This window comes from Luteibacter yeojuensis (assembly GCF_000964085.1).
Lineage (GTDB): Bacteria > Pseudomonadota > Gammaproteobacteria > Xanthomonadales > Rhodanobacteraceae > Luteibacter > Luteibacter yeojuensis_A.
The window spans coordinates 1-40,636 of record NZ_JZRB01000041.1 but is presented as its reverse complement, the minus strand read 5'-3'; the positions used below and the strand labels follow the sequence as shown (position 1 = coordinate 40,636).

The 40,636-nt window shown below is 67.1% G+C and carries 31 protein-coding genes; 15 read left to right on the top strand and 16 right to left on the bottom strand.

Annotated elements, in window-relative coordinates:
• Both VI08_RS16445 and VI08_RS16440 read left to right on the top strand, forming a co-directional pair.
• Nucleotides 1-1,452 (top strand): CocE/NonD family hydrolase (locus VI08_RS16445; protein ID WP_045830703.1); only part of this gene is annotated, 1,452 nt, incomplete at its 5' end.
• Between the two features lie 139 nt (nucleotides 1,453-1,591).
• Complete coding sequence (locus VI08_RS16440) at nucleotides 1,592-2,533, top strand: Ku protein (protein ID WP_045830702.1); 942 nt, start codon at nucleotides 1,592-1,594, stop codon at nucleotides 2,531-2,533.
• A gap of 87 nt (nucleotides 2,534-2,620) precedes the next feature.
• Here VI08_RS16440 and VI08_RS16435 read toward each other — a convergent pair whose 3' ends face one another.
• The 4 genes from VI08_RS16435 to VI08_RS16420 form a co-directional block, all read right to left on the bottom strand.
• Nucleotides 2,621-3,841: an AGE family epimerase/isomerase gene (locus VI08_RS16435; protein ID WP_045830701.1), complete on the bottom strand. Its 1,221-nt coding sequence runs from the start codon at nucleotides 3,839-3,841 to the stop codon at nucleotides 2,621-2,623.
• A complete protein-coding gene (locus tag VI08_RS16430; protein WP_045830700.1) occupies nucleotides 3,838-4,827 on the bottom strand; it encodes a carbohydrate kinase family protein in 990 nt (329 codons plus the stop codon). The genes VI08_RS16435 and VI08_RS16430 overlap by 4 nt, the downstream gene beginning before the upstream one ends.
• A 70-nt stretch (nucleotides 4,828-4,897) precedes the next feature.
• Nucleotides 4,898-6,127: an L-fucose:H+ symporter permease gene (gene fucP / locus VI08_RS16425; protein WP_232309577.1), complete on the bottom strand. Its 1,230-nt coding sequence runs from the start codon at nucleotides 6,125-6,127 to the stop codon at nucleotides 4,898-4,900.
• A gap of 116 nt (nucleotides 6,128-6,243) precedes the next feature.
• Entirely contained in the window at nucleotides 6,244-7,293 is a 1,050-nt protein-coding gene (locus tag VI08_RS16420; protein ID WP_045830698.1) for a LacI family DNA-binding transcriptional regulator, read from the bottom strand.
• Between the two features lie 146 nt (nucleotides 7,294-7,439).
• On the opposite strand from VI08_RS16420, the gene VI08_RS16415 reads away from it, so the two are divergent.
• From VI08_RS16415 to VI08_RS16395, 5 genes are all read left to right on the top strand, one after another.
• Nucleotides 7,440-9,785 carry a GH92 family glycosyl hydrolase gene (locus tag VI08_RS16415; RefSeq protein WP_084621580.1) on the top strand — a complete coding sequence of 782 codons (2,346 nt, stop codon included), beginning with the start codon at nucleotides 7,440-7,442 and terminating at the stop codon, nucleotides 9,783-9,785.
• A 214-nt stretch (nucleotides 9,786-9,999) separates the two neighbouring features.
• Complete coding sequence (locus tag VI08_RS16410; protein WP_045830697.1) at nucleotides 10,000-11,802, top strand: sensor histidine kinase; 1,803 nt, start codon at nucleotides 10,000-10,002, stop codon at nucleotides 11,800-11,802.
• On the top strand, nucleotides 11,799-12,245 hold the full coding sequence (locus VI08_RS16405; RefSeq protein ID WP_045830696.1) for a response regulator: 447 nt from the start codon (nucleotides 11,799-11,801) through the stop codon (nucleotides 12,243-12,245). The genes VI08_RS16410 and VI08_RS16405 overlap by 4 nt, the downstream gene beginning before the upstream one ends.
• 22 nt (nucleotides 12,246-12,267) lie before the next feature.
• Nucleotides 12,268-13,824 carry a hybrid sensor histidine kinase/response regulator gene (locus VI08_RS16400; protein ID WP_045830695.1) on the top strand — a complete coding sequence of 519 codons (1,557 nt, stop codon included), beginning with the start codon at nucleotides 12,268-12,270 and terminating at the stop codon, nucleotides 13,822-13,824.
• Between the two features lie 175 nt (nucleotides 13,825-13,999).
• On the top strand, nucleotides 14,000-14,365 hold the full coding sequence (locus tag VI08_RS16395) for a hypothetical protein (RefSeq protein ID WP_045830694.1): 366 nt from the start codon (nucleotides 14,000-14,002) through the stop codon (nucleotides 14,363-14,365).
• A gap of 32 nt (nucleotides 14,366-14,397) precedes the next feature.
• Here the strand turns inward: VI08_RS16395 and VI08_RS16390 are convergent, their stop codons facing one another.
• Together VI08_RS16390 and VI08_RS16385 are read right to left on the bottom strand one after the other, a co-directional pair.
• The gene (locus VI08_RS16390; RefSeq protein ID WP_045830693.1) at nucleotides 14,398-15,813 is read right to left on the bottom strand and encodes a sigma-54-dependent transcriptional regulator; all 1,416 of its coding nucleotides are present in this window, start codon (nucleotides 15,811-15,813) and stop codon (nucleotides 14,398-14,400) included.
• 67 nt (nucleotides 15,814-15,880) lie between these two features.
• Nucleotides 15,881-17,524 carry a sensor histidine kinase gene (locus tag VI08_RS16385; RefSeq protein WP_052698021.1) on the bottom strand — a complete coding sequence of 548 codons (1,644 nt, stop codon included), beginning with the start codon at nucleotides 17,522-17,524 and terminating at the stop codon, nucleotides 15,881-15,883.
• Between the two features lie 40 nt (nucleotides 17,525-17,564).
• Between VI08_RS16385 and sucC the strand changes: the two genes are divergently transcribed.
• Together sucC and sucD are read left to right on the top strand one after the other, a co-directional pair.
• Nucleotides 17,565-18,905: an ADP-forming succinate--CoA ligase subunit beta gene (gene sucC / locus VI08_RS16380; RefSeq protein WP_332308657.1), complete on the top strand. Its 1,341-nt coding sequence runs from the start codon at nucleotides 17,565-17,567 to the stop codon at nucleotides 18,903-18,905.
• Nucleotides 18,906-18,915: 10 nt separating this feature from the next.
• Nucleotides 18,916-19,788: a succinate--CoA ligase subunit alpha gene (sucD, locus tag VI08_RS16375; RefSeq protein WP_045830691.1), complete on the top strand. Its 873-nt coding sequence runs from the start codon at nucleotides 18,916-18,918 to the stop codon at nucleotides 19,786-19,788.
• Nucleotides 19,789-19,952: 164 nt separating this feature from the next.
• Here sucD and VI08_RS16370 read toward each other — a convergent pair whose 3' ends face one another.
• From VI08_RS16370 to VI08_RS16340, 7 genes are all read right to left on the bottom strand, one after another.
• Nucleotides 19,953-20,285 carry a hypothetical protein gene (locus tag VI08_RS16370; RefSeq protein ID WP_045830690.1) on the bottom strand — a complete coding sequence of 111 codons (333 nt, stop codon included), beginning with the start codon at nucleotides 20,283-20,285 and terminating at the stop codon, nucleotides 19,953-19,955.
• A 480-nt stretch (nucleotides 20,286-20,765) separates the two neighbouring features.
• The gene (locus VI08_RS16365; protein WP_045830689.1) at nucleotides 20,766-21,872 is read right to left on the bottom strand and encodes an NAD(P)/FAD-dependent oxidoreductase; all 1,107 of its coding nucleotides are present in this window, start codon (nucleotides 21,870-21,872) and stop codon (nucleotides 20,766-20,768) included.
• Entirely contained in the window at nucleotides 21,869-22,612 is a 744-nt protein-coding gene (locus VI08_RS16360; RefSeq protein WP_428992163.1) for a L,D-transpeptidase family protein, read from the bottom strand. The genes VI08_RS16365 and VI08_RS16360 overlap by 4 nt, the downstream gene beginning before the upstream one ends.
• 25 nt (nucleotides 22,613-22,637) lie before the next feature.
• The gene (locus tag VI08_RS16355; protein WP_045830706.1) at nucleotides 22,638-23,471 is read right to left on the bottom strand and encodes a MurR/RpiR family transcriptional regulator; all 834 of its coding nucleotides are present in this window, start codon (nucleotides 23,469-23,471) and stop codon (nucleotides 22,638-22,640) included.
• A gap of 10 nt (nucleotides 23,472-23,481) precedes the next feature.
• The gene (locus tag VI08_RS16350) at nucleotides 23,482-24,573 is read right to left on the bottom strand and encodes a dipeptide epimerase (protein WP_045830688.1); all 1,092 of its coding nucleotides are present in this window, start codon (nucleotides 24,571-24,573) and stop codon (nucleotides 23,482-23,484) included.
• Nucleotides 24,570-25,967, bottom strand: a complete 1,398-nt coding sequence (locus VI08_RS16345) for an SH3 domain-containing protein (RefSeq protein ID WP_045830705.1) — start codon at nucleotides 25,965-25,967, stop codon at nucleotides 24,570-24,572. The genes VI08_RS16350 and VI08_RS16345 overlap by 4 nt, the downstream gene beginning before the upstream one ends.
• 14 nt (nucleotides 25,968-25,981) lie before the next feature.
• Entirely contained in the window at nucleotides 25,982-27,130 is a 1,149-nt protein-coding gene (locus VI08_RS16340) for a DUF819 domain-containing protein (RefSeq protein ID WP_045830687.1), read from the bottom strand.
• Nucleotides 27,131-27,427: 297 nt separating this feature from the next.
• Here VI08_RS16340 and VI08_RS16335 point away from each other — a divergent pair, with 297 nt between their 5' ends.
• The 4 genes from VI08_RS16335 to VI08_RS16320 all read left to right on the top strand — a co-directional run bounded on the left by VI08_RS16335 (nucleotide 27,428) and on the right by VI08_RS16320 (nucleotide 35,553).
• Complete coding sequence (locus VI08_RS16335; protein ID WP_045830686.1) at nucleotides 27,428-28,840, top strand: transglutaminase-like domain-containing protein; 1,413 nt, start codon at nucleotides 27,428-27,430, stop codon at nucleotides 28,838-28,840.
• A 39-nt stretch (nucleotides 28,841-28,879) separates the two neighbouring features.
• Complete coding sequence (locus VI08_RS16330) at nucleotides 28,880-31,873, top strand: TonB-dependent receptor (RefSeq protein ID WP_045830685.1); 2,994 nt, start codon at nucleotides 28,880-28,882, stop codon at nucleotides 31,871-31,873.
• A 141-nt stretch (nucleotides 31,874-32,014) separates the two neighbouring features.
• Nucleotides 32,015-33,826, top strand: a complete 1,812-nt coding sequence (locus VI08_RS22610) for a membrane dipeptidase (protein ID WP_428992161.1) — start codon at nucleotides 32,015-32,017, stop codon at nucleotides 33,824-33,826.
• A gap of 110 nt (nucleotides 33,827-33,936) precedes the next feature.
• On the top strand, nucleotides 33,937-35,553 hold the full coding sequence (locus VI08_RS16320; RefSeq protein ID WP_045830684.1) for an NAD+ synthase: 1,617 nt from the start codon (nucleotides 33,937-33,939) through the stop codon (nucleotides 35,551-35,553).
• Nucleotides 35,554-35,733: 180 nt separating this feature from the next.
• Here the strand turns inward: VI08_RS16320 and VI08_RS16315 are convergent, their stop codons facing one another.
• Nucleotides 35,734-36,564, bottom strand: a complete 831-nt coding sequence (locus tag VI08_RS16315) for an outer membrane protein assembly factor BamD (protein WP_045830683.1) — start codon at nucleotides 36,562-36,564, stop codon at nucleotides 35,734-35,736.
• A gap of 69 nt (nucleotides 36,565-36,633) precedes the next feature.
• Between VI08_RS16315 and rluD the strand changes: the two genes are divergently transcribed.
• Nucleotides 36,634-37,608 (top strand): 23S rRNA pseudouridine(1911/1915/1917) synthase RluD, encoded by a 975-nt coding sequence (gene rluD / locus VI08_RS16310; RefSeq protein ID WP_045830682.1) that lies wholly within the window; start codon nucleotides 36,634-36,636, stop codon nucleotides 37,606-37,608.
• A gap of 4 nt (nucleotides 37,609-37,612) precedes the next feature.
• Entirely contained in the window at nucleotides 37,613-38,347 is a 735-nt protein-coding gene (pgeF, locus tag VI08_RS16305) for a peptidoglycan editing factor PgeF (RefSeq protein WP_045830681.1), read from the top strand.
• A gap of 121 nt (nucleotides 38,348-38,468) precedes the next feature.
• Here the strand turns inward: pgeF and otsA are convergent, their stop codons facing one another.
• Together otsA and otsB are read right to left on the bottom strand one after the other, a co-directional pair.
• Nucleotides 38,469-39,884 (bottom strand): alpha,alpha-trehalose-phosphate synthase (UDP-forming), encoded by a 1,416-nt coding sequence (otsA, locus tag VI08_RS16300; RefSeq protein WP_045830680.1) that lies wholly within the window; start codon nucleotides 39,882-39,884, stop codon nucleotides 38,469-38,471.
• Between the two features lie 17 nt (nucleotides 39,885-39,901).
• Nucleotides 39,902-40,636 (bottom strand): trehalose-phosphatase (gene otsB, locus VI08_RS16295; protein ID WP_045830679.1); only part of this gene is annotated, 735 nt, incomplete at its 5' end.

Here is a 40,636-nt window from a genome sequence, read left to right as displayed (position 1 = left end):
GACACCATCGACTGGCTGGTGAAGAACCTGCCGGAGTCGAACGGCAAGGTGGGCATGCTCGGCTCGTCGTACGAGGGTTTCACCGTGGTCATGGCCCTGGTGAACCCGCACCCGGCGTTGAAGGTGGCCGCGCCGGAAAGCCCCATGGTCGACGGCTGGATGGGTGACGACTGGTTCCATTACGGCGCCTACCGCCAGACCAATTTCGATTACTTCACCGGCCAGACGACCAAGGCAGGCAAGGGCAGCGAGATCACCCGCGCCGGCTACGACGATTACGCCAACTTCCTGCGCGCGGGGTCCGCCGGCGATTACGCCCGTGCCAACGGGCTCGACCAGCTGCCGTACTGGCGCAAGGTCAGCGAGCACCCGGCCTACGACAGCTTCTGGTCGAACCAGGCGCTCGACAAGGTGATGGCGAAGACGCCGCTGAAGGTGCCGACCATGTGGCTGCAGGGGCTGTGGGACCAGGAAGACATGTGGGGCGCCATCCACAGCTACGAGGCCATGGAGCCGCGCGACAAGGGCAACGACAAGAACTACCTGGTGATGGGCCCGTGGCGGCACAGCCAGGTGAACTACGGCGCCGCCTCGCTGGGCGCGCTCGACTGGGATGGCGACACCGCGCTGCAGTTCCGTCGCGACGTGCTGCTGCCGTTCTTCAACCAGTACCTCGTCGATGGCGCGCCCAAGGCGAACACGCCGCCGGTTTTCATCTACAACACCGGCGAAAACCACTGGGACCGCTTCAAGAGCTGGCCGCAGGCCAAGGGCACCAAGCCGCTGTACCTCGAGGCCAACGGGGGCCTGTCGTTCACGGCACCGGCGGCTGGCGCGGCGAAATACGACGAGTACGTTTCCGACCCGGCCAAGCCGGTGCCCTACGTGCCGCGCCCGGTGCACTTCGCCGACCGCCAGTCGTGGACCACGTGGCTGGTGCACGACCAGCGCTTCGTCGACGGCCGCCCCGACGTGCTCACCTACGTCACCGAGCCACTGACGGCGCCGCTACGCGTGGCGGGCGCCCCGCAGGTCGACCTGCATGCCTCCACCAGCGGCACCGACAGCGACTGGGTGGTGAAGCTCATCGACGTCTACCCCGATACCGACGCTAGCAACCCCGAGATGGGCGGCTACGAGCTGTCGGTATCCATGGATATCTTCCGCGGGCGCTACCGCGAGAGCTTCAGCGAGCCGAAGGCCCTCACGCCCAACACCCCGCTGCAGTACCGCTTTGGGCTGCCGACCGTGAACCACACGTTCCTGCCCGGCCACCGGGTGATGGTGCAGGTGCAGTCGTCGTGGTTCCCGCTCTACGACCGCAACCCGCAGACCTTCGTGCCCAACATCTTCTTCGCGAAGCCCAGCGACTACGTGAAGGCCACGCAGCAGGTCTGGCACACCCCCGGCCAGGCCAGCGCCATCGAGCTGCCGGTGGTTGAGGGCAAATAACCCGGTTGGCGGTGTTGTAGGAGCCCACACCCGTGGGCGACAGCTCCTCGCGAAGAGCTGTCGTCCACAGGGGTGGGCTCCTACATTTCCTCGACACCCCCGGCGCGATGCTCAGGGGCCCGCCCCCGAGGATCCGCCCATGGCCCGCCCCATCTGGACCGGTACGCTGTCGTTCGGGCTGCTCAACGTGCCCATCCGCCTGATGACGGGCGAGCGCCGCAGCGATATCCACTTCCGCATGCTCGACCAGCGTGACAACACGCCGGTGCGGTACGAGCGGGTGAACGCCGAGACCGGCGAGGAAGTGCCCTGGAAGGACATCGTCAAGGCGTTCGAGTACCAGAAGGGCAACTATGTCGTCCTGGAAGAGGACGATATCAAGAGCGCGGCCAGCGACGCCCACGAGACCGTGGAGATCGACAGCTTCGTCGACGCCGCCGCGATTCCCCCGGCCTACTTCGAGAAACCCTACATCCTCGCCCCGGCCAAGAAGGCGGAAAAGGGTTACGTGCTGCTGCGCGAGACGCTGAAGAAAACCGGCAAGGTGGGTATCGCCCGCGTGGTGATCCGCACGCGCGAGTACCTGGCCGCCGTGATGCCCGAGGGCGACGCGTTGCTGCTCAACATCCTGCGCTACGAGGCGGAGCTGGTGGACCCCGGGGAATACGGCCTGCCGGGCAAGGAGGCCTCGGCGTACCGCATCACGCCCAAGGAAATCCAGATGGCGGCCGACCTCGTCAAGTCGATGGCCGGCACGTGGAAGCCCGCCGACTACCGCGACGATTTCCGCGACAAGCTGCGCAAGGTGATCGAGAAGCGCCTGAAGAGCAAGGGCGTCACCACCGCGGTGGACGACGATGACGAGCATGTGCCGGAGCACGCCACGACCAACGTGGTGGACTTCATGGCGTTGCTGAAGAAGAGCATTGGCGCGAAGAAGCGCACGCCGGCGAAGAAGGCCCCGGCCACGAAGAAGGCCGCCGCCACGAAAAAGGCGGCGACGAAAAAGGCCCCCTCAAAGAAAACGGCGGCCAGGAAGGCCGCCGCCAAAAAGCCTGCGGCGCGCAAACGTCGCGCCTGAAATGCCACCGTAGGAGCCCACACCCGTGGGCGATAGCTCTTCGCGAAAAGCTGTCGCCCACGGGTGTGGGCTCCTACAGCCGGGCCGTTACGCCTTTTGCATGCGCCGCAGCGAGGCCATCACTTCGTAGCAGGCGCCCATGGTGTGGTAATCGGTCTTGCCGGCGGGGCTCTTCTCGTCGTCGTACTTGCTGTTGTCGCGGTGCAGGATGCGGTACCACGCACCGTAGGTGTGGTCGACGAAGTGCTCCCAGCTATAGGCCCAGATGCGCTCGTACCACTCGTCGTACTTCGCGTCGCCGGTGGTTTCGAAAAGCAGCTGCGCGGCGGCCAGCGATTCGGCCTGCACCCAGAAGTACTTGTCGTCGTCGCACACATCACCCTCGGGCGCGAAGCCGTAGGCGATGCCACCGAATTCCTTGTCCCACGCCTTGTCGAGCGCCACGTCGAACAGGTGGCGGGCGGTGGGCACCAGCCATGCCTTGTGGCGCGCGGTGCCCTTGGTGTATCGCTCCAGCATCATGAGCAGCTTGGCCCATTCGGTCTGGTGGCCCGGCTGGAAACCCCACGGACGGAACAGGTGCTTCGGGTTGTCGAGGTTGTACTCCCAGTCGATCGTCCAGTTCTCGTGGTAGTGCTCCCACACCAGCTTCTGCGGGGTGAGGCCCGCCTGGCGCTGGGTCATGTTCTCGGCCAGCAGCAGGGCGCGGTCCATGTAGCGATCTTCCTTCGTGGCTTCCCACGCGGCGATCATGGCCTCGGTCATGTGCATGTTGGCGTTCTGGCCGCGGTAACCGGTGAAGTTCCAGTCCTTGTCGGCCTCGTCGCGGTACAGGCCGAACTCCGGCTCCCAGTAGCGCTTCTCGAGCAGGTCCCAGATCTCGCCCTGCCAGGCGCGGGCTTCGTCGAAGCCCACTTTCACGCCGCACGAGTAGGCCAGCAGCATGAAGGCCAGGCCGTAGCAGTGGTTCATCTGGTCGTCGGGCTTGCCGTCCTTGATGGTCCACGCGTAGCCGCCCGTCGCGGGGTTGCGGTGCACCTCGCGCAGGTACTTCAGGCCGTGCGTGGCCAGCGCCTTGTCTTCGGGCTTGCCGAACTCAAGGAAGGCCATGGCATGGTTGAACACGAAGCGCGTGCTCGATACCAGGTGGCGGTCGACGCGGTCGTACACCGTGCCGTCGTCCTTGAAGTACTGGAAGAAACCACCGTCCTTGTCGACCTCGTTGGGCGCGTAGAACTTCATGGTGGTGGCGACGTGGTCGCGCAGCACGCCCACGTCGTGGAAATTGGGGAGGGGGACGTTCGTCATGCGTTCTTCTCCATGAAGGCCCGTACTTCGGCCTGGTTGGGGATGGCGGTGAACGAGCCTTTGCGCGTCGCCGTGATGGCGCCGCACGCGGCCGCGAAGCGGATGAGGGCGGTGAGGCGGGCCTCGTCGGCCACCAGCGCGTCGAGGTCGGCGTGCGTGGTGCCTTCGGCGGCCAGGCGGGCGAGCATGCCGCCCACGAAGGCATCGCCCGCGGCGGTGGTATCCACCGCGTCGACGCTGTAACCGGGGATGGTGCCGCTGGCGGCGCGGGTGAACCAGCGCATCGGCGCGGGGCCGTCGGTGATGAGCAGCAGGCGGGCGGTGCCCTCCCACAGGCGCTTCAGCACGGCTTCGTCCGAGCCGGCCCCCTCGTGCACCACCGCGAACTCTTCCGCGCTGAGCTTGATCACGTCAGCCTCGGAGAGGGCCTGCCACAGGCGCCCCAGCTGGGCGTCCTGCTCGTGGCCCTTCGGCCACAGGGCCGGGCGCAGGTTCATGTCGAAGCTGACCAGGGCACCGGCGGCGCGGGCGCGGCGCATGCCCTCCACGGTGGTCTGGGCGATGGCGCCCTCGGTGAGCGAATTGGAGCAGACGTGGAAGATGGCCACGTCGTCGAACGTCTCCTTGCGGAAATGCTCGGGGCGGAACAGCAGGTCGGCCGCCGGCGGGCGGTAGAAGCTGAAGCTGCGGTCGCCTTTGTCGTCGTGCGCCACGAAGGCGAGCGCGGTGCGCGCGTCGTCGGTGCGGGCCACGTCGTCCACGCCGACGCCGAGGTCGGTAAGGCTCTTCAGCAGGAAGTCGCCGAACATGTCGCGGGCGAGCATGCCGGCGAAGCGGGCGCGCGCACCCAGCAGTGCGGCGGCCACGGCGACGTTGGCGGGGGCGCCGCCGGCGAAGGGAACGAAGGCGGGGGGCTGACCAGCGCCGCCCTGGGGCTGTGCGTGGAAATCGATCAGCGCCTCGCCGAAGCAGAGGATGGAAGACATGCTAACGGCCTGTCCTTGGTGCGGTTGAAAACGCGACGGCCGGCGGGTGCCGGCCGTCGACATGGTGGCTTTAGCGGGCGGCGACAGGCGTGCCGCGCACCTTCGAGCCCGAGAGGCCGAAGAACACGATGTACGCGTAGCAGATCAGCGGGATGAAGAACGCATGCTGCAGGCCGATGTTGTCGGCCAGGACACCCTGGATCCAGGGAATCAGCGCGCCACCCACGATCGCCATGATCAGCAGGGCCGAGGCCTTGCCGGTGAGCGGGCCCATGCGCTCGATGCCCAGCGAGAAGATCGTCGGGAACATGATCGAGTTGAACAGGCCGATGGCGACGATGCTGTACGTGGCGATGAAGCCCGTGGTCACCATGGTGGTGATGACGAGCAGGCAGTTGATGACCGCGAACACCGCGAGCAGCTTGCGCGGCGAGAACTTGGCCAGCAGCGCCGAGCCGATGAAGCGGCCGACCATGGCGCCGCCCCAGTAGAACGCCACGTGGTTGGCGGCCACCGGGCCGCTCATGTTGCCGATCTCGGGCAGCTGCAGGTAGTTGATCATGAAGCTGCCGATCGACACTTCGCCGCCGACGTAGAAGAAGATGCCCAGCACGCCGAAGAACACGTGCGGGGTCTTCAGGGCGTCCATCAGCGAGTGCTGGCCGTCATCGGCCTTCTCGGTGGTTTCTTCCAGCTTCGGCAGGTTGAACAAGTACACGCCGATGGCGAGCAGCACCAGCACCACGGCCAGGCCGAGGTACGGGCCCTGCACCGAGGAGGCTTCCTGCGCGCGGTAGGCGACCTGCTCGGCGGCCGACAGCTTGGCGATGTCGGCGGCGGGCTTCACTTCGTTCGACAGGATCAGCACGCCGCCGAAGAACGGGGCGAGGAAGGTGCCGAACGAGTTCAGGGCCTGGGCCAGGGTGAGGCGGCTCGAGGCCGTCTTCTCGGGGCCCAGCAGCGCCACGTACGGGTTGGCCGCCACCTGCAGCACGGTGATGCCCGTGGCCAGGATGAACAGCGCGCCGAGGAAGAACTCATACACGCGCAGGCTGGCGGCGGGCCAGAACAGCGCGGCGCCGATGCCGGTGATGATGAGGCCGGCGACGATGCCCTTCTTGTAGCCCAGCGCGGCGACAAGCTTGCCGGCGGGCAGCGACATGATGAAGTACGCGCCGAAGAAGGTGAACTGGATGAGCAACGCCTGCGCGTAGTTCAGCTCGAACACCGCCTTGAGGTGCGGGATCAGGATGTCATTGAGGCACGTGATGAAGCCCCACATGAAGAAGATGGTGGTCATCACGCCCAGGGCGAGCGGGAAGAACGTGTAACGGGTGTCGCCCGGGGTCGACGCGGACGACGACGAATTGGGCAATGGCGTGGATCCGGTGGCCATGGGGCGCTCCATTGGGTGGTTTAGGGGGACGACGGCGTGCAGCTGCTTTCGCGGACGACCAGCCGTACTGGCGCGATCGTATAGGCTGCTTCCGTCTCGGGATTGCGAAGTCTTTCCAAGATGAGCTCGGCGCAGCGCCGGCCCAGGCCGCGCGGGTCGACCGCGACGGTGGTGAGGGGCGGGACGCATACCGAGGCCTCGGCCACGTCATCGAAGCCGGTGAGGGCGAAATCCTCGCCCGGGCGCCGGCCCCGCTTGGTCAGGCCCAGCATAAGGCCCAGGGCGACGGCATCGTTGTAGCAAACCGCCGCCGTGGGCGCGGGGTCGCGCGCGAACAGGGCGCCGGTCTGGCGGGCGGCCTCCAGGCGGGTGGGCGCGCTCTCGATCAGCCAGGCCGGGTCCACCTTCAGGCCCGCCGCCTTCATGGCGCTGGCGTAGCCGCGGCGGCGCTGCTCCACCGAACTGGAATCGCGGTGGCCGCCGAAGAAGGCGATGCGCTGGTGGCCCAGCTCAATAAGGTGTTGCGTGGCCAGGCGGGCGCCGTGCTCGTTATCCATCTCGAGCGTGTCCCAGCGGTGGGCGCCGTCGTCGTCGGGCAGCTCGCGGTTGAACACCAGCACGGGCGTGTGCATGCCCACGGCGGAGAGCACGCGCTCGCCATCGCTGCCTTCGGCGGGCGAGAGGATGATGCCCGCCGGGCCGTGCTCGATCATCGAATTGAGCACCGCCTGCTGGCGCTCGGGTGATTCGCCCGTGTTGCCCAGCAGGGTGACGTAGCCGGCGCTGGCCAGCGTTTCGTCGGCGCCGGCGGCGAATTCGGCGAAAAAGGGGTTGCCCAGGTCGTTGATGACCAGGCCGATGCTGGAGGACGTGCGACGGCGCAGGTTGGCGGCCGCGCGGTTATAAACATAGCCTTGCCGCTTGAGTTCCGCCTCAACGCGGGCCCGGGTGACCGAGTTCACCAGGGGGCTGCCGCGCAGCACCAGTGAAACGGTGGCACGGGATACATCGCACCCCTGTGCGATGTCGGCCAGCGTTACCTTGCGGCGCTGCGGGGTTGTCCTCGCCATCGTGGCTCCTTCAAACGATCTAAACCGCGCGATCATCGCGCGGCAGGGCTAGGGATGCATCACGCACTGCAACATGCGTGCATGCGCTATCTTTGCTACGTTCGACGCGTTTGTCACGATCCAAATATCATACCGGGGAGATTCCGATGCCGAGTTCCACGCGCCTGAGCCGCGGCCTGCTGGCCGCCGCCCTGTCCCTTGCCCTGCCCGTGGTGGCCATGGGCGCCACCGGTGGCAAGGGCTCCAGCGCCTGGTCGGCGGTCGACCCGATGATCGGCACCGGTGGCGATGGCCACACGTTCCCTGGCGCCACGGTGCCCTTCGGCATGGTCCAGCTCTCGCCGGACACCGCCATGCCGGACTTCAAGCACGCCTATAAGTGGGCCGCCGGGTACCAGTACGGCGATTCGAGCATCCTGGGCTTCTCGCATACGCATTTCTCCGGCAGCGGCCATTCCGACCTGGGCGACGTGCTCGTCATGCCCATCGCCGGCGACGTCAAGCTGGACCCCGGCTCCCCCGACCAGCCCGGCAGCGGTTACCGGTCGCGTTTCTCGCATGCGACCGAAAAGGCCGAGGCAGGTTACTACGCGGTTACCCTCAGCGACTACGACGTCCGCGCCGAGCTGACCGCCAACGCCCGGGTGGGCTTCCATCGCTACACCTTCCCCAAGGGCAAGCCGACCCACGTGCTGCTCGATTTCCGCCCCAGCATCTACGACTACGAGGGCAAGGTGCTGTGGTCGACCCTGCGCGTACGCCCCGACGGCACGGTCACGGGTGGCCGCGAGGTGCGCGGCTGGGCGCCGGGCCGCAAGATCTTCTTCGCCATGCGCTTCAACCAGCCCATGGCCTCGCGCAGCCTCAAGAACCGCGAAGAGAAGGTGGTCTACAAGGGCTTCAGTGGCCCGGGCAACCGCGCCGAAGACGTCGACGGCATCAGTGGCCGCGCGCTCGAGGGCGTGTTCGACTTCGGCAACCTCGACAAGCCGCTGCTGGCCAAGGTGGCCATCTCGACGGTGAGCGAGGACAACGCCATCGCCAACCTCGACAAGGATGGCGCCGGCTTTGATTTCGACGCCCGCCGCGCCGATGCCCGCGCGCTGTGGGAGAAAACCCTGTCGGTGGTCGACCTGAAGGCCCCGGCCGAAACGCGCAAGACGTTCTACACCGCGCTTTACCACGCCATGCTCTCGCCCACGCTTTCCATGGACGTGAACGGCGAATACCGCGGCCCCGACGACCAGGTGCACAGCGCCAAGGGCTTCGACTTCTACTCCACCTGGTCGCTGTGGGATGTCTACCGCGCCCAGCAGCCGCTCATGACCCTGCTCGAGCCGAACAAGAGCAACGATTTCGTCAGCTCGCTGATCGCGGCCCGCGAGGCCAGCCCCTTCGGCATCCTGCCGGTGTGGGCGTACGGCGGCATGGAAACCTGGTGCATGATCGGCTACCACGCGGTGCCGGTCATCGCCGATGCCTACGTCAAGGGCATCCGCGGCTACGACGCCAACAAGGCGCTCGAAGCCATGGTGGCCAGCGCCACCTACGGCCCCTACGGCGGCCTCGACGACTACATGAAGCTCGGCTACGTCGCTATCGACCACTCGCCGGAATCGGCCTCCAAGACCGTGGAATACGCCTTCGACGACTGGTCGCTGGCGCAGGCCGCCAAGGCCATGGGCAAGGCCGACGTGGCCGCCACCTTCATGAAGCGCGCGGGCAACTGGAAAAACAGCTTCGATGCCAAGACCGGCTTCCTGCGCGCCCGCAAGGCCGACGGTAACTACCGCGAGCCGTTCGATCCGTCGTCGGCCGCCTATGGCAGTGACTACACCGAAGGCAATGCGTGGCAGTACTCGTGGTACGTGCCGCAGGATATCGCCTCGCTCATCCAGACCCTGGGTGGCGCCGATGCCTTCGTGAAGAAGCTCGACACCGTGTTCGACGCCAAGGTGGATCCCAAGTCGTTCGCGCACGTGGAAGACATCACCGGCCTCATCGGCTGGTACGCGCACGGCAACGAGCCCAGCCACCACGTGGCCTACCTCTACGATTACGCCGGCCAGCCCTGGAAGACGCAGGAGCGCCTCACCCAGATCATGAAGACGCAGTATTCGCCGACGCCGACCGGCCTGGTGGGTAACGACGACCTGGGCCAGATGTCGGCGTGGTACATCTTCAGCGCGCTCGGTTTCTATCCGGTGGCGCCGGGCAGCAGCCAGTACGTCATCGGCCGCCCGTTCGTGGAGAAGGCCACGCTGAACCTGCAGAATGGCAAGCAGTTCACGGTCTCCACCGACCACCTCGATGCGAAGCACCCGTATGTGGGCAAGGTCACCCTGAATGGCAAGGACCTGGCGCGCACGTGGGTCACCCACGAGGAGCTCACCGCCGGTGGCGAGCTGCATTTCAGCATGCAGGCCGAGCCGTCGAAGTGGGGCACCGGTGCCGACGCCGCGCCGTATTCGATGAGCACCTCGGAAAAATAAGGCCCGGCCTCAGGTTTTCGTCACGCAATTTTCACGCCCGCGCGGCGCCAATATCGGGCAAACCAGACGGGTGCGCCGCTTTCCTGGCCAGCCAGGCAGCGCGCACCCGTTGTTGTTTCCACAGGGCGGGGCACGTGATCCACCGGATAAGGGGTACCAGCGTTTACAATGCCCGTTCACTTTGGGCAGGAGTCGTCGTGGGGATGACGAAAGCATGATCGAGCGGATCGGACTGCGCTGGCGCCTTGCTGGCTTGCTGGTCGCCGTGCTCGTCAGCGTGGCCTTGCCGTATTTCGTCACCCGCTCCAGCTCCGAGCAGGCCCTCACCTCGCGCGATTGGGTCACGCACACGGCCGATATCAAGGCAAACGTCTACCGTCTCGACGCCATCCTGCGCAGCAGCGAGGCCGCGATGTACACCCTGCTCGCCGGCGGCGCCATCGACGACGACCTCACCCAGCGGGCGCTCATGCCCGAAAAACTGGGCCCCGGCCTCATCGACAGCCTGCGCGGGGCCGTGCGCGACAACCCGGAGCAGACCGCCCGGCTCGGGGGGCTGGAAGCCGTGGCCAACGGGCGCATGAAGCTTACCGAGCAGGCCCTGGCGCAGCTGAAGGCGGGCGACCGCGCCGGCGCGTTCGCCGCCATGGAAGACGCCCGGCACATGTTCCCGTTCCGCGAGAAAGTGGTCGATATCCTCGCGGAGGAATCCCGGCTGCAGGAGCAACGCCGCGCCAACGCGCGCGGCAGCGCCACCGACAACCGCATCGTCCTTGGCGTGGCCGCCATCGCGCAGGTGATACTGCTGGCCATCGTGGTGGTCGTGTCCGAGCGGCAGATCACCAGCCGCCTCGCCGCGGAATCGAAGGTGGCCGAGGCGGTCAAGCGCTCGCTTGTGGTCGTGCAGGCCGTGCGCGAGCCCATCGCGCTGCTCGACGGCGACTTGCGCACGCTGATGGTGAACGCCGCCTTCGCCGAGCTCTACGGCTACGACACCGAGGATGAAGAAGCGCACATGCCGCTGCGCGCCATCGGCAACGGCGCGTGGGATGACCCACCCCTGCTGCAGCGGCTCAACGACGTGGTGCTCCGCGACCGCGAGCTGTGGGATTACGAGTTCACCCAGCGCACCGTCGACAACATCGACCGCTTCGTCGTGATCAACGCCCGCCGCATCACCCAGCCCGATAGCGACAAGCCGGCGTTGCTGCTCACGGTCAGCGACATTACGGCGCGCGCCCTGGTGGAGCAGCGCGTCACCGAGCTCAACCGCCAGCTCGAGGGCAAGGTGGAGCAGATATCGGATGTGAACCGCGAGCTGGAGGCCTTCAGCTATTCGGTATCGCACGACCTGCGCGCCCCGCTGCGCCACATCTCCGGTTTCGCCGGCAAGCTCGAGGCCCACCTGGCCGACCAGGCCGACGACCGCGTGCGCCATTACATCGAGGTCATCAGCAGCTCGTCGCGGCGCATGGCCCAGCTTATCGACGACCTGCTCGTCTTCTCGCGCCTGGGCCGCGGCGCGCTGCGCCTGCAGGCCGTCGACATGCAGTCGCTGGTGGAAGAGGCCCGCGCCCTGGTTGAACCCGAGGCCCGCGGCCGCCATCTTGAATGGAGCATCGCGCCGCTGCCCATCGTGGTGGCCGATGAAAACATGCTGCGCACCGTGTGGCAGAACCTGCTGGGCAACGCGGTGAAGTACACCGCGAACCGCGAGGTGGGCCGCATCGAGGTCGGCATGGAGCGCGACCCCGCGTCGGGCGATTACGTGTTCTTCGTCCGCGACAACGGCGCCGGCTTCGACATGCAGTACGCCAGCAAGCTGTTCGGCGTGTTCCAGCGCCTGCACCGCGCTTCAGAGTTCCCGGGCAACGGCATCGGCCTTGCCAACGTACGACGCATCATCGCGCGCCATGGCGGCCGCACCTGGGCCGAGGGTGAAACCGACCACGGCGCCATTTTCCACTTTTCACTTCCGGCCTCCGATTTCACGGGCGCCCGAATGGCCGACGCATGAACAACCCGGATATCCGCACCATCCTCCTCGTCGAGGACTCGCCCGCCGATGCCGAGATGGCCATCGACGCCCTGCGCGAAGCCAACCTCGCCAACCCCGTCGTCCATGTCGAGGATGGCGTGGACTGCATGGACTGGCTCAACGCGCGTGGCCGCTACGCGAACCGCCCCGAGCCCGACCCGGCGGTGATCCTCCTCGACATCAAGATGCCGCGGAAAGATGGCCTGGAAGTGCTCAAGGAGCTGCGCGGCGACGATCGCTGGAAGCGCACGCCGGTGGTCATCCTCTCGTCCTCACGCGAGGAAAGCGACCTGGCGCGCAGCTGGGACCTCGGCGTCAACGCCTACGTGCTGAAGCCGGTGGATGTGCAACAGTTCTTCACGGCCGTGCAGACGCTCGGCCACTTCTGGGCGGTGCTCAACCAGCGCCCGGAAGTCGAGTAAGGCAAGGGCGGAAGGCAGGGCCATGAACGGACCGATCCACAAGGTGCGCATCCTCCAGGTCGAGGACAACGAACTCGATGCCGAGCTGGTGTTGTCCGAACTCGACGACGACGGCCTCGATTACGAGGTGCGCCTCGTCGACGACGAACCGGCCTACGTGGCCGCGCTGGATGAGTTCCGGCCCGACATCATCCTTTCCGACCTCAGCATGCCGCACTTCAGCGGCGAACGCGCGCTTGAACTCCTGCGTGCCCGCAACACCGAGACGCCCTTCATCTTCATCTCGGCCACGCTGGGCGAAGAGGCCGCCATCGAGGCGCTGCGCAGCGGTGCCACCGATTACATCCTGAAACAGAACACCGCGCGCCTGGCGTCGGCCGTGCGCCGCGCGCTGCGCGAAGCCGACGAGCTGAAGGCACGTGCGCGCGCCGAGCAGGAACTGATCCGCGCGCAGCGGTTCGAAAGCCTCGCGCTGCTGGCCGGCGGCCTGTCGCACGACCTGCGCAACCTGCTGCAGCCGCTGCTGTTGGCCGGCGATACGCTCGAGGATTACGCGGACGATCCGCGCCTGGCGCGCCTTGGCGCGCTGGTGCGCGACTGCGGCCGGCGTGGCCTCGAGATGGTGTCGTCCATGCTCTCGTTCGCCCGCGGTGCGCGCCGCGCCGAGCAGGTGAAGCTGGGTGCCCTCACCGACGCGCTGAAGCTGCTGCTGCAGGGCAGCGTGCCGCGCACGGTGCAGATGGGCATCGAGGTATACGACCCCGACGTGGCGTTCGAGGGCAACCACACCGAACTGCAGCAGTGCCTGCTGAACCTGTGCCTCAACGCCATCCAGGCCATGCCCGAGGGCGGCAGCCTGCGCATCGATACGGCGCAGGTGACCCTGGCGGACGATTTCTTCAGCGACGACGAGAGCATCGTCCCGGGTCGCTACCTGCGCATCTCGGTCATCGATACCGGCGCGGGCATGCCACCTGAGGTGCTGCAGCGCCTGTTCGAGCCGTTCTTCACCACGAAGGAAACCGGCACCGGCCTGGGCCTGCTCTCGTGCAAGCGCATCGTCGCCAGCCACGGCGGCCTCATGCGCGTGCGCAGCCGCGTGGGCGAGGGCACGCAGTTCCACCTTTACCTGCCGCTGGGCGCGATGGACGACGAGGCCGGCGACATGCCCGTGCTGGAGCACCACCTGCAGGGCGAAGCCGAGCGCGTGCTGGTGGTAGTGGAGGAAGCCACGCAGCTCTCCCTGCTGGTCGATACGCTCGACACCTACGGCTACCAGGCCGGCGCCAGCCAGAGCGGCACCGCGGCCCTGCAGTGGATCGAGGCGCACGGCGTGCCCGACCTGGTGGTGATGGACGCCGACATGAACCTGTTCACCGGCGTCCGCACGCTGGCGGCGCTGCTCGAGCACGGCTACCGCGGCGCGGTGTTGCTGCTGGCCCGCCCCGACGCGCCACCCAACCTCGACGAGCTGCCCGAGCTGCAACACCTCTACCTCATCGAAAAACCCATCCAGAGCCGCACGCTGCTGAAAAAAGTACGCGAAGCCCTCGAAGCCACCACCCCCGCCAAAGCCTGATCCCTCCCGTGGGGGCCAAGCTGCCTTGATGTGGGAGCGCGCTCGCGCGCGATGCTCTCCCCCCGGCCCCACATCCGCCCGATTTTTCAGAATCCTTCCATATACCCCGACAGCAACGCCCCGCTAGCCTTTCCCCACCTGCAACCCGCAGGCCAGTGGCGAGGGAGCGAACACGATGGGAAGCGAACCGGATGCGGCAACCCGCGCATGGGCCTGGCAGGAACGCGCGGCGCTGTTCACCGGGCTCTGCATGGCGCACATGGTGGCTTCGCTGGCGGTGCTGGCCGTGCAGACCTCGTGCTTCGACGTGCCGTGCTTCGAGTCGTTGTTCTTCGACGTCCCGCGCGGTGTTGCCATGTTTCCGCTCTTCCTCACGCCGTTGGCGGATTTTCCCGCGCAGGACGCGACGTTCGTACGCAGCGGGGCACTCTTCGCTTGGCTGTGCGCCAATGCCGTGCTGGCCGTCCTGATCTACGCGTGCGCCTGGTTGGGCGCAAGCCGCGGGTGGCGGCGGTGGCGTGCGTCGCGGGGCACGGGTTGAAGCATCGCGCGCAAGCGCGCGATGGCCGTACCTCAGTCGATCCCCAGCTTCTTCAGCTTATAGCGCAACGCCCGGAACGTGATGCCGAGCTTCTTGGCGGTGGCGGTCTTGTTGTAGCGGGACTCTTCCAGGGCCTTCATGATCGTCTCGCGCTCGATGTTGGTGATGAAATCCTCGAGCGAGCCATCGGCGGCCGGGTTGTGCGCGGCGGGCGTGGCGGCCACCGGCGCGGCGGCGGCCGGGGCGGTGCCCGCGGCGCTGGCCACGGGGGCGTCGCCCGGCATGGCGCCGCGCTGCGGCAGCATCAGGTCGTCGGCCTCGATGGTGTCGCCCTCGCACATGGCCATGGCGCGTTCCAGGATGTTCTCCAGCTCGCGCACGTTGCCCGGGAACTGGTAGGCCTCGAGGGCGGCCAGCGCCTCGGGCTGCAGCTTGCCGATGGCGCCGCCGGCTTCCTGCGCCAGCTGGCGCAGGATGAACTCGGCGAGGCGGGGCACGTCGCCGCGCCGCTCGCGCAGGGGCGGCACGCGCAGCTCGATGACGTTGATGCGGTAGAACAGGTCCTGGCGGAACTGGCCCTGTTCCACCAGCGCGGCAAGGTTCTTGTGCGTGGCGGAGAGGATGCGCACGTCGACGGGCACCTCGTCGCGGCCGCCGATGGGGCGCACGGCCTTTTCCTGGATGGCGCGCAGCAGCTTCACCTGCATGTGCAGGGGCAGCTCGGCCACCTCATCGAGGAACAGCGTGCCGCCGTGGGCGGCCTGGAACAGGCCTTCCTTGTCGGCGTGGGCGCCGGTGAAGCTGCCCTTGCGGTGGCCGAAGAACTCGCTTTCCATCAGCTCGGAAGGGATGGCGCCGCAGTTGACGGGCACGAAGGTGCCCGTGGCGCGCGGCCCCAGCTCGTGGATGAGCCGTGCCACCAGCTCCTTGCCCACGCCCGATTCGCCGCCGATGTACACCGGCGCCTGGTTGCGGGCCAGCTTGGCGATCTTGCCGCGCACCTCGACCATCACCGGCGATTCGCCGATGAGGCGATCGGCGCCCGGGGCGGCCTTGTTGCCGGTATCGGCCTTGCGTTCCTCCGAGAGGCGCAGGGCGGTTTTCACCAGGCGGCGCAGCAGGTGGATATCCACCGGCTTGGAGACGAAATCGAACGCGCCGGCCTTCAGCGCGTTCACGGCCGCGTCGACATTGCCATAGGCCGTGATCATGGCCACCGGCATGTCGGGGTAGGTGGCCGCGATGAGCTCGATGATCTCCTGGCCGCTGCCGTCGGGCAGCCGCATGTCGGTGAAGCACAGGTCGTACCGGCGCGAGGCCAGCGCGTTGCGGGCTTCGCTGACGCTCCCCACGGCGTCGACGTCGAGTTCCATTCGACCGAGAGTGATGGTCAACAACTCACGGATATCCCGCTCGTCGTCGATCACCAGGACAGTCTGCTTGCTCATCGGTTCCGAACGTTTCGGTGAATTGGCCCAATGTAACCGCCCCGCGCCTTCGCGCAAAGGGTGGCGGTCATGCGCGCGCCGCCACCGGGGCCGCGGCCGGGGTGCGGGCGGGCGGGGTGAGGCTGATCCGGAAGCAGCTGCCGCCCCCGGCCACCCGCACGTACTCGAGGGCGGCCTGGTTGGCTTCGGTCATCTGCCGGGCGAGGTACAGCCCCAGCCCCGTGCCGTATTCGTGCGTGGTGAAGAACGGCTCGAAGATCTGGGCGGCCACCTTCGGGGCGATGCCGGGGCCGCGGTCGATGACCTCGAGGATGGGTACGCCGGCCTCGGAGTGGCGGGCCACGACCATCACCCGCGCCGGCTCGCTGGGCATGCGCCCGTAACGCAGGGCGTTCTGCACCAGGTTCCAGATGACCTGCTGCAGGTGCTGCGGGTCGGCCACCGCGGCCACCGGCTCGGAACCGGATACCGCGCGGAGGATATCGGCGCCCAGGTCGTTGCCCTGGCGGTACTCGCTGACGAAATCATGGACCCAGCGGCCCAGGTCGAGCGTTTCCGGCCGGGAACGCTCCCGGCGGGAGAGCTGCAGAATGTTCTCAATGATCTCGTTGAGACGCACGCAGTGGTTGTTGATGATCTCGACCATGCGCACGTCGGTGTCGGCCAGCTCCGTGGATTCGGCCAGCAGCTGGGCCGAATAGTGGATGGCGGCCAGCGGGTTGCGGATCTCATGGGCGATGGACGCCGACAGGCGGCCCAGCGAGCTCAGCGTGAGCTCCTCGGCCCGGCGCGATACCAGCGAGGTATCGTCCAGGAAGATCAGCACGTGGGAATCGTCGTTGGGTGCCAGGCGCGAGAAACGGGGTACCACCTCGGGCGTGCCGTCGGCCAGCATGGTGGCGCTTTCGTCGAGCTTGCCCGAGGTGCGCCAGTGGTACAGGCGGCGCGACAGCTCCGGGGCCAGCGAGCCCAGGTCGCGCTGGTCGGCGGCGGGGTTGCCCATCAGCATCCAGGCCGATTCGTTGAGCTGGTGGATGCGGTTGCCCTCGTCGACCAGCAGCACGCCGGTTTTCAGGCGGCGGATGATCAGCTCGTTCACCTGCGAGAGGTTGGCCAGGTCGATGCCGCGCTGCTCGGCCAGCGCCTCGGTGGCGCGGATGTTGCGGCCCAACACATAGCACAGCGAGGCGCAGGCGAAATACGCCGCGCCGAACAGCCCGTATTCCACCAGTTCGCGGTCGGACGAGCCGGGCTGGTCGACATCGAACAGGGAGTGGCCGAGCATGGCCAGCGTGGCCACGGCCGCGAAGAACATGGATAGCCGCAGGGGCAGCAGCAGGGCGCCGGTGGCGATGTTCACGGCCAGCATCATGGCCACGCCCATGCGCACGTCGTGCATCAGGATAAGGGCCAGTACCGCGGCGGCGATATCGAGCACCAGGCCGATCGATACCGCGAGCACGGGGCGGTGCAGCATGGTCCGCGTGCGGGCCACCATGACCAGCGCGGCGAAGAGGTAGGCCAGGGCCATGCCGCGGGCCAGGACCGGATCGGGCAGGGCGGGCCACGCCATGTGCTCGGGGCGGAACGCCAGCGCCGTGTAGACGGCAGCCTGGCCCAGCCGGAAGTAGTTGAAAAAGAAGAGTTCGTGCCTTGCCGTGGCCTGGTTCGCGCGGGCGGTGGCGGTGGCGGACGGCGCGGGCGTGGACACGGTTCGGACTCTCCCCCAGGCGGCCTTTCCGGCCATTGGCATGGGCCAGTATAGGGCGGCGCTGATACACGGCAACATGCGTGATCGGCAGCCCGCCGCGGCCTCGCCCCTTTCCTTTGGGCGCCCCATCGTCGAAAATACTGGGCCGTATTGCGCCGTTTCGCGTAGTTCGCGTGTTATCCCCCCTTCCTCGCTTTTCTCCGTTCGCTCGAGGTATCGAATGAATTTCCACGAGTACCAGGCCAAAGAACTGTTCGCGAAGTACGGCATCGCCGTGCCCCCGGGCAAGGTTGCCAACTCTCCCGATGCCGCTGTCGACGCCGCCAAGCACCTTGGTGGTTCGCAGTGGATGGTCAAGGCCCAGATCCATGCCGGTGGTCGCGGCAAGGCCGGTGGCGTCAAGTTCTGCCGCAGCCTGGACGACGTCCGCGCCGCCGCCAAGGGCATGCTCGGCACCAACATGGAAACCTACCAGTCGGCCGGCCGCGCGCTGCCCGTGAACCTGGTGCTGGTCACCGACGCGACCGACATCGCGAAGGAACTCTACCTCTCGATCCTCACCGATCGTGATACCAAGGCCATCTCGTTCATCGCCTCCAAGCACGGCGGCGTCGACATCGAGCAGGTCGCCCACGACACGCCCGAAGACATCCACACGCTCGTCGTGGATTACGTCGAAGGCCTGCAGCCGTACCAGGCGCGCGAACTCGCGTTCAAGATGGACCTCGAAGGCAAGCAGGTGAACCAGCTCGTCAAGATCATGCTTGGCCTGTACAAGCTGTTCAACGAGAAGGACCTGGCCCTCGTCGAGCTGAACCCGCTCGCCATCCTGGCCGACGGCAACCTCGCCGCCCTCGACGGCAAGGTCAACTCCGACGACAACGCCGAGTTCCGCCACGCCGACCTGGCCGCCATGCGCGACCTCACCCAGGAAGACGCGGCCGAAGCGGCTGCCGTGCAGCACAACCTCAACTACGTCACGATGGACGGCACCATCGGTTGCATGGTCAACGGCGCAGGCCTGGCCATGGCCACCATGGACGTCATCAAGCTGGCGGGCGGCGAGCCGGCCAACTTCCTCGACGTGGGCGGCGGCGCCACCAAGGAGCGCGTCACCGAGGCGTTCAAGCTCATCCTCTCGTCCGACAAGGTCAAGGCCATCCTGGTCAACATCTTCGGCGGCATCGTGCGTTGCGACCTCATCGCCGAGGGCATCATCGCCGCGGTGAAGGAAGTAGGCCTGAAGATCCCCGTGATCGTCCGCCTGCAGGGCACCAACGTCGACCAGGGCCGCGAGCTCCTGGCCAACTCGGGCCTGGCGATCACGCCGGCCGACGATCTCAACGATGCGGCCCAGAAGGCCGTGGCCGCAGCGGCCTGAGGAGCGAACCATGAGCGTCCTGATCAACAAGAACACCAAGGTCCTCGTCCAGGGCTTCACCGGCCAGCAGGGCACGTTCCACGCCCAGCAGGCCCTTGATTACGGCACCCAGGTCGTGGGTGGCGTCACGCCGGGCAAGGGTGGTTCAGAGCACATCGGCCTGCCGGTGTTCAACACCGTGCGCCAGGCTGTCGACCAGACCAAGGCCGACGCCTCGGTCATCTTCGTGCCGCCCCCGTTCGCGGCCGATTCGATCCTCGAAGCCATCGACAGCGGCATCAAGGTCATTGTCGCCATCACCGAGGGCATTCCCGTCCTCGACATGATGCGCGTGAAGAACGTGCTGAAGTCGAACCCGGACGTGGTCCTGGTCGGTCCGAACTGCCCGGGTGTCATCACCCCGGGTGAGTGCAAGATCGGCATCATGCCGGGCCACATCCACAAGCCGGGCAAGGTCGGCATCGTGTCGCGTTCGGGCACCCTGACGTACGAAGCGGTGTTCCAGACCACGAACGAAGGCCTCGGCCAGTCCACCTGCATCGGCATCGGTGGCGACCCGATCAACGGCCTGAACTTCATCGACTGCCTGAAGCTGTTCCAGGACGATCCGCAGACCGAAGGCATCATCATGGTCGGCGAGATCGGCGGCAGCGCCGAGGAAGACGCGGCCGAGTTCATCAGCCAGTACGTCAAGAAGCCGGTGGTGTCGTTCATCGCTGGTGCGTCGGCCCCCCCGGGCAAGCGCATGGGCCATGCCGGCGCCATCATCTCGGGCGGCAAGGGCACGGCGGAAGCCAAGTTCGCCGCGCTCGAGAAGGCGGGCGTCACGACGGTGAAGTCGCCGGCGGACCTCGGCAAGACCCTTGCTGGCCTGATGAAGTAATCAGGCTTTGCTTAGGTTGTAAGAAATGCCCCGCTTCGGCGGGGCATTTTTTTTGTCCCGCCACGATATCCACAGCGGGTGTGGATACTGGATGCATAACCGTGTGCATAAGTCATACATGGCCTTACGTGGCAACGACTTGCGTTTCGCTGGTCACGGCGTGATCAAGGGCGTGTTACCCGCATGTCGCTTACCTTGATCAGGCGGTTCAGTGCGAATACGCGATCGCATCCGCCCAAGCCACCATAGTGGCCCTTGGGGCCTGCGATGCCTTCGATCACTACGTGCGAGGTTCCCCAGCCGTCATCGAGCTCGGCACGCCTCATGCCTTGGTTGATGCACCACCATTCGTCGCTGCCGGTCGGTTGGAATTTGGCGTTCTCGAAGTTGTAGAAGTAGACGCCTTCATACACTTTCGGCTTCGAGGTGAGGGGCATGGCAGCGCAGCCGGTGCAGAGCACGGTGATCGCCAGGCCAAGAACTCTTGTGAATGCCATCGCCGAGCTCCTTTTCGGTTTGTCCCTTGGGCAGATTTATGCGCTTGCCGGTCGTTGGGGTCAACTCGGCGGGCGCCACGGCGTGCGATATCCACAGCGAGTGTGGATACGCGCTGCATAAGCATGTGCATAACTCACCCGCGACCTTATGGGTCAGGCACTTGGGTTTGGCTGGTTATCTTTTCGCCGATGCGCGGAATGCATGCCGAGGGATATCCACAGCAAATGTGGATACGCACTGCATAAGCATGTGCATAAGTCGAAAGTCGCCTTGCATGGCAGGGACTTGGGTTTGGCTGGTTAGAAATTCACCTTGTCGCGAAAGGCGTCGCGCACGGAGTGCGCTCCGACAACGGCGCGTGTCGACGGTGCGATATCCACAGCGAATGTGGATACGTGCTGCATAACAGTGTGGATAAGTGTCGTCTCATGAGTTGCGACAACGACTTGCGTTTTGGTGGTTAGTGTTTGGCCACGCCATTACCGCGGGGCGAGCATCGCCGCGCTGATGCCGGCATCGGCCAGGTGGGTGGGCATGGGGTGGCCGAGGATCAGCGCGGCGCTGGCTTCGGCCATGGCCGCGCTGGTCTGGATGCCGTAGCCGCCTTGGGCGGCTAGCCAGAAGAAGCCGGGGGCGTCGGGGGCGTAGCCGCCGACGAGGTCGCCGTCGGGGACGAAGCTGCGCAGGCCGGCCCAGGTGCGGGTGGGGCGGCGGATGGTCATCGTGGTGGCTTCCTCGATGCGGTGGATGCCGAGGGCGATGTCGTATTCCTCGGGTTGTACGTCGTGCGGGTGCGTCGGGTCGGCGTTGGCGGCCGAGCCGAGGAGGAGGCCGGCGTCGGGTTTGAAGTAGAACGATTCGTCGTGGTCGACGACGAAGGGCCACGCTTGCGTGGCGATGCCTTGCGGCGCTTCGAAGAGGAATGCGGAGCGGCGGCGTGGTTCGAGGCCGATGGGGCGGATGCCGGCGAGCGACGCGATCACGTCGGCCCATGCGCCGGCGGCGTTGACGACCACAGGGGCCTGCAGGCTACCGTTGACGCACCAGCCGCCGGCTTCGCGCGTGACACTGCGCACGTCGGTGTCGAGCTGGAGCGTGGCGCCGCGTGCCTTCGCCCCGCGCAGGAACGCCTGGTGCAGTTCGTTGACGTCGATGTCGGCGGAAGCGGGCTCGAGGATCGCGGCGTGCGCCGCCTCAGGCCGCAGCACGGGTACCCTGGCGAGCACGGCGTCGGTGTCGAGCCACGCCAGCGAAGGCGTGCCTGCACGCATCCCTTCGAAATCCGCGCGCAGCGCATCCTCCTGCGCGCGCGGCGCCACCACCATCGACCCACGTGGCTGCAGGATCGGGTGGGCCGCGAAACCGGGTGGCGGCGAGGCGAGGAAGGGCCGCGTGGCGCGCGACAGGGCGCGCACCTGCGCGGAGCCGTAGGTTTCGCTGAAATGCGCCGCCGAGCGCCCCGTCGTGTGCATGCCCGCGAAGGCCTCGCGTTCCAGCACCAGCACGCGTGCGTGGGGTGCGAGGAACCACGCCACCGATGCGCCCGCGATGCCGGCGCCGATGACGATCACGTCGTGCGAGCTCATGGCGAGGGCAGGTTCCAGGCATCGTGCAGGCGCACGTATTCGCTTCTCGGCAGCAGCACGAACACAGGCTTCTTCGTCGGGTCGAGCCACGCGAGCAACCGTTCCATCACGTCGTCGGCCATGGCCGTGCAGCCCGCGGTGCCCGAGGTGGGCGTCTTCCACAGATGGGCGAAGATACAACTGCCCTGGCCCTTCTTGCCCTCGGGATTGTGTTCGATGACGAAGCCGATGCGGTAGGCGTGGTCGCCCTGGAAATGGATGTCGCGGCGCATGGGCTCGGTGGCGCCGGCCACGGCCTGCTCGCCCACTTTTTTCTCGTCGACGAGCTGGTTGTAGTACGGCGAGCCATCCACGTCGACGCAGTAGTCCGAAGCCGTGAGGCCCATGTAAGGCATGGCGGTGGCATTCGTCGCCGCATAGCCGAAGGCCTTGCCGATGCGGAACACGCCGGCCGGGCTGCGGCCGTCGCCCTCCTTCTTCTGCGGGCCATCGGGCTGCGGTGGCGACAGGCCCACGCCCCATGCGCTGCCGGTCTTGCCGATGACGACGGGCGAGGCGTCGCCCACGGCCGTCCAGCTGGCGCCTTCGCGCACGTAGGTGCGCAGCGTGCCTTGCGTGGCGTCCCAGCCATCGGTGGTCACCACCACCATTTGCCGGGAGACCGACCAGGGCACGGGGGCCTCGACGGCCGCGGCGGGCAGGGTGAGCGTCAGGGCGAGCAGGCCGGCGAGCCGGGGCAGGAAGGCCATGGTGTGGCTCCGGGGGCTAGGGTTCCAGCAACTGCTGGACGCGGTCGAAGTTCTCCACCAGGCGCTGGTGGCGCTGTTCGTCGCCTTCGCACAGGTGGACAAAGAGGGTATCCACCAGTTGCTGCACGGTGGATTGGTAAATCAGCGCCTGGACGTACGAGGCATCGTCGTGCGCGGCCACCACGAGGGCGAGGTCGGCCATGGCCCGCAGTGGGTTGGCCGTGTGCCGCGTGACGGTGACGACGTGCACGCGCCGTTCGCGGACGAAGCGGGCGATCCTGGCCAGCGCGGCGTGCCTGCCGTGCTCGGAAAACACCATCAGCACGTCGCCGGCCTCGGCCATGCCCACCTGGGCGGCCATGCGGCCCACGTCGGCATGGCGGATGGCGGTGATGCCCAGCAGGGACAGGCGCATGGCGAACGTACGCACGTGCAGGTCGTCTTCGCCCACGCCGATCATGAAGACGCGCCGTGCGCGCTCGATCGCGGCGACGACGGCGGCCACGGTCGCGGGCGCGTTGATGGCATGCGTGGCTTCCTCGGCCCGTGTCTTGCGGGCCCACAACTCGGCGCCAATGGCATCGCCGCGCTGCCCGGCGGCGGGGGCGTCGTCACCTTCCACGCGGCCGATGGCCTCGCCCACGGAGTATTTCAGGTCGGGGTAGCCGCGGAAGCCGAGCTTCTGCGTGAACTTCACCACGCTCGACTGGCTGATGCCCAATGCGTTGGCCAGTTGCTGCGAGGAGTAATCGCGCAGCAGCTGGGCGTTCTCGAGGATGAAGTCGGCGATGCGCCGCTCCACCGCGCTCATGCGGTCGCGTTCGGAGCGGATTTTCACCAGGGGTGACATGGCGTTGGCCTCAGAGCGCCTGCAGGCCGCGGATTTCGCGGATGCCCAGGCCAGGCGCATCCGTGATCGAGATTTCCGATTCGTTGAACGCCACGCCGCCGTCGACCGGGTCGTAGGCGCACAGCGAGGGCCCGTCGAGGTCCACCTTGGTGATGACATCGGCCTTGGCCACCGCCACGTGCACCGCGGCGGCCACGCTGATGCTGGTCTCGAGCATGCAGCCGATCATGCACTCGATGCCGTGCAGGCCGGCGATGTCGGCGATCTTGATCGCGTTGGAGATGCCGCCGGTCTTCATCAGCTTGATGTTGATGATGTCGGCGGCGCGCATGCGGATCAGCTCCATGACCTCGAGCGGCCCGAAGACGCTCTCGTCGGCCATCACCGGGGTGTGCACCCGCTCGGTCACGTAGCGCATGCCTTCGAGGTCGCGGGCCTTCACCGGCTGCTCCACCAGCTCGAGGCGCACGCCGGCGTCTTCCAGGGCGTGCAGCGCATAGACGGCTTCCTTCGCGGTCCAGCCCTGGTTCGCGTCGAGGCGCAGCAGCGCGCGGTTCTCCACCGCGGCATGGATGGCGCGGACGCGTTCGATGTCCACGCCGATATCCTTGCCTACCTTGATCTTGAGCGACTCAAACCCGCGCTCCACGGCGGAGACGGAATCGGCCACCATCTTGTCGATGTAGTCGACGCTGATGGTGATGTCGGTGGTGATCACCGGGTCGCCGCCGCCCAGCAGCTTGTAGAGTGGCGCGCCATACAGCTGGCCCCACAGGTCGTGCACCGCGATCTCCACGGCGGCCTTGGCGCTGGTGTTGCGTTCCATCGCGCCCTGGATCAGCCGGGTGAGCCGGTTGAGGTCGGCGATATCCTCGCCGATGAGGCGCGGCGCGATGTAGTGGCGGATCGCATCGACGATGGAACCGTGCGTATCGCCCGTGATGACGGCGGTAGCGGGGGCTTCACCGTAGCCGACGTGGCCGTCGTCGGTGTGCACCATCACCACGATGTCTTCCACGCTTTCCACGGTGCGCAGCGCGGTCTTGAACGCGGTTTTCAACGGCACGCGCAGCATGCCGAAGCGAATGTCGGTGATTTTCATGGGATCCGTACGATGCTGGTCATGCGGTCGACGAAGGTCTGCGTGTCGTTGAACATCAACGGCAGCAGCGGCGTGACGGAGACGGCGTTGAGCTTCACGCGGCGCATGCTGCCATCGGCCAGGCGGTAACTCATGCCGCCCACGTCATGGATGACATACGGCTGGCCGTCGATCTTGCCGATCACCATCATCACGTGGCCGGGGATATAGACGAGGTCGCCGACGTCGAGCGCCATGGCGGCTTTCACGCGCGCGTCGTGGCTGTCCTTCGTGGTGAAAAGCGTATGCGGCAGGGCAGGGCTCTTCGCCTGGTCGCCTGTGTTGCGCGGCATCTGCACGCCCATGCTGCGGTAGACGTCGGAGACGAAACCGCTGCAGTCGCGCCCGTTGTAGGCGTGGCCCCAGCCATAGCGTTCGCCCAGGAACTTGAACGCCTGGCGGATGATGTTGGCGCGGGTGAGCGGCAGGTAATCCGCCGCGGAGTCCTGGTTGCGCTGGAGCAGCGCGGGGTGGAAGGCCAGCCCGCCGTTGGCATCGCGCACCGGCAGGCTCAGCGTCCACGAGGTGTACGCGGTCTGGCCGTTCACCGGCTGGTCGGGCGGCACGCTGGCATCGAGCGGCACCCGCGTGCCCATGTCGAGCTGCAACTCGGAGAGCGCCGGCACCTCGGGGGTGAACACCGTCGCGGGCTTCGCGCCCGTGATGACGCGATAGGGCGTGGCATCCACGTGGGCGAAGACCGCCTGCGCGCTGCCGTACGCGATGTCGGCCACCTGCATCCACGCCGCATAGCGCGGGCTCACCACGAAGGCCCAGTGGCCATCGCGGCTGGTGTGCACGGTTACCAGCGGGTCGCCGGGGAACAGCGTGCTTTCCTGGAAGCGGTCGATGTCGGTGTCGTCGTCGTGGCTGAAGACGCGCTGGTCGGTGGGGTACCCACGCAGCGCGCTGCGGCGCAGGGCCATGCCGTATTTCGGCGTGACGCGGGCCGGGATGGTGCCGAGGCTGGCGTTGGCGATGGCATCGTCGATCGTCGCCGCGGGTACCTCGCGCCCCTGCACGTCGTACAGGGTTTTCGCCGGCTTCTTCGTCAGCGTGGTGATCCAGCCCACCACCTGCTCGTGGGGCACCGTGGCGCCCAGGTGGCGTATGTCGTGCATCGACGGGTCGTCGCCAAGCACCTTCGCGTTGAGCGACGCGATGGCCGCGGCGTCGAGCAGCACCGTGTCGGCCTCCGGCTGGCGCTGCACCCAGTAACCCGGATCGAGCTGGGCGTCGGTGACGCCGAGCACGCCCGACGGTGGCGGCGCGGGTGTGTCGGCGGCGCGGGCCGCGGTGGTGCCCACGGCGAGCGCGAGTGCCGCGGCAAGCAGGGTGTGGCGGAGCGTGTTCATGCCGAGGTCCATGGTCAGGAAGCCAGCGCGGAAAGGACGGACGCGACAACGAGGCCGAAGCCCGTGCCAAGGATATAGCCCAGCAACGCCAGCAGGATGCCCACCGGCACCAGCGAGCGCGAGTACGTGGCGGCCAGCACCGGGGTCGCCGCCACGCCGCCGATGTGGGCGAGCGACGAGATGCCGCACAGGTACAGGTCGAAGTGGAACAGGCGGGCGAAACCGCAAAGAAATACGGCGTGCAACGCGATCACGGTGACGCCGCACAGCAGGTACAGTGGCGCGGCGGCGATGCCGGCGAAGCTGCTCTGCGAGGCGAGCACGGCGACGACGGAAATCAGCATGGCGCTCGACACCGCCTGCGCACCGGGCAAACGGGCAAGCGGCGTGTGCGCGGCGACCAGGCCGGTGAAGGTGGCGATGAGGATGGTCCAGGTGGTGGACGACACCATGCTCCCCACGGGCAGCATCGCGCCGAACACGGTGGCCAGCGCGGAAACGCCAAGCGCGAGCCCGAGCCACAGCAGCACGCTGTCGGTGGTGGCCGGTGCACGCGGCGCGGTTTCGGCCACGGCCATGTCGGCGCTCGACGTGGCGCGCGTCCAGCGGTTGAAGGCGGGCGCCAGGCGCGCGACGGCGAACAACACCACCACCCACATGGAATAGCACAGCGCATCGGTCAGCAACGTCGTGGCCAGCGCGGTATCGGACATGCCGATGGCCTGCTTCACCGCGATCATGTTGGCGGTGCCGCCCACCCAGCTCCCCGACAGCGACGCGAGCGGCATCCAGCCGTTGCCTGGCATCCAGTGGCGGAACAGCAGGTAGGCCAGCACGAAGGCGGCGAAGAGGCTGATCGACGTACAGGCGAACACGCCGAGCACGCGCGGCCCCAGCGCCAGGATGGCGCGCAGGTCGCAGTTGATCATCAGCAGGAAGAGCAGGGCGGGCACCATCCGCTGCACCAGCATGCCCTGTGCCGCGTGGATATCGGGCGAGGCGGTCCACACGCCCGCGACCGACAGCGCGGTGACGGTGAGGTAGGTGAGCACGATGGGCGGCAGTATTTCAAACACCTTCCAGCCGAAACGCCGTTCGATGGCCGGCCAGAAGCCGGCGGCTAGCAGCATCACGGCCAGGTAAGGCCAAACCGACTGGATCACGCGTCCCTCCCGGGTGGTGCCGCACGGCGTCGGGAATATCTATTCCTGACGAGATTGCATGCAGCATAAATTATTGACCGGCGTTTGCAAGCATGTTACACAGCCCTGACGCACGACCCATCCACCACGGTGCAACGGGGATACCGAACGGTGCAAGCGGCTCTTCGACCAGCCTTCTTTTGCGGCGCCATCGCAGCCTTGCTGTGTGCCGCGGGGGTATCGCGCGCAAGCGCGCTCCCACAGGAGGTAGCGCGGGCCGCACCTTGCTGTGGGAGCGCGCTTGCGCGCGATACCAGCTTGCCCCAGGCCCCCCAACCCAACACCCCCGCCGCCACCGCCGCCCAGCAGATCGACGCCGGCCACTTCACCGCCGCCGAAGCCACGATCAAGACCGCCCTGGCCGCGCCCCATCTCGACTCTGCGCAACAGCAGACGCTGCGCTTCCAGCGCGAACGCATGCGCCGCATCCTGCTCGATTTCACGCTCGATGCCGACGCCGCCAAGGCGAAGCTGCGCAAGCAGATCCCCGACCTCAGCGACGCCGAGTTCGCGACGTGGGATGCCGCCGGGCTGCTTGAAAAGCAGGTGATCGACGGCCGCACGCTCTATTTCAGCCGCGCGCCGTCCAATCTGTTCCGGCTCAGCGCCGAGGCGCGTGCGCGCCGCGCCCACCCCGTGCCATTCAACGATGGCCCGAACGAAGTGCTGAACGACCACCACCGCGCCATCCGTGCGGCGGCCCTGCGCACGGGCAGCACCAGTGTGCTGCCCATGCGCGAGGAAGTGACCCAGACACTGACCGTCCATGCCGATGCCGTGCCCGCCGGTGAAACCATCCGCGCGTGGCTGCCGTTCCCACGCGAGATCAAGGGGCAGGCCGAGGGTGTCACGCTGGTGGCCCACGCACCGGCCGCGTTCGCCACGCAACCCAGCGATGCCGTGCAACGCACGGTGTACCTCGAGGCGAAGGCCGTGGCGGGCAAGCCCACGACGTTCTCGGTGACGTGGCAGGCCACCCTATACGGCCGCGACTTCCACATCGATCCTTCGAAGGTGGTGCGTGCGCCGATCACGCCCGACTTGCAGCCCTACGTGGCGGAGCGGGCGCCGCACATCGTCTTCACTGAGGCGATGCGTGCGTACTCGAAGCAGGTGGTGGGTGGCGAGACCAACCCCTACCGCATCGCCCAGAAGCTTTTCGACGCCGTCGACACCATCCCCTGGGCTGGCGCGCGTGAGTATTCCACGCTCTCGAACATCGGCGATTACACCCTGCACGCGGGCCATGGCGATTGCGGCGAACAGACTCTGCTGTTGCTGACCCTGCTGCGCCTCAACGGCATCCCGGCACGCTGGCAATCGGGCTGGATGTTCTCCGATGGTACGTACAACAACATCCACGACTGGGGCCAGGTGTACCTCGCGCCGTACGGCTGGGTGCCGGTCGACGTGACGTCCGGGCGCCTGCACGGCGACCCGTCGCTCGAGCATTTCTACCTCGGTGGGCTCGATGCCTACCGCGTCGCCTTCAACGACGACTATGCACGGCCCTTCCAGCCCGCGAAGACGTTCCCCCGTTCCGAGACGGTGGATTCGCAGCGCGGCGAGGCCGAGTGGCGTGGCGGCAACCTGTATTTCGACCAGTGGGATTACGACTTCCGCTGGCATCGCGTCGATGCGCCAGGAGGGGGCGCGCCCACGCGGCCATAGCGACGACAACCCGAAACATCATCTTATGGGAGTGGGGAGATGGGGCACACCAAGACGAACCGGCGCGTGCCGCGCCACGGGGCCCTGTGCCTTGCGATGGGGCTGGGCCTGCTGGGCTCGCAGGCCGCGCTCGCCGCGAACACCGACGGTTCGATCGTCGGCCGCACGAAACCGGGCGCCACCGTCACGGTGCGTGACCCGGCCACGGGGCTGACCCGTACCGTCACCGCGGACCGGGATGGTAGCTACCGCTTCCCGTTCCTGCCGGTGGGGCGGTACCGCCTCGACAGCACGCTGGATGGCACGCCGGTGGGCCAGGCCGCCGAGGTGAATGTCAGCCTCGGCAACGCCACCACGGTGAACCTGGTGGAGCGGCAGCAGGGCCCCACCGACCTGGAAGGCGTGCAGGTGAGCGCGCCCGTGGTGATCTCGGCCGTGGACGTCAGTTCCACCGAGACCGCGACCAACGTGAGCCGCGAGGAAATCCGCCGCCTGCCCGTCGACCAGAACGTGCAGGCCGTCGCGCTGCTCGCGCCCGGCGTGAACAAGGGCAATGCCGGCTTCGGCGGCATCTCGTTCGGTGGCTCGTCCGTGGCCGAGAACTCGTTCTACGTGAACGGCCTCAATGTCACCGACTTCTACAACCGCAACGGCTTTTCCGAGGCGCCGTTCGCCTTCTACCAGGAGTTCCAGGTGAAGACCGGCGGCTACTCGGTGGAGTTCGGCCGCACCACGGGTGGCGTGGTGAACGCCGTGACGCGCTCGGGCACCAACGAGTTCAAGGCCGGTGGCGAGATGACCTTCGAGCCCAGCGACTGGCAGGCGCAGACGAAGAACCGCTACTGGGATGGCGAGCGCTATATCACGTCGTCGGAAGACCACTACACGCGCACCAAGATGAACGTGTATGCCTCCGGCCCCATCGTGAAGGACAAGTTGTTCTTCTTCGCCATGTACGAGGCACGCGGCTACACACCGCAAAACACGGATAACGATGGCACGGTGCTGACGCAGAACGACACCGACTCGGGCTTCTGGGGCGGCAAGGTCGACTGGCACATCAACGACAAGAACCTGCTCGAATTCATGGCCTTCTCGGACAAGGACAAGAACGTCGGCTCGGTCTATACCTACGATTACGACAACCACGCCAAGGGCGTGAAGCAGGATGAGATCTACAGCGACACCGGCGGCACGAACTGGAACGGCACGTTCACCAGCTACCTGGTGGATAACCTCTCCATGAAGCTGATGTACGGCAAGAACAACCGGGAGGATTTCACCCGCGGCCTTTCCGACGAGGAGTGCAACCCGGTGGCGCGGGTCAGCGCGGTGCCGTCGCCGGGCGTGCCGCTGGGCTGCAGCACCAGCACGGCGGTCGAAAAACGCAACGATACGCGCAAGCAGGGCCGGGCCGACTTCGAGTGGACCCTGGGCGACCACGTGGTGCGGTTCGGCTACGACCACGAGGTGGATACCTCTCAGTATTCGCGCCGTTACCCCGGCCCGGGCGCGTACTACTACAACATCTATGACACCACGCCCGGCGCGACGATCGAGAACGGTGGCGTCGTGCCGGCGGGGTACACGGCCTACGTGCGCGCCCGCCGCTACGAGATCGACGGCACGTTCGAGACCGACAACAATGCGTTCTACGTCGAGGATAACTGGAACATCACGCCCGATTTCCTCCTCAACGCCGGCGTGCGCCGCGACGCCTTCGACAACAAGACGGGCGAGGGCAAGAGCTATATCAAGATGGACAACATGATCGCGCCGCGCCTCGGGTTCTCCTGGGACCTGAAAGGCGATGGCACGACCAAGGTCTTCGGCAACCTGGGCCGCTATTACCTGCCGGTGGCCAATGTCATCAACATCAAGCAGGCGGGCGGCCTGCTCGATCAGCGCACGTACTATGGCTTCGACGGTTACCAGGTACTGGAACGCAACGGCGGCCAGTACGCCGTGCCCATCCTCGGGCCGCAGATCGGCCCCGTCGATGATTCGCAGGGCAACGGCACGGTCGGCGACCTGCGCGCCGAGGTCGACAAGCACATGGATTCGGTCTACCAGGACGAAGCCATCCTTGGCTTCCAGCAGGCACTGGACGACACCTGGTCGTGGGGCGTCAGCGGCACCTACCGCAAGCTGCACAACGCCATCGACGACATGGAGATCAGCGCGACCCCGCAGTGCGGCGGCAATGGCTACATCGGTTACGTGATGGGCAACCCGGGCCGCAAGGTCACCGTGTATGGCGACACCAACTGCGACGGCACGCCCGATGGCTACCTCACCATCGATACATCGAAACAGGGTTGGGCCCTGTACGACGCCGACGGCAACTACCTGGGCCAGCGCGGCTGGAAGAAGCCCCGCCGCACGTTCGGCTCGCTGGAATTCCAGCTCGACCGCGCGTGGGACGAGAAGTGGATGTTCAATGCCTCGTACGTGCTCTCATGGAGCCGGGGCAACGCCGAGGGCCCGGTGAACTCCGACACCAACTTCGACGACACCGGCCGCACCGAGAACTTCGACGACCCGTGGGTGAACCTCAACGGCGGCTACCTGCCCAACGACCACCGCCACCAGTTCAAGCTGCGCGGCACCTATGCCATCACCCCGCAGTGGCAGGTGGGCGCGGACCTGACGGCGCTCTCCGGCAGCCCCATCACGGGCTACGGCGTGGGCAACCCGTACGATGCTACCGTGTACCACAGCTACTTCATCTGCGTGTCGAACTGCGCCGACCCGGTCTCCGAGAACCGCGTGTACGAACGCTCGCCCCGGGGAGAACACCGTACGCCATGGACCTTCAACCTCAATGCCAGCATCACCTACCTGCTGCCCATCGACGAGAAGAACAACCTCCGCGTGAAATTCGCCGTCTACAACCTTCTGAACCAGCAGCGCACCCTGGGCGTCGACCAGGACCTGCAGACCAGCGTGGGCGGGCTCAACCCCACCTACCTGCAGCCCCAGCGCTTCCAGTCGCCCCGCTTCGGCCAGCTCACCGTCTCGATCGATTTCTAACCGATGATCCCATGCCCCCCAGGTAGGAGCGCACTCCGTGCGCGACATCTTTCCCCTCGAGACCCAAGCCCCAAAGGCAGTCGCGGGAGGCGTCGCCCACGGGGTGGGCTCCTACAGGGGCTTGGGCTTGCCTTGGTGGGCATGGCGGCCCACGCCCAGGACCATCCCCTCACCATCGATACCCACGTCGATATCCCGCTCACCTACATGGCCGACCCGAAGTTCGACGCGGGCAAGGATGGGCCGCTGAAGGTCGACCTGCCCAAGATGCGCAGGGGCGGGTTGGATGCCGCGTTCTTCGTCATCTACGTGGCGCAGGGGCGCCTGGATGCGGCCGGCTATGCGAAGGCGGTGGCGCAGGCCGCGCAGAAGTACGACGCCATCGACCGCATGCTGGCGGCGTACCCCACGCAGATCCGCGCGGCGCGGACGCCCGCCGACGTGCGGGCGAACAAGGCCGCGGGTGTGCTGTCGGCCATGATCGGCATCGAGAACGGCTATTCGCTGGGCCACGATATCCACCGCCTCGACGCCGCCTATGCGCGGGGCGCCCGCTACATCGGCCTTGCGCACGTGGGCAACAACGACCTTTGCGGCAGTTCGCTGCCCGACAAGGATCTCGGCGACAAGTCCGACAGCAACCTGGGTATCACACCGTTTGGCCGCGCCGTGGTGGCGCGCGCCAACGCGCTGGGCATGATGGTCGATGTCTCGCATTCGTCCGATGCCTGCGTCCGCGATGTGCTGGCCTTGTCGAAGGCGCCGATCATCGCGTCGCATTCGTCGTCGCGCGCCGTTACCGACCACCCACGCAATCTTCCCGACGACCTGCTCAAGGCGATCGCGGCGAAGGGTGGGGTGGTGCAGGCGGTGGCGTACAAGGAGTTCCTGAGAAAGGATCCGGCGCGGGAGGCCGCCGAGAAGGCGCTGCAGCAGCGCGTCGCGGCCGCGGCAGGCGATAGCAAGTACGACAGCGAGAAGCACGATTACCTGCCTGCGTACGCCGAGGGCATGCAACAGATCCAGCGCAAGCATCCACTGGCCACCTTGGATGACTACCTCAACCACATCCAGCACATGGTCACCGTGGCGGGCATCGACCACGTCGGCATCGCATCGGATTTCGATGGCGGTGGCGAGATCACCGGGTGGATGGACGCGTCCGAAACGCGCAACGTTACCGCAGGGCTCAAACAACGCGGCTTCTCCGACGACGACATCGCGAAGATCTGGGGCGGCAACCTGCTGCGCGCCTGGGCCGCCGATGAGCAGGCGGCAACGGAAAAGCCGGCAGCGGCGGAGTCGGTCGATGCAACGCCGGCGGTGTCACCCGCGAAGACGATGGCCGACGCCGGCATGGTGGATATCCGCTCACTGGCGCCTGGCCTTGCCGAAGACATGAAGTACGCCGGCACCGACAACTTCACCGGCGCGGTCGTTGATGGCTACCGCGCGCCGAAGTGTTTCCTCCGTACACCGGCTACCCAGGCGCTGGCACGCGTGGAAGCCGCGGTGCGCAAGCAGGGTTACGCGTTGCAGGTGTGGGATTGCTACCGCCCAGCGCGCGCTGTCGCGGCATTCGTGCGCTGGGCCGGCGACGTGTCGGCGACGCAGACGAAGGCGGCGCACTACCCGAACCTGGGGAAGGAAAAACTGCTCGGTGAGTACATCGCCCCGGTCTCCGGCCACAGCCGGGGTGGCACGGTGGACCTCACGCTGCTGCGCTGCACGGCCGGCACGTGCGAGCCGCTCGACATGGGCACGGGGTTCGATTTCTTCGACCCGCTGGCGCATACAGCCGATCCACGCATCACGCCGGCGCAGAAGGCCAACCGCGAGCGCTTGCTCAAGGCCATGGCCGCCGAAGGCTTCAGCAACTACCCGGCCGAGTGGTGGCACTTCACGCTGCCGTCCGCCGTCGCGCCTGTCCTGTACGACGTCCCAGTCCTGTAGGAGCGCGCTTGCGCGCGATGGGCCTTGCCGCAACCCCCCATCGCGCGCAAGCGCGCTCCTACAGGGGGCCTGCATTATCATGGACGGATACCCCGCCCCACGGATCCCCCATGTCCACCTTCCGCTTTGCCCTGGCCCAGCAGGATTTCCCCGTCGGTGCCACCGCCGACAACGCGCGCCGGGTCCGGGCCCTCGCCGCCGAGGCGCGCGACCGCCTGGGTGCCAGCCTTATCGCGTTCCCGGAGCTCACCCTTTCTGGCTACCCGCCGGAGGACCTGCTCCAGCGGCCCAGCTTCCTGCAGGCCTGTGGCCGCGAACTGGAGGCCCTGGCGGCTGACCTGGAAGGCATCGCGGCCATCGTGGGCTACCCGGATACCCGTGGCGAGGTCTATAACGCTGCCTCGCTGATCCGCGACGGCCAGGTGGAGTGGACGTACCACAAACAGGCGCTGCCCAATTACACGGTCTTCGACGAGAAGCGCTATTTCCAGGCCGGCACGCAGACCCAGGTCTTCGAGATCGAGGGCGTGCGCGTGGGCATGCTGGTGTGCGAGGACATCTGGGAAGCCGAGCCGGCCGCGCATGCCGCGGAAGCCGGCGCCGAGCTTATCCTTGTCATCAACGCCTCGCCCTATGACCAGCGCCAGGCCGCCACGCGCGAGGCGCTGCTGCGCCAGCGCGCCACCGAGAACAACGTGGCCATCGCCTATGTGAACCTCGTGGGTGGCCAGGACGACCTGCTGTTCGACGGCCATTCGCTGCTGGTGCAGCCCGATGGCAGCATCGCCGCCCGCGCGCCCTTCTTCGAAGACCTGCTGCTGGGCGTCGAGTACGACAGCAGCACGAAGCGGCTCACCGCCCTCGACTGGCCAGCGCCGGATAACCGCAGCGCCGAGGCCGTGATGTACGCCGGCATCGTCCGCGGCATCCGCGATTACGTCGGCAAGAACCACTTCGACGGCGTGCTGCTGGGCCTCTCCGGCGGCATCGACTCGGCCCTTACCGTGGCCATGGCGGTCGATGCCCTGGGCAAGGACAAGGTCACGGCGGTGATGATGCCGACGAAGTACACGTCGGATCTGTCGCTGCGCGAGGCGAAGGCCCAGGCCGAGCACCTGGGCATCGAGTACCACGTGCTGCCCATCGAAGGCATCTACGAGTCGCTCACCAGCACGCTGGCCCCGGTGTTCGAAGGCCGCAAGCCCGATATCACCGAAGAGAACCTGCAGTCGCGCACGCGTGGCGTGCTGCTCATGGCCATGTCGAACAAGACCGGCCGCCTGCTGCTTTCGACGGGCAACAAGAGCGAGATGGCGGTGGGCTACGCCACGCTGTACGGCGATATGTGCGGTGCGTACGCGCCCCTGAAGGACGTGTACAAGACCGTGGTGTACCGCCTGTCGCGGTGGCGCGCGGCCATCGACGGTGCCATTCCCGAGGTGGTCATCGAGCGCCCGCCCTCGGCGGAGCTGCGCCACGACCAGACCGACCAGGATTCGCTGCCGCCGTACGATGAACTCGACGCGATCCTCGAGCATTTCATCGAGGGCGAGGCCTCGGCGGAAGACATCATCGCCGCCGGCCACGATGACGCCACGGTCCGCCGCGTCATCCGCATGGTGTTCATCAACGAGTTCAAGCGCCGCCAGGCCGCCCCCGGCCCCCGCGTCACCACCAAGGCCTTCGGCCGCGAACGCCGCTATCCGATTACCTCGGGCTGGCGCTAACGCCAGCCCTGTGGGAGCGCGCTTGCGCCCGAAAAGGGGGTAAACGCGCGATGGCCCCTGCGACAAGCCCCATCGCGCGCAAGCGCGCTCCCACAAGCGCTGCGCCAGGCCAAAAAAAAACGCCAGCCCTTTCGGACTGGCGCTTCACAGGCCCGAAGGGCCGACTAACGCTTCACGCTATCAGTGATGCCCCGAGAACGGGATGGCCTTGCGCCAGATCGACGGGTGGTGGGGCCAGTTCGGGTCCGTGAGGTACGGGTGGTCCGGGTAGTTCAGGGCAAGCACCTTGCGGGTCTGGTCGGCCAGCGGCTGGCGGTCGAGCGCGATGTAGCTGCGGGTGAGGATGGCCAGGGCGTCGGCCGTCTGCGGCGACTGCTGGTAATGCTCCACGATGTACTGGGCGCGGTCGGCCGAGGCGATGTACGACTTGGTGCGCAGGTAGTATTCGGCCACGTGGATTTCGAACATGGCCAGCTGGTTGCGCAGGAAGATCATGCGCTGGCGGGCGTCCGTGGCGTAGGCGCTGTTGGGGTAGCGGCGGGTCAGCTGGCTGAAATCGTCGAACGCCGTGAGGTTGAAGCCCTGGTCGCGGCGGGTGCTGCCCGAATCGTCGCCACGCTGCAGGTAACGCTCGATAATGCCGCCCGTACGGTCGAAATTGATCAGACCGCGCAGGTAATAGGCATAATCTGCATGCTTGTGGGTCGGAAACGTCTTGATGAAGCGGTTGATCGTCGAGTACGCGTCATCCGGCTTGTTGTCCTTGTACTGCGCGTAGGCCAGCTCGATCTGGCTCTGCTCGTTGATGTCGCCGGACGGGAAGCGCGCGATAAGGCGCTGGTAGGCCTTCTCGGCGGCGGCGTAGTCGGCATGCTCCAGCGAGTCGTGCGCGTTCGCATAGAGGCGGTCGATCGGCATCGTGTCGATCGTTTCCTTCTTGCTGCGGAACATCGAGCAGGCGCTCATCGACAGGGCGAGGACGAGCAGAATGGTGATCTTGGTTGCACGCATTGAGAGAGTTCGGATGCTTAAGCGAATGGGCATGATAGCTGAAACCGGCCCCCGGCCGGGCGGGGCGGTATGACGACGGTCAAACACGAGGCCACGGTGCCGTTGACGGCCGCGGGCAGGCGGTTCGACCAGTCCCTGGCCGAGATGTTCCCCGATTACTCCCGATCGCGCCTCACGGCGTGGATCAAGGAGGGCAAGGTGTTGCTGGACGGGGCCCCCGTGGCGCCGCGCCAGCTGCTGCGCGGGGGTGAATCGGTGGTCCTGGAGGCCGAGCTGGCCGTGGAGGTCGACGCCCAGCCCGAGGATATCGCCCTCAACGTGGTCTTCGAGGACGACGACCTGATGGTGATCGACAAGCCCGTGGGCCTGGTGGTGCACCCCGGGGCGGGCAACCCCGCCGGGACGATGCTCAACGCCCTGCTGCACCGGCTGCCGGCGCTGGCCCAGCTGCCCCGCGCGGGCATCGTCCACCGCCTCGATAAGGACACCTCCGGCCTCATGGTGGTCGCCAAGACCATCGCGGCGCAGACGGCCCTGGTGGCCATGCTCTCGCGCCACGACGTGCATCGCCAGTACGAGGCCGTGGTGCTGGGCACCATGGTGGCCGGCGGCACGGTGGACGAGGCCATCGGCCGGCACCAGCACGACCGCCTGAAGCAGGGCATCCGCGACGTGGAGCAGGGCGGCAAGGAAGCGGTGACGCACTATCGCGTCCGCGAGCGCTTCCGCGCCCACAGCGTGCTGCAGTGCCAGCTGGAAACCGGCCGCACCCACCAGATCCGCGTGCACATGGCCCATATCGGCCACCCGCTGGTGGGCGACCAGCTTTACGGCAATGGCCTGCGCCTGCCGCGCGGCGCCAGCCAGGCACTGATCGACGCCCTCCGCGGCTTCCGCCGCCAGGCCCTCCACGCCGAGCACCTGGCCTTCGAGCACCCCGTCACGGGGGAATACCTCGAGTTCTCGTCGCCGCGGCCGCCCGACCAGGAGGCCCTCATCGAGGCCCTGCGCGCCGATACGGTGCTGAACCCCATCGAGGATTGAGGCCATGGCAGACGCCTGGATCCGCCCGGACTGGCGTGCCCCCGCGGGCGTCGAGGCCGCCGTGTCCACCCGGCAGGGGCCTGGCGTCTCGGCCGGGCCCTATGGGCGGCTGAACCTGGGGCTGCGTTCCGGCGACGACCTCGCCGCCGTCGCCGCGAACCGGGCCTCGGTGGTCACCGCGCTGGGCCTGCCGGCCGAGCCGCTATGGCTGCGCCAGGTGCACGGCACCGACGTGGCCGAGGGCCCTGTGGCGGGTGCGGATGAACCCGTGGCCGACGCGGCCGTGGCCCGCGGGCCCGGGCAGGTGCTGGCCATCCTCACGGCCGACTGCCTGCCGGTGCTGTTCGCCTCGGCCGATGGCCAGGTGATCGGCGCGGCGCATGCGGGGTGGCGCGGGCTGGTGGCCGGCGTGCTCGAGAACACCGTGAAAGCCATGGACGCCGAAGGCGTCCGGGCCTGGCTGGGCCCGGCCATCGGGGCGGGCTCGTACGAAGTGGGCGACGAGGTGCGCGCGGCGTTCATGGCCCACGATCCGCAGGCGGGTGGCGCATTCACCGCCACGCGGCCGGGGCATTGGCTGTGCGATCTGTACATGCTGGCGCGGCAGCGGCTGGCGGCGGCGGGGGTTACCGAAGTCTCCGGCGGCGGCTTCGATACGCTCACCGACGATCGGCTGTATTCCTACCGGCGGGATGGGGCGCAAAGCGGGCGGTTCGCCAGCCTGGTCTGGACTCGGTAAATCCCATCGCTGCACGTAGGAGCCCACTTCGTGGGCGACATCTTTCGCCTCACCGCAACAGGGCCTGTGGCGTTTCGCGAGAACCTGTCGCCCACGGAGTGGGCTCCTACGGGACGGTGACTCAAGGCGCCGTAAGCGGCGTGGGCACGTAAATCTCCGGCTTCACCTTTGGCGGTTCCATCAGGGCATGCAGGAAGTTGTTCCGCCAATGGGTGATGTCGTTGCGTTCCAGCACGTCCATCATCGATTGCCAGCGCATGCGGCGCTCCTTCAGCGGCATCTCGAGCGCCCGCTTCAGGGCCTCGGACACCTCGTCCAGGTCGGAGGGGTTCACCAGCAGGGCGGCGTCGAGCTCCTGGGCGGCGCCCGCGAAGCGCGATAGCACCAGCACGCCGGGGTCCTGCGGATCCTGGCAGGCCACGTACTCCTTGGCCACGAGGTTCATGCCGTCGCGCAGGGGCGTGACCAGGCCCACCTTCGCGACGCGGAAATAGCCCGCGAGCACCTTGTGGCCGAACGACTTGTTCACGTAGCGGATGGGCACCCAATCCGGCTCGGCGTACTGGCCGTTGATATGGCCCGCGCTGCGTTCCAGTTCGCGGCGGAGCATGCGGTATTCGGGCACGTCGCTGCGCGAGGGCGGGGCAATCTGCAGCAGCGAGACCCGGCCGCGCATGTCCTTGTGGTCGCGCAGCAGGCGGGCGAAGCCGTCGAAGCGCTCCGGCAGGCCCTTGGAGTAGTCGAGGCGGTCCACGCCGATGATCAGCGCGCGGTCGTCGATGGAGGCTTTCAGCTTGGAGACGGCGCCGCTGTCCTCCGCGCGGTGGGCGAGCTCCACGGCCTCGGCCGTGTCGATGCTGATGGGGAACACGCCGGCCCGGAAAATGCGGCCGTTGGCGGCGCGGATGCGGCCGCCGGTACGCATCGCGGCGCCCAGTTCGTGCAGGAAGTAATCCTCCAGCGCGCGCAGGTCGCGTTGCGTGTGCACGCCCACCAGGTCGTACGAGGCCAGCGGTTCCAGCAGCTCGCGGTGGCGGGGCAGGGTGATGAGCAGGCCGGCCGCGGGCAGCGGCGTGTGCAGGAAGAAGCCGATGCGGTTCTCCACCCCCAGTTCGCGGAGCATGGCCGCCAGCGGGATCAGGTGGTAGTCGTGCACCCAGACGATGTCGTCTTTCTTCAGCAGCTTCGCCACGCGCTTGGCGAAGACGCGGTTCACCCGGAGGTAGCCCTCGAGGTGGTCGCGGCGGTAATCGACCAGGTCGCCGCGGTAGTGGAACAAGGGCCACAGGGCGCGGTTGGCGAACCCGCTGTAGTACTCGTCGTGGTCGGCCTTGGACATGTCGATGGTGGCGTAGGCGATATTGCCTTCCTCCACCTCGTGCAGCTCCTTGCCCGTCTCGGCGGCGATGTTGCCGCTCCAGCCGAACCACAACCCACCCATTTCCTGCAGCGCCGCGTTCATGGCGGACGCGAGGCCGCCGGTCTGCGTCTGCTTCGGCAGCGCAACGCGGTTCGAAATGACGACCAGTCGGCTCATCGTCTGCTTGCGGCTCCCTATGTCAATGCGGTTTTCACTTTATCCAGCCAAGCATGGACATCCGCCGGGCTAGACAATGTGAACGCGCCGTGTGACGGCGATCTTGCACCCACCAGCACCGACATGCCGCCCCGTGCGTTCACGACCACGAACGCGTGCTCGTCGGTGAGGTCGTCCCCCAGGTAGACCGGCGTGCGGCCCTGGAAGGGGCTTTCATCAAGAAATTTCGCTACCGCGACCCCCTTGTCCATGCCGCGGGGCTTGAACTCGCACACGTGGTTGCCCGGCTGGAGCTCGAAGCCGGGGAAACGGGCGGCGAGCGCGGGGGCGAGCGTTTCCACCGCGGCACCCAGCGCCGGCCGTTCACGCCAGTGCAGGGCCACCGACCAACTCTTGTCCTCCACCCGCAGGCCGGGCAGGTCGCGGGCCGCGGCGTGGACGGCCTCGCGCAGGCTGGCCAGCTCGGCCTTGTCGACCGGCATGATGGCCAGGCTGCCATCGGCACGCCGCCGCTCCAGGCCATGCTGGCCGGCCGCCGCCCATGTGGGCCGGCCGAAGATGCGGTCCAGGCCCTCGATGGGGCGGCCGCTCACCAGGGCCATCGCGCCGCCCAGGGCCTCGTGCAGGGCATCCAGCGTGGCCAGCAGGCCGTCCGCCACCCTGACCGCCTCCGGGTCATCGGCGAAAGGCAGCAAGGTGCCGTCGGCGTCGAGGAACAGCGCGGCGTGGGCGGGCAGGGTGGTGGGGGGCTG

Excerpts from the sequence above, each read along its gene's own strand:
- VI08_RS16405 (WP_045830696.1), top strand. The coding sequence starts at position 11,799 with ATGAACAACCCGGATATCCGCACCATCCTCCTCGTCGAGGACTCGCCC.
- VI08_RS16320 (WP_045830684.1), top strand. The coding sequence starts at position 33,937 with ATGTCCACCTTCCGCTTTGCCCTGGCCCAGCAGGATTTCCCCGTCGGT.
- VI08_RS16435 (WP_045830701.1), bottom strand. The coding sequence starts at position 3,841 with ATGACGAACGTCCCCCTCCCCAATTTCCACGACGTGGGCGTGCTGCGC.
- VI08_RS16410 (WP_045830697.1), top strand. The coding sequence starts at position 10,000 with ATGATCGAGCGGATCGGACTGCGCTGGCGCCTTGCTGGCTTGCTGGTC.
- VI08_RS16370 (WP_045830690.1), bottom strand. The coding sequence starts at position 20,285 with ATGGCATTCACAAGAGTTCTTGGCCTGGCGATCACCGTGCTCTGCACC.
- VI08_RS16415 (WP_084621580.1), top strand. The coding sequence starts at position 7,440 with ATGCCGAGTTCCACGCGCCTGAGCCGCGGCCTGCTGGCCGCCGCCCTG.
- VI08_RS16440 (WP_045830702.1), top strand. The coding sequence starts at position 1,592 with ATGGCCCGCCCCATCTGGACCGGTACGCTGTCGTTCGGGCTGCTCAAC.
- VI08_RS16365 (WP_045830689.1), bottom strand. The coding sequence starts at position 21,872 with ATGAGCTCGCACGACGTGATCGTCATCGGCGCCGGCATCGCGGGCGCA.
- pgeF (WP_045830681.1), top strand. The coding sequence starts at position 37,613 with ATGGCAGACGCCTGGATCCGCCCGGACTGGCGTGCCCCCGCGGGCGTC.
- VI08_RS16420 (WP_045830698.1), bottom strand. The coding sequence starts at position 7,293 with ATGGCGAGGACAACCCCGCAGCGCCGCAAGGTAACGCTGGCCGACATC.
- sucC (WP_332308657.1), top strand. The coding sequence starts at position 17,565 with ATGGGCCAGTATAGGGCGGCGCTGATACACGGCAACATGCGTGATCGG.
- VI08_RS16315 (WP_045830683.1), bottom strand. The coding sequence starts at position 36,564 with ATGCGTGCAACCAAGATCACCATTCTGCTCGTCCTCGCCCTGTCGATG.
- fucP (WP_232309577.1), bottom strand. The coding sequence starts at position 6,127 with ATGACCACCATCTTCTTCATGTGGGGCTTCATCACGTGCCTCAATGAC.
- VI08_RS16355 (WP_045830706.1), bottom strand. The coding sequence starts at position 23,471 with ATGTCACCCCTGGTGAAAATCCGCTCCGAACGCGACCGCATGAGCGCG.
- otsA (WP_045830680.1), bottom strand. The coding sequence starts at position 39,884 with ATGAGCCGACTGGTCGTCATTTCGAACCGCGTTGCGCTGCCGAAGCAG.
- VI08_RS22610 (WP_428992161.1), top strand. The coding sequence starts at position 32,015 with ATGGCGGCCCACGCCCAGGACCATCCCCTCACCATCGATACCCACGTC.
- VI08_RS16400 (WP_045830695.1), top strand. The coding sequence starts at position 12,268 with ATGAACGGACCGATCCACAAGGTGCGCATCCTCCAGGTCGAGGACAAC.
- rluD (WP_045830682.1), top strand. The coding sequence starts at position 36,634 with ATGACGACGGTCAAACACGAGGCCACGGTGCCGTTGACGGCCGCGGGC.
- VI08_RS16345 (WP_045830705.1), bottom strand. The coding sequence starts at position 25,967 with ATGAACACGCTCCGCCACACCCTGCTTGCCGCGGCACTCGCGCTCGCC.
- VI08_RS16390 (WP_045830693.1), bottom strand. The coding sequence starts at position 15,813 with ATGAGCAAGCAGACTGTCCTGGTGATCGACGACGAGCGGGATATCCGT.
- VI08_RS16430 (WP_045830700.1), bottom strand. The coding sequence starts at position 4,827 with ATGTCTTCCATCCTCTGCTTCGGCGAGGCGCTGATCGATTTCCACGCA.
- VI08_RS16350 (WP_045830688.1), bottom strand. The coding sequence starts at position 24,573 with ATGAAAATCACCGACATTCGCTTCGGCATGCTGCGCGTGCCGTTGAAA.
- VI08_RS16330 (WP_045830685.1), top strand. The coding sequence starts at position 28,880 with ATGGGGCACACCAAGACGAACCGGCGCGTGCCGCGCCACGGGGCCCTG.
- sucD (WP_045830691.1), top strand. The coding sequence starts at position 18,916 with ATGAGCGTCCTGATCAACAAGAACACCAAGGTCCTCGTCCAGGGCTTC.
- VI08_RS16395 (WP_045830694.1), top strand. The coding sequence starts at position 14,000 with ATGGGAAGCGAACCGGATGCGGCAACCCGCGCATGGGCCTGGCAGGAA.